Below are 53,692 nucleotides of genomic sequence, written 5' to 3'. Positions count from 1 at the left end.
AAGGAAGTTGGCGGAGTCCGTCGGCATCGACGAGCTGGCGGACGCGGCCGGCGCCCTCACGGGTCGTCCGGCGGACGCGGGCGCGGGCGCGGGCGCGCTGTACGCGTACGGGTACGCGTGCATCGAGCACGGGCTCTCGGAGTTGGCCGTCCCGGCGCTGCGCGAGGCGTTGCGGGCGGGTGCGGTGCCGGCGAAGCGGAAGCTGTTCGGGCGGGGTGGCGGGCGGCAGGTCAACCCGCGTCAGGTACTGCTGGAGCTGGCCGTCGCGCTGGAGGACGGTGAGCGGCACGCCGAGGCCGTCGCCGTGCTGCAGGAGCACCGGGCGATCACCGGAGACTGGCCGGACGGGTACCTGCTGGCGCACAACGCGCTGATGGACGGCCGGGTCGAGCTGGCCCGTGAGGTGTTCGAGGCGCTGGAGGCGCCGGACGGCGACACCTGGGCGCCCGCCGCCGACCGGATCCGCCGTTCGCTGGCCCGCGCCGCAGCCGTCCCGCCCGCCGGGCCGACGGACCTGCGGGGCTGGCACTACACGCTGACCGGCGGCCTGCTGGCCACGCTCTCGACCCACGGATTCCAGGCCGGCATGACGGGCCGCTGGGCGATGCTCGGCGACAGCTACGAGAACTGCCGCCACAGCCTGGAGCGGCTGCGCACCGTGCTGGCCGCGACCGGCCGCCGCCCGTCCTCGGTGGCGCTGCTGCCGGATCGGGGCAGCGAGGCGCTGGGCCTGGCAGCCGCAGCGCTGTTCGGACTGCCCGCAGCCCCGTACCGGCCGGGCGCGGCGACGGCGGACGCGCTGGTGGTGGCGTACGACCTGAACGAATGCGACCAGGAGCTCGTCGAGGCACTGTACGAGCGGGCGCCCGGCGAGCTGCTGTACGAGCACGCGACGTGCTGGACGGACTCGCCGGCCGTCTCGGCGGACATCTCGGGCCTGCTGGTACAGCACGTGGCCGCGCCGTGGGAGCCGCGCCTGCGGGTCGACGAGGACGGACAGGTCGAGCAGGGGCCCGCCGACGACGCCCCGGCGGCGGAACTCGCAGACCGGATCCGCACCGCCACCGCCTCCCCGGACGAGGGCGACGGCCAGACCCCACCCGACCCGGACGAGGCCCTCGCAGCCTTCGCCACCCGCGCCACCACGACCTGGGCGATCGGCAACCGCGACCGGATCCGCTCATCGGGCCCGGTGCGCAGCTCCCGCTTCGCCTGACGCGCGGTGCTGGCGCTTGCGTGGTTTCGGCTGATGCGGCGCTTGCGCTTGCACGTCGTGGCTTGGGCAGCGGGGTAGCCGTGACCGGATCCGTTCGTCGGGCCCGGTGCGCAGCTCCCGCTTCGCCTGACGCGCGGTGCTGGCGCTTGCGTGGTTTCGCCTGATGCGGCGCTTGCGCTTGCCTCGTCGTGGCCTGGGCAGCCGGGTAGCCGCGACCGGATCCGCTCGTCCGGCCCGGTGCACAGCTCGCGACGCGCCCTCGCCGAAACACGCCGCCGCCCGCCGAGCGCAGTGCTCGACGGGCGGCGGCGATGGCGATGGCGGTGGCAGCGGCGACCGGCGGGGCCGGTGTGTCATCTGTTGGGGTGGGACTTGGCCCACGCGGGGGACACGAAGGCGACCAGTGCGACCGCGAAGCCGAGCTGGAGCAGGTGGCGGATCCAGTCGATGCCGGAGGTGTGGCGGACGCCGATCCAGCCGGCCACCGCGTTGCCCAGCAGGGCGCCGGCCGCGCCGAGCAGCATGGTGAGCCACCACGGGATGGCCTGCGGTCCGCGCAGGATCAGCTTGGCCAGCACGCCCAGCACGAAGCCGATCAGCAGAATCCAGAGGAGTTGGAACATCGAATCCCAGCCTTTCCGGTAGGACGCCGGCCGGTCGGCTGCGGCTCTCGGCAGTGAGTCGCGGTGGTGCGGTCGGAGGCGGATCGGAGGTGGACCGCACGCGGACGGTCCACATCTGCCATGGTCGCGCGCCGGTCGCACTCCGGCATCTCGGCAGCCGAGCGTCGAGGCAATACCCCCGGCGGGTGGTTTGCCCGGCGGGCCCCGGGGGTAGTCGCGCACCCGGTGGGGGCCGGTGATTGCCGCGAGATGCCTTGTGGTGGGATAAACGACTGAACGGGCGTCAGGTTCGACGGGGGAGCAGACACGACATGGCAGCAGGTTTCGGTTTCAAGGCGGGCGAGCTCGCGAAGATCCAGCGGGATTTCGCGATGATTCAGCAGCGTATGAACGAGATGACGCAGCAGACCGGCCGGATCCAGGGCACGATCGCGAAGGCGGTGAGCACCGACCTGGCCGCCGGCGCGATGGGCAGCATCCTCGGGTTCGCCGAGGTGGTCTCGCAGGTCCGCCAGCAGGTGAACGCGATCAACCAGCAGGTCGCGGCGCTGGAGGCGACCAAGGCGAAGCTCACCAAGGAGCTCGCCGAGGACACCAAGAAGATCGGCATCGTGATCAAGCGGTACGAGGAGGCCGAGAGGCGCGCCCACGAGGGCGTTCGCAAGCCGGCCCCCACGCAGCCCATGCCGAAGAGCCCGGGCCAGGGCGGCGATCACAAGCCGACGGAGAAGCCCGCGCCGAAGAAGCCCAGTGCGCCGATGCCGAAGAGCCCGAACAAGGGCGGCGACCACGGCGGCGGCAGCGGCGGCGGCGACCACGGTGGCGGCAGCGGGCACGGCAACGACCCGAAGGTCGAGATCTCGCATGCCGGAGCGATCAAGACCGGCGAGGTCACGTACGGCGGCAAGGGCCAGTACAAGAGCGGCGAGGCCGCCTGCCGCGAGTACATCGCGCAGGCGCTGGACGCGATGGGCGTGACCGACCCGGCGGCCCGCGCGGCGTGGACGAAGGGCATGCTGACCATCGCCGACCGCGAGTCGTCGTTCAACGCGCCCACCTCGCAGGTGAACCTGTGGGACACCAACGCGCACGGTGCGAAGCAGGCCGACGGCGCGCCGCTGAACAGCTCGCGCGGCGGCTGGCAGACCATTCCGTCCACCTTCGCGGCGTACCACGTCAAGGGCACCTCCACCGACATCTACGACCCGGTGGCGAACGTCGCGGCCTCGATGAACTACATCCGCGACCGGTACCACGTCTCGCCGGACGGCCACGACCTGGCGTCCAAGGTGCAGCAGGCCGACCCGAACCGTCCGCACCGCGGTTACTGATCGTCGTCAACCCGCGCGCCGCGCCCGCCCGTTCACGGCCGGCGGCGACGATCCCACCGTCCCCCCTTCTCTTCCTTCTCGAATCCGAGGATCCACGTGCGTCCGTTCCGCCTCGCCGCCACCGCGGTGGCCTGCCTGACCGCTGTCGCCGTTCTGACCGCCTGCGACCCCGACAACACGGACGGGGGCGACGCCGGGAAGACGGCCGCCGCGCCGCCCGCCGCCAGCGGGGCGCCGTCCGCGGGCGGGACCGAGTCCGGCAGCCCGAAGACCGACCCGAGCGCGGCGCAGTCCGCCGGTGGCGGGAAGGCCTCGACCGTTCCGGCGGCGGCCTGGATCAACCCGCAGCAGGTGCCGCTGAACGCGGCGCTGCACTGGACGGCGCCCGCGGCGAAGAGCCTGGGCGCCAAGGGCCAGTTCCAGATCGAGCAGCTCTGCCACAGCAAGCGGTCCGCCGACTGGGCGGACACCGTGCCCGGCGTGGACACCGCCTCGCTGGGCGGCGCGCCCGACGACTGGAAGGCCGACCAGAGCATCGTCACCTTCGGCGACGCCAACAAGAGCAGTGCGGCCGTGCAGTCCGCGTTCGGCCTGCTCGGCGCCGTCAAGGACGAGGTGAAGCACTGCGCCACCACCGCGCCCGGCGCCAAGGCCGAGATCACCGTGGACGAGAGCGAGCACCTGGTCGCGACCGTCACGGTGCCGCAGGCCGACGGCGGCACCGTGACGGTGCACGAGTACCTGACCACCTCCGGCGGCGCGCTCGTCGAACTCACCCTGCACGCGCAGGCAGCCAAGGGCGGGCACCCGAAGACCGCCTGGTCCGCGCCCGCGGACAGCGCCGTGCTGAGCGCGATCGCCAAGCCGGTCTGCACCGCCTTCAAGGACTGCTGATCTCCCACCGACCAGCAGCGGAACCCGTTCTCGACGGGCCGGCCACCCCCTCTGGGAGGTCGGCCCGTTGCCCGTTCCCGACCAGGATTTTGCCTGCCGCGTACCCTCCGATACCTCGCACACAGAGCTAACCTCGAAAGTGTGGACGACACCGAGGAGTTCTCCGCCCTCCTGGTCGGCATCCAGCGGCTGATCCGCCGCCGCCTCCGCTCCGGCCTGGACCACCCACCGCTGCGCGGCGCCCAGGTCGAACTGCTGCGGCTGGTCCTGGACACTCCCGGCCTGCGGGTCTCGGACGCCGCCGAGGAACTGTTCCTGGCCGGAAACTCGGTCTCCACCCTGGTCAACCAGCTGGTCGGACAGGGCCTGCTGCGCCGCGAGACCGACCCGGCCGACCGGCGCGCCGCACTGCTGTACGCCACCGAGGAGGCCGCCCGCCGGCTCGCCGACTGGCGAGCCCGGCGCACCGCACTCGTCGGCGAGGTACTGGCCGAACTGCCCGCCGACCAGCGGGCCGCGCTCGCGCAGGCGATGCCCGCGCTGCGCACGGTCGCGGCCGGGCTGCGGGCCCGGACGGACCGGAAGGTGGACGGGAGGGTGGACGCATGAGCGACCAAGCGGCCGTCGAATGCCGGGAGTTGACGTACACCTTCGAGCGCGGCCGGAAGAAGGGCGGCGGCACCCGGGCGGTCGACGGCATCGACCTGACGGTGCGGGCCGGCGAGGTGTTCGGGCTGCTCGGGCCGAACGGTGCGGGTAAGACCACCACCATCCGGGCCATCACCACCCTGCTGCCCACCGCCCGCGGCATGGTCGCGGTGTTCGGCCACGACTGCCGCGCCGAGCCGATCGCGGTGCGCCGCCTGCTCGGCTACGTGCCCCAACAGCTGTCCGCCGACGCCGGGTTGACGGGCCGGGAGAACGTCGAACTGTTCGCCCGGGTCTTCGACGTCTCCCGCGCCGAACGGGCCGAACGGGTCACCCAGGCACTCGCCGCCGTCGACCTGACCGAGGCCGCCGACCGGATGGCAAGCACGTACTCCGGCGGCATGGTGCGCCGCCTCGAACTCGCCCAGGCCCTGGTCAGTGCGCCCCGACTGCTGGTGCTGGACGAGCCGACCATCGGCCTCGACCCGATCGCCCGGGCCGGCGTCTGGGAACGGGTGGACGCGGTCCGCCGCGCCACCGGCATGACCGTCCTGGTCACCACGCACTACATGGACGAGGCCGACCAGCACTGCGACCGGGTCGCCCTGATGGACCGGGGCCGGATCCGTGCCCTCGGCACCCCAGAGGAACTGAAGGCCCGGGTCCGCGCCGAGGACCCGGCGCAGACCGCCCCGACCCTCGACGACGTGTTCCGGCACTTCTCGGGCCGCACACTGACCGACGCCAAGGAAGGAGACTTCGGAGATGTCCGCCGTACCCGCCGCACCGCGAGTCGCGTCGGCTGAAACCGACTTCGGGCTGCTGCTGGTGCCGCCGAGGGCCCGCACCGGCTGGCGGGTGGTCCCCGCCCGGGTGGCCGCGATGTGCACCGTCGAACTCCAGAAGCTCCGCCACGACCGCACCGAGGTGTACACCCGGGCGGTCCAGCCGGCGCTCTGGCTGTTGATCTTCGGCGAGACCTTCACCCGGCTCAAGGCCATCCCGACCGGTGGCATCCCCTACCTGGACTACCTCGCGCCCGGCATCATCGCCCAGTCCGCGATGTTCATCGCGATCTTCTACGGCATCATGATCATCTGGGAGCGCGACTCCGGAGTGCTCACCAAACTCCTGGTCACCCCCACCCCCCGGGCCGCCCTGGTCACCGGTAAGGCGTTCGCCGCCGGGGTCAAGGCGGTCATCCAGGCCGCGGTGGTGGTGGTGATGGCCGCCGTCCTCGGCGTCGGCATGACCGCAAACCCGCTGCGGCTGCTGGGAGTTGCGGTGGTCGTGATCCTCGGCTCGGCGTTCTTCTCCTGCCTCTCGATGACCATCGCCGGAATCGTGCTCACCCGCGACCGCCTGATGGGCATCGGCCAAGCCATCACCATGCCGCTCTTCTTCGGCTCCAACGCCCTCTACCCCGTCGACCTGATGCCCGGCTGGCTCCAAGCCGTCAGCCGCGCCAACCCCCTCAGCTACCAGGTGGACGCCCTCCGCGGCCTCCTCATCGGCACCCCGTCCCACCTCCCCCTCGACTTCGGCGTCCTGACCGTTTCCACCCTCGCCGGCATCACCGCCGCCTCGTCCCTGATGGGCCGCCTCGCCCGCTGACCGGCCTGCGGCCCGCAGTCAGGAAACTCCGGCTGCTTCAGTAGCGGACGAGGCCGGCGGTCATCAGGCCGAAGTCGGACGGTGGCGGGATCGGGACGACGTCGCCGAACTCCCCGGTCCACCGCTGGCGGTACGCCCCACCCACCGGATCCGAGAACAGGACGACCGTCCCTTCGCGCGGATCGATCACCAGGTAGAGGGGGATCTGCATCAGCGGGTAGTCGCGGACCTTGCCGACCAGATCGTTCTCGGGGTTCGACACCGAAACGATCTCGACCGCGATCGCGGCGAGCTCGGCCGGGACTTCGTTGCCGCCGAGCTCCACCACCGACACCGGGATGTACGTCAGGTCGGGGTTGCGGAGTTTGCCGACGCTGGGCGAGGCCAGGTCGGTGTTCTCGCTGGGCATCAGCCCGGTCGGCCGCCGAGCGTCGAACTGCTCCCGAACGATGAACAGGTTCCGCTGATGGATCACCGAGGGACCGGCCATCATGATGATCTCGTCGCCCGACACCTCGATCTTCCATCCGGCAGGAGGCGTCAGACTCTGCGCGTACTCCAACACCTGCGCGTGGCGTTCGGGAACGCGGAACTCGGCCATGTCGCCATCCTCCCACTTCGGTGCCGGTTGCCGCGCCCCGTGCCTGCGTGGCCCTCTCTCCCCGCCGTCAACGGCCCGGCTCCCAGTGCCAGATGGTGATGCCTGCGCCTTGGGCGACGGGGCGGTAGCCGGCGGTGGGGAGGGCGGCTTGGGCGGTGAGGTCGTCGGCGGTGGGGGTGGGGAAGCCGTCGGGGGTGTCGAGGGTGGCGGCCCATTCTGCAACCGGGCGGAAGAGGGGGTCGCGGTCGTCGGGGGAGAGGTGGGTGGAGCCGGTGTCGTCGGGAAAGGTGAGGAACGGGAAGAGCGAGACGGTGCAGCGCGAGGTGAGTTGCGGGGCGAGCCGGTTCGCGGCGGCGACCCTCGCGCCGTCGGGGACGGTGGCGAGGACCTGGCGGGCGGTCAGGACCTCGGGGCCGGGGCGGGACAGGTCGGGGAGCGGGGCGGCCAGCAGTGCGACGGTGAGCATCGCGGCGGGCACGAGCCGCAGCGACGGGCGGTCGGGCAGGCGGCGCAGGCCGTCGAGCGCGGCGACGAAGATGATGGGCATCAGCACCGCGTTGTAGTGCCAACCGGTGCTCCAGTACGCGGGGTTGGTCGACCAGTAGCGGGCCGCCAGCGGCAGGACCGTCAGCAGGGCGAGCGGCGAGCGCAGCGCCAGCAGCAGGGTCGGGGCGAACAGCGCCGCGAGCGTCCACCACTTGTCGGCGGGGAGCAGCAGCCGGGTGAACGGATCCCCGCCCCCGGGCGCGGCCGTCGCACCGTACGCGTAGGTGCCGATCGGGTTGGCGGCGGGGATCAGCACCAGAACGGTGAGCAGGGTGCCGAGCGCGGCCGCCGCGAGTGTCGCCACCCCGAGCCCCCGCCGGCGTCCGACCAGCAGGACGTAGCCGCCGACACCGGCCAGCAGCAGGCCCTGGTCCTCCTTGATCAGCAGCAGCGGCAGCGCCCAGCACACCGCCGCCCGCCACCGCCCGCGGGCCAGCGCGACCGTCGCGCACGCGAGCAGCGGGACGGAGAGCGCGATCTCGTGGAAGTCGAACCCCGAGGCCTGCCACAGCCCCCAGGACAGCCCGTACGCCAGCCCGGCCAGCACACCACGGGCCTTCCCCAGCCACTGCACGGCCAGCCCCGTCACGGGCACCACCGACAGCGCCAGCAGCAACGCCTGCGCCACCAGCAGCGTCTCGGGGGCCGGCCAGAGCCGGTAGAACGGGGCCAGCACGGCCAGCGCGGGGCTGAAGTGGTCGCCCAGCTGCACGAACCCGGCGCCCTTCAGCGTCACCACCGGCCGCTCGAAGTACGCGTAGCCGCGCACCGCCTCCTCGAAGATGCCGAGGTCGAAGCCGTTGGTCTGCATCCGCCGGTGTCTCGGCAGCGACATCGCCAGATGGAACAGCGCCACGGGCAGTACCGGCAGCAAACAGGGACGGACTCGGAAAGGTATTCGCACCCGACCGACGCTAGGAAAGCCCCGCTGAGCCGATTCTGAAAGAAGCTGAGGATTTCTTCAGCCGGGAGATAACCGGCACATCGGTCAACGGTCCTTTCCGGCACGCAAATTGACTTACTCTTGACCGATGCGCCTACTCATGGTCGAGGACGAGGAAAGGCTGGCCCAGTCGCTCAGCCAGGGCCTGCGGGCCGAGGGCTACGCGGTGGACGTGGCCGCCGACGGCCTCACGGGCCTGGAGCGGGCACGGTCCGGCAGGTACGACCTGGTGGTGCTCGACCTGATGCTGCCCGGCCTGAACGGCTTCCGGATCTGCCACCGGCTCCGGGCCGAGGAAAACTCCGTGCCGATACTGATGCTGACGGCGAAGAACGGCGAATACGACGAGGCCGAGGCGCTGGACTGCGGCGCCGACGACTTCCTCGCCAAACCGTTCTCCTTCGTGGTGCTCACGGCCCGGCTGCGGGCCCTGCTGCGCCGCGGCGCAGCAGGGCGACCCGCTGTTCTGGCCGTCGCCGACCTGCGGATCGACCCGGCGGCCCGCCGCTGCACCGTCGCCGACGCCGAACTCCGGCTCACGGCAAAGGAGTTCGGCGTTCTCGAGTGCCTGCTGCGCCGCCCCGACCAGGCCGTGCCGAAGACCGACATCCTGGACGCCGTCTGGGATTCCGCGTACTCGACGGCCCGCGGCGACCTGAACATCGTCGAGGTGTACATCGCCGCGCTGCGCCGCAAACTCGACCGGGCCGGCGCGCACGCCCGGATCGACACCGTCCGCGGCATCGGCTACCGGCTCACCCCGAGCGTCCCGGCGCCCGCCGATGTCGACTGACCGCCGGCCCTGGTGGCGCTGGTGGCCCGCCCTCGGCGTCCGCGCCCGGGCCGCCGTGGCCGCGCTGGTCGCCTCCGCGCTGGCGTTCGCGGTCGCCGCGCCGCTGGTCGGCGACGCCGTCCACGCGCTCCTCTACCGTGAGGCCGAGATCAAGGCCACGCACGCCATGCTGAACATCGAGGCGAGGATCCGGGACGGCGCCGACGGTGAACTCCTGGGCGGTCAAGCGTTCGTGGTCCTCACCGAGGAGGGGGAGTGGCTCGCCGGGGACTACCTCACGGATCACCGCGAGGACGACCCTGCGGTGGGTCTCACGCCCCTGCGGCTCGCACAGCCCGCGTCCGGCGCCGACCCGCAGCCATCCGTGCCGCTCATCGAGACCGTCGCCATTCGCTATCCGGCCGGCATCTCCCCCTACTACCGGCTGGCCTCGTCCGAGCCACGCACCTACACCTTCCTGCGTGTTCTCACCGAACCGGTGACCAGCGACCGACTCGCCCTGCTCGTCCCGGGCGGGCGTCGTCCCGCCCCGGAGATGCGCGAGCAGCGGCTCACCGTCTACGTGCTGGTCGACCCGGTCACCGCCGACGAGACCACCTCCGTCGTCACTCGCGTACTGATGTACTACGTGGCCCCTGTCGCTTCGCTGTTCGTCGCGCTGATCGCCTGGCTCGCCACCGGCCTCGCGCTGCGCCCGGTCGAGTCGATCCGCCGCCAGATGGCCGTGGTGCGGGGCGGCGCGTTCCACGAGCGGGTACCCGTCCCGCGCGCCCGGGACGGCATCCACCGGCTGGCCCGCACCACCAACGACACCCTGGACCGGCTCCAGCACGCCCTGGACGAACAGCGCCGCCTGGTCGCCGACGCCTCGCACGAACTGCGCAGCCCGCTCGCCACCCTGCGCAGCTCGCTCGAAGTGCCGCTCGCCCACCCGGCCGCCGCCGACTGGCCGGCGGTGGTCCGCGGCGCGCTCACCGACACCGAACGCCTCCAGGACCTCGCGGACGACCTGCTCCTGCTGGCCCGCACCGAACGCGACACCGACCGCTCCGGCGAAAGCGTCGACCTGCACGACCTGATCGCCGAACAACTCGCCGAACGGCAGTACGTCGGACGGACGTTGACGTACGAGAGCGAGCTCGACGAGGCGGTGCTGGCGGGCCGCGAGACGCTGCCGGCCCGCCTGGTGCGCAACCTGCTCGACAATGCCGCCCGGCACGCGCACGGCCGGGTCGCCGTCAGGCTCACGGTCGCGGGCGGCTGGGCGCACCTCACCGTCGAGGACGACGGCCCGGGCATCCCCGCCGCCGACCGGGAACGGGTCTTCGAGCGCTTCGTCCGCCTCGACGACGCCCGCGACCGGCACAGCGGCGGCGCGGGCCTCGGCCTGGCCCTGGTGCGCACCATCGCCCACAGCCTCGGCGGCACGGCCGCCGCCAAGCCACCCTCCCGGCTGCCCGGCGCACGGCTGGTGGTCCGGCTGCCGGTGGCTTCCGGCAACGGGATCGGGCCGCCGACCGTGCCCGGTGGGGCAGGGCCGACGGCCTGAGTCGCCGCTCGCCGCAACGAGCGCCGGAGGAAACGCGGTTGAGGCCGAGCGGGCGGACGGGCGGAAGTCCCGGAGGACCGTCCGGTACGTCAGCGGCGCTTACGACAGGTCGAAGGCTCCGCCGCCGACCGCCACGCCGACCGGGCAGGTCAGGCGCACGCGGAACAGGCCGGAGAAGGCGACGGTGGATACGTACCGGTTGCCGTCCGAGCAGTCGACGAAGGGCTGCCAGAGCGGGCCGTTACAGGTCTCGAAGAAGGAGGGCCCGCTGAACGCGAAGTTCCCGCAGACGAGGTCCAGCGGCGTGATGCTCGTGATGGTCCCGTTGGAGTGCACGGCCGGCAGGCTGGACGGCTTCGCCAGCTCCACCTCCGGGACCTGGACCACATCGGCGTTCACCTTCTCCGGCGTGACCACGGGGATGTTCGCCTGCTGGTTGGCGGGCTGGTTCGCGGTCTGGGCCACCGGCTGGTTCGCGGTCTGGGCCACCGGCTGGGCCACAGGCTGGTTCGCGGTCTGGGCCGCGGGAGCGGTGTCCGCGAAAGCGACGGAGCTGACCGTGCCGACAGCCGTGAAGGCCAGGGCGGAGGCGGTACCGACGGCGGCGAGCATCTTTCCGAATGCCATGTCTAACCACTTTCACTGAGAGAACCACTGAAGTGTTCTTGGGTGACAGGGGGGCGCCCGCCTGCGAATGTCCACCCCGGGCCACCGGGGCGAGCCCCACGCTAGGTCAGCTGCCAGGGGTCCGCTCCCGCAGTGCGCCGATGAACGTACGTATGCGTTCCATCGGCCCTGGCCCGGGCACCCGGAGGGTGTAGCTACGGGGCGGTAGCGTGGCATTCATGGGTGCGAAGCGGGAGTTGACGGACGACGAGGGTGAACCGGTGCGGCTCGGGGAGGTGCACCGGGTCGTCTCGCTGGTCCCCTCGCTCACCGAGGCGGTGGCCGCCACCGCCCCCGGCCTGCTGATCGGCGCCACCGACTGGTGCACCCACCCCGCCGACCTCGACGTGGCCCGGATCGGCGGCACCAAGAACCCGGACGTGGCTCGGATCCTCGCGCTGCGCCCCGACCTGGTGATCGCCAACGAGGAGGAGAACCGCGCCCCCGACCTCGCCGCCCTGCGCGCGGCCGGGGCGGCGGTGTGGACGACCCGGATCCGCGACCTCGACCAGGCGCTGACGTCGCTGCGCCGCCTGCTGGTCGAAGCCTGCCAACTCCCGGAGCCCCACTGGCTGTTGTCCGCACAAAAAGCATGGGCCGACCTCACGCCGCCGAAGGTTCCGGTGCCCGCGGTGGTACCGATCTGGCGCCGGCCGTGGATGGTCCTCGGCGCGGACACCTTCGCCGCCGACCTGCTCCGACGCCTCGGCGTCACCGCCGTGACGGCGGGCCACCCGGGCCGCTACCCCCGCGTCCCGCTCCCCGAACTCCTCGACGCGGGAGCCGAGTTGCTCGTCCTCCCCGACGAGCCCTACCGCTTCACCGCCACCGACGGCCCCGACGCGTTCCCCGCCCTCCCGTACGCCTTGCTGAGCGGCCGCCATCTCACCTGGTACGGCCCGTCGTTGGCCGAGGCGCCCGCCGTCCTCACCGCGCAGCTCGCCGCCAGAAAGTTGCTCGGACGGTGATGTAGAGATCCGGCCGGCAGCCCCGACTGTCGGGTGAACGGCGCCCGCGAGCGCCGCAGCCGAGAACCGAGAAGGAATGACCGTCATGCAGCAGCTCGTTCAGCAGGCCATCGACGAACTGGTGGAGTCCGGAGAGGAGTTGGGGATCCAGGTCGCCGTGTACCGGAACGGCGAACTGGTGGTGGACGCGGTGGCGGGCGTCGCCGATCCGGACACCGGCCGGCCGGTGGCCTCGGACACCCCGTTCTTCAGCGCCTCCACCGGCAAGGGGGTGGCGGCGACCGTCGTGCACGTCCTCGCGGAGCGCGGCGCCCTCGCCTACGACACGCCTATCGTCGAGCTCTGGCCGGAGTTCGGCGCCCACGGCAAGGAGAAGGCGACCGTCCGCCACGCGCTGACCCACTCGCTCGGCGTCCCGGCCGTGCCGGCCGACCTCACGGTGCGCGACCTCGCCGACTGGGACGCCATGTGCGCCCTGATCGCCGACTCCGCACCCTGGTGGGAGCCCGGCACCGGCACCGGCTACCACGCCGTGACCTGGGGCTACGTGATCGGCGAACTGGTCCGCCGGGCCACCGGCCGGACGATCTCGCAGGTGCTCCGGCAGGAGGTGGCCGAGCCGCTGGGCGTCGCCGACGAGCTGTACTTCGGCGTCCCCGAGTCCGAACTCGGCCGCCTCGCCCGCCTGGTGGACGCGCCCGGCGCCGCCGAGATGATGGCCGCGATGCCCGCCGACCTGCCCCTGTTCAAGGCCACCCCGCCCGCCCTCACCCCCAGCGCGGCCTACGGCAACAACCCCACCGTGCTCACCTCCGACATCCCCTCGGGCGGCACGATGTCCGCCCGCGCGGTGGCCCGGATGTACGCCGCCCTGCTCACCGAGGTGGACGGCGTCCGCCTGGTCCCCGACGCCCGCCTGCGCGAACTCAGCGCCCTCGCCACCGCCGAGACCGACCGCATGGTCGGCTTCCCCACCCCCCGCGCCCTCGGCTACAACCTCGGCCGCCCCGGGGCCGACCCGCAGCAGACCCTGTCCGTCTTCGGCATGCCCGGCATGGGCGGCAGCGCGGCCTGGGCCGACACCGCGACCGGCATCGCGTTCGCTCTCACCAGGAACCGCTTCTTCCCCGGCCCGGCCACCGCGGTCGAGCGGATCGGCGCCCTGATCAGCACCGAGTGAGTCACCGGAACTGCCCGGTCAGCGGCGGGACTTCGGCACCCGGGTGAACACGCAGTCCCCGCACAGCCCACCTGAGGGCGTCCGGTAGTAGAGGCAGCAGGACGCCCGGCGGAACGCGAGCGGGCGGTCCGGCGGGGTGGCGGTACCGGTCGCGGCCAGGTCGGGAAACGCGAGGAGCGCGCGGGCCAGCGCGGTGGCGGGCGGGGTGGCGACCTGGCGGGCCGCGCCGACCAGCGCGGAGGCGGCGTTGCCCGCCAACAGGCCGGCGGCGAGCGGGGTGAGGGCGCGGACGGCGTCGGCGAGCGGGTGCAGGTGGCGGTCCATCACCAGCTCGTACAGCGCGGCCGGTGTCGCCTCCGGTCCGGGCGCCGCGGGCAGCCACAGGTCGAACGGCCCCTGCGGCGGAAGCGTGAAGCGGGCACCGTCCAGGTCGGGCAGCCGCCCGGTGGTGACGGCCGTACCGAGGGCCACCGACCAGAGCCGGGCCGCCAGACCCAGGTGCGCGGTGGACGCGGCGACCCGCACCTCGTCCGTACCCAGCACCCGCCCGACCTCGGCCACCCGCCCCGCCAACGGCCCGTCCGCCGCCGACAGTTCACGCAACGGCCGGAACCCGGCGGGCGGCGGGCCGGCCAGCGTCGCGAAGTACGGGCCCAGGGCGGACAGCGGCGGAACGGTCATGCCGCGAGAGTCTAGTTCGGACCCGACCTGGCCCCGGAAAACGCGTGGCGTCCGGCGGCCCCGCCACCTATCGTCGCGCACGGCGTGATCACCCGCACGGAGGAGGAACGGCGAATGCGGTACCGGCAGTTGGGGCGCAGCGGGGTCGAGGTGTCGGAGGTCGGCTTCGGGGCGTGGGGGATCGGCGCGGAGGGCTGGATCGGCGCGCAGGAGGACGAGTCGCTGGCGGCGCTGCACCGGGCGATCGACCTGGGGGTGAACTTCATCGACACCGCCCGCGGCTACGGCGAGAGCGAGCGGCTGGTCGGCCGGGTGGTGCGGGAGCGTGCCGCGGCCGGGCAGCAGGTACGGGTGGCCACCAAGGTCCCGCCGCTGAACCGCCAGTGGCCCGCCCGCACCGGGGTGGACCCGGCGGAGACCTTCCCGGGCGCGCACATCCGGGAGAGCGTGCAGACCTCGCTGCGGGCCAGTGGCCTGGAGCGGTTCGACCTGGTGCAGTTCCACGTCTGGCACGACGAGTGGCTCGGCCGCGGCGACTGGCTGGAGACCGTCGCCGAGCTGAAGAGCGAAGGGTCGATCGGCCTGTTCGGCGTCTCCATCAACGACCATGAGCCGCACAGCGCCGTCGAGTTGGTGCGCAGCGGCGTGGTCGACGCGGTGCAGGTGATCTTCAACATCTTCGACCAGTCGCCGCTGGACGAGCTGTTCCCGGCCTGCCGGGAGCACGGCGTCGGCGTGATCGTCCGGGTCGCGCTGGACGAGGGCGGGCTGACCGGCCGGCTGAACGCCGACACGGTGTTCCCGGAGGGCGACTTCCGGCGGCGCTACTTCCGCGGCGAGCGGCTGGCGGAGGTCGAGCGCCGGGCCGCCGCGATCGCCGCCGACCTGGGCATCGAGGCGGACGGACTGGCGGAGGCGGCGCTGCGCTTCGTGCTGAGCGAGCCCGCCGTGTCCACGGTGATCCCCGGAATGCGCTCGGTGCGCAACGTCGAGCGCAACGCCGCCGTCGGCGACGGAGTGCCGATCGGGGAACGGGAGTTGAAGGTGCTGGCCGATCACCGCTGGGACCGGAACTTCTACTCCTGAGGCTCCCGAGCCGTCCGGCGGCGCGTGGGGTGCGTGCGGTTGTCGGGGTTCGGTGGCAGGGTGGGGCGCATGTGCGGTCGCTTCGTCTCCACCACCGAGCCCGGTGACTTGGTCGCCCTGCTCAATGTCGCGCGCTGGAACCCCACCGAGGCGCTCGCGCCGAGCTGGAACGTCGCGCCGACCGACCCCGTCCCGGCCGTGCTGGAGCGGGTGGACCACGACACCGGCGAGGTGGTCCGCCAGCTGCGCACGCTGCGCTGGGGCCTGGTCCCGTCCTGGGCGAAGGACCGCTCCGGCGCGGCCCGGCTGATCAACGCCCGCTCGGAGACGGTCGACCAGAAGCCGTCGTTCCGCAAGGCGTTCGCCGCCCGGCGCTGCGTGATCCCCGCCGACGGCTACTACGAGTGGCGTCCCGTCCCGGCCGGCGACGGCCGCAAGGCGTACAAGCAGCCGTACTTCCTGAGCACCGGCGAACTGATGCTGATGGCCGGGCTGTACGAGTTCTGGCGGGACGCGAGCCTGCCGGAGGACGACCCGGCGGCCTGGCTGGCGACGGCGACCATCCTGACCACCGATGCCACCGACAGCGCGGGGCGGGTGCACGACCGGATGCCGCTCACCATCTCCCGTCAGGACCTGGGCAGTTGGCTCGACCCGGCACACAGCGACCGGGCCGACCTGCACCACCTGCTGCACCAACCCGCCGACGGCAACATCCTGGTCCGGGCGGTCCCCACGGCCGTCAACCGCGTCACCGAGAACGGCCCCGGGCTGCTCGAAGAGGCCCCCGACCCGCTGGGGATCGCCGACTGACTTAGCGTCAGTCCAGGTCGCCGGAGCTGTTGTTGCGGCGCTGCTCGATCCGGCGGCGCCGCGCGTCCCGCCGGACGAACTCGCCCGCGCCGAGCGTCGCCCGCGCCACCATGCGGACCCAGCCGGGCCCGCCGCGTTCCGCCCACACCACACAGCCGCAGCCACCCACCACCAACAGCAGGACGACCACCAACACCACGCCGATCACGGCTTCCCCTTCCCGCGGACCTGCTCCGATCATCGCAGGCGGGGACGGCGTTACGCGTGACCCAGCCCGAGCCTGACGGCGCGCTCCACCGGCGAGTACGCCCCGTCGGCGCGCTCCAGCGCCAGGTCCTCCGTCGACAGCAGCGCCGGCTGGGCGAGGAAGCGCGGCTCGGTGCCGTGGTGCGGCTGCGCGGCGTGGATCAGGAACGGGTGGCACAGGTACACGTCCCCCGCCCGTCCGGTGGCGAGCGCGGTCTTCCGTTCGGGATGGTCCAGCAGCCCGGCCCGGTCGAGTTCCGCGCAGAACGAGAACATCTCCACGCCCTTGTCCCCGGCGGGCTCCAGCAGGCGCGGCAGGTCCAGGTGCGAGCCGACCTTGATCCGGGTCGGCGCGCTCGCCCCGTCCACGTCGGAGAGCAGGAACAGCATCAGTAGCGACCGGCCGCGCGAGACCAGGTTGAGCCAGTAGCCCTGCTCGCCGTCCGGGGTGAAGCTCGCGTCCATGTGCCAGCCGGCGTCGCCCGGATCGTCCGGGTGCGGGAAGCGGACCGGGAAGCCGCCCAACCACGGCTGCGGCTTCCAGCGGCCCTCGCCGACCAGCTGGTCGAACGCCCCGTGCAGGCGCTCGGAGGTCGCGGCCCGCCGGAACGGCTCCTGCCCGTACCCCTCCAGGCGCACCACCGGCCGCATCCAGCCCGCCGGGTCGTCCGGGTCCAGGCCCATCTCCCGCCACAGGAACTCCCGGCACTCGGCGGCCAGTTCGGGCGAGAACGCACCCTCCAACCGGACGAAGCCGTCCGTGACGAAACCCTCGATCTGCTGCTCGGAAAGGACACCCATGGCAGCGGATTCTCGGCCGGTCCGCCCGGCGCCGCAAACGAATTACCCTCCACCGGTGCGGACTTGACGAGCCGGTGCTCCGCACGCTTCGGTGGGAGCCATATGACCACCCCTGCCCCGCACACCGGCCCCGCGTTCGACGCCCTCCAGGGCCTGTCCGTCGGCGACGCCCTCGGCGCCCAGTTCTTCGTCCCCGAAACCGCCCGCGCCCACTTCGCCGCCGGCACCGTCCCGCCCGGCCCCTGGCCGTGGACCGACGACACCGAGATGGCCTGCTCGGTGTACGCCGCGCAGACCGAACGCGGCGCCGTCGACAGCTACGACCTCACCCACGCCTTCGCGTACCGCCACGACTTCGACCGCGGCTACGGACCCGCCGCGAACCGCCTGCTGCGGCTGATCCGGGAGGGCGGCGACGCCCGCCGCCTGGCCGCCGAACTCTTCGACGGCCAGGGCTCGTTCGGCAACGGCGCGGCCATGCGGGTGGCCCCGCTCGGCGCCGCGTACGCCCACGACCCGTCCGCCGTGGTCCGGATCGCCGCCGACACCGCCGTGATCACCCACACCCACCCGGACGCGGTGGACGGCGCGATCGCGGTGGCGGTCGCCGCCGCCCACGCGGTGCGCCGGCGCACCCGCAGCTGCTCCCCGGAACGCTTCCTGTCCGCCGTCGCCGACCTCACCCCCGATGGCCCCGTCCGCCGCGCCCTGTACCAGGCCCGGCAACTGCTCGACCGCGCCGACGCCCGCGAGGTCGCGGCCGTGCTCGGCAACGGCAGCCGCACCAGCGCCCTCGACACCGTCCCGTTCGCGCTCTGGTGCGCCGCCCGGTGGCTCGACGACTACCCGACGGCCGTCCGCTCGGCGATCAACGCCGGCGGCGACATGGACACCGTCGCCGCGATCACCGGCGGCGTGGTCGCCGCCGGCACCGGCACCGGGGGCATCCCCGCCGCCTGGCTGGCGGCCCGCGAACCGCTGCCCGCCTGGGCGTTCCCCGCCCCCGGCAGCATTCCCGCGCCACTGCCGCACCTCACCCGGATGCGGCTGCCCCGCCCCTACCCCGTCCCGGACCGGATGTTCTTCGCCGAGGAGCAGTGGAACCGCTACCGGGCCGGCTACCGGGCCGCGCGCTGGGTGGCCCGCGCGGAGGAGGGCGTCCTGCACCTGCACTTCGCCGTCTCCGGGGACGAGGTCGCCGCCATCCGCGTCGTCCCGTCCGGCAGCGGCCAGCGCGCCGTCTCCGCCGAGGTCGAGGCGCACCCGTCGTACTACAACGGGGCCGGTTTCTCCGGCGCCCTGCTGGCCACCGTCATGGAACTGGAGGGCAGGCTCCAGACCAGGGGCCCACTTCCGGCCGGCCCCTGGTGACGGCCCGTCCGGCGCCCGGATAGGGTGGCGATGCAGGCGGAACGGCGATGGAGGGGCGGATGCGCATCGAGGCGGTGCTGTTCGACCTCGACGGCACCCTGATGGACCACGACGGCGCTGCCGAGGCCGCCGTCCTGGCCGGCGCCGCCGCCGAACTCCCCGGACGCCCGCTGGACCGCGACGGGCTGCTGCGGTTCTGGCGCGAGCTGGAACGCCGCGAGTACGACCGTTACCTGGCAGGCGAGTTGACGGTGCAGCAGCAGCGCCGACTCCGGGCACTCGGCCTGGCCCGGCACCTCGGGCTGGGGGAGTGGTCGGACGAGCGGGCCGACGCCTGGTTCGCCGGATTCCTCCGCAGGTACCGGCGCTCCTGGCGGGCGTTCCCCGAAGTGCCGCGCGCCATCCGCGAGTTGGGGTCGGTCCGGCAGCTCGGCGTGATCACCAACGGCGAGGGCGACATCCAGCGCGACAAGCTGCGCGCCGTCGGCCTCGGCGCCCTGGCCGCGCACACCACCGCCTCCGGCGACGCGGGCTGCGCCAAGCCCGACCCGGCGATCTTCCACCTGGCCTGCCGCGCCCTCGGCGTCGCCCCCGAGCGCGCCGCGTACGTCGGCGACCGGCTGGACGTGGACGCGCAGGCCGCCACCGAGGCCGGCCTGCTCGGCATCTGGCTGGAACGCGAGCCCACCGGCGCGGACACCGCCGTCCCCCGGGTGCGCACGCTCACCGAGGTCGCCGCACTGCTGGGCTGAACCCCGGTCGGCGTGCCTCCGGGCCGCCCGGGCCCCCCTCCGCGTAGCGTCGGCCCGGAGGGCTGACTGTTCGTCAGCGAAGCGATCCAGGGAGGCCGGTATGGACGCGCGGCAACGAGTGACGGCACTGGTGGCGGAGGCGGGGACCACATTCGCCGAACAGGCGGGCATCGAAATCGCCGACCGGCCCGCCGAACTCTGGCAGCTGCTGATGCTCAGCAACCTGGTCTCGGCCCGCATCCAGGCCGAGATCGCCGTCACCGGCACGGCCTCCCTGGTCGCGGCCGGCGCCGGCACCCCCGCCGGCACGCTGGAACTCGACTGGCAGCAGCGCAAGGACGCGCTGATCGCCGGCCGCTACCAGCACTTCGCCGACGGCACCGCCACCCGGCTCGGCGAATGCGCCCGGCTCGCCCAGGGCGAATACGGCGGCGACCTGCGCAAACTCGCCACCGCCGCCCAGGGGCGCCCCGAACGCACCCGGGCCCTGCTGCAACGTTTCCCCGGCATCGGCCCGGCCGGCGCCGCCGCGTTCTGCCGCGAGGCCCAGGCGGTCTGGCCCCACCTCCGCCCCGCCCTCGACGCCCGCGCCCTCGCGGGCGCCGAACGCCTCGGCCTCCCCACCGACCCCGCCGAACTCGCCACCCTGATCGACCCCGCCGACCTCCACCGCCTCGCCGACGCCCTGGTCCGCGCCGCCCTCGACCCCGCCATGGCCGCCCGCGTCCTCGCCGCCTCCCCCGACACCACCGAGCCCGCCGCCGTCTGACCCCGGGCGGGAACGCCGAGCGCCCCCGCCCTGACGGTGGGCGGGGGCGCGATTCGGGTGGCTCAGAGGCCCGGGGGTCAGCGGCCGAAGATGCGGCTCAGCCAGGAGCCGGAGGCGGCCTTGTCGGCCGGGGTGCAGGAGCAGCGCTGGGACTTGGGGATTCCGGCGAGGACCTGCTCGACGTGCATGCCGCAGCCGGCGTAGGAGGGCTTGTTGCAGGTCTTGCAGGTGGTGCGACGGCACATGGGGGTGGGGCCTTTCGGGGGAGGGGGTGTCAGGAGTGCGAGAAGGGGATGTTGGGGAGGACGCGGTCCAGCCAGCGGGGGGTGTGCCAGGCGGCGCGGCCGGTCAGGCGGAGCAGGACGGGCAGCAGCACCAGGCGGACCAGGGCGGCGTCCAGCAGCACGGCGACGCCGAGCACGATGCCCATCTCCTTGGGCGGCAGCGGGCCGGAGATGGCGAAGGTGAAGAACACCGCGACCATCACGGCGGCCGCCGCGAAGATCACCCGGCCGGAGTGGGCCAGTGCGCCGACCATCGCCTTGCGCGGGTCGCCGGTGCGCTCGTACTGCTCCTTGGCGGAGGCCAGCAGGAAGACCGTGTAGTCCATCGCGATCGCGAAGATCATCGCGAAGAAGAACACCGGTGCCCAGCCGTCCAGGAAGCCCTGCGGGGTGAAGCCCAGCAGTCCGGAGCCGTGGCCGTCCTGGAAGACCAGCCGGGCGACGCCGAACGCCGCGCCGGTGGACAGCAGGCTGGCGGCGGTGCCGAGCGCCGCGATCAGCGGGGCGCGCAGCGCGAACAGCAGCAGGACGAAGCCGAGCACCATCACGACGCCGATGACCAGCGGGGTCTTCTCGGTCAGCAGGTGCTGCAGGTCGAGGTTCTCCACCGCCGCGCCGCCGACCAGGGTGTGGTCGGGCAGTTCGGCGCGCAGCGTGTTCACGGTGTGGCCCAGCTGCGGGTCGGACGGGTCGACGGACGGGACGGCCTGGATCATCGACAGGTTGGTGCCGTCGGCGGCGGGCATCGCGGGCATCACACCGGCGATTCCGGGGGTGCCGGCGACGGTCTGCGCGGTGGCGGCGGCCTGGTCGGTGGGGGTGAGGATCTGCAGGGTGCCGGGGGCGCCGGCGCCGAACGCCTCCTGGACGGCGGTGTAGCCGGCCCGGGCGCTGGCGTCGCCGGGCAGCACGTTGATGGACGGCATCGCGGTGCGCAGGCCGATCACCGGCGCGGCCAGTGCCAGCAGCGCGACCAGGGCGAGCGCGCCCCAGCGCAGCGGCTGCTTCCACAGCCGCTCGCCCCAGGCGGCGAACCGCGGCGAGGTCTGCGCCTCACGCTTGGCCCACGGCAGCGAGATGGCGTCGACGCGGTGGCCCAGCTTGCCGAGGACGGCGGGCAGCAGGGTCAGGGTGGCGCCCAGCACGAACAGCACGGCCAGCATGATGCCGCCGGCCATCGAGCGGAACGCGGGGGACGGGACCAGCATCACGGCGGACAGGCTGACCAGCACGGTGGCGCCGGAGAGCAGCACGGCCTTGCCGGCGGTGTCCATGGTCTCCGCGACCGCCCGTGAACTGTCGCTTCCGCGTTCGGAGTTGGCGCGTGCGGCGCGGAACCGGACGACCAGGAACAGGGCGTAGTCGATGCCCAGCGCGAGGGCGAACATCATGGCGAAGTTCATCGCCCAGATGGAGACCGGGAACAGGTGGCTGATCAGCACCAGCGAACCGGCCGAGGCGGCGAGGCCCGCCATGGTCAGCAGCAGCGGCAGTCCGGCGGCGACCAGCGAGCCGAACGCCAGCACCAGGATGGCCAGGGTGACCGGCCAGGACATGATCTCGGACTTCATCATCGCGTCGTGGTTGGCGGTGTTGAAGTCGCTCCACAGCACGGACGCGCCGGTCGCGGTGACGTCCACGCCGTTCCCGGACAGCTCGCGCAGCGGTTCCTTCAGGTCGTCGGCGGCGCGCACCATGTCGTCCGGCGAGGCGTTGGCGCCGGCCAGCAGCACGGCGGTGCGGCCGTCCTGGCTGATCGTCGCACCGGGCTGCGGCGGGACGACGGTGGAGATCCGGGAGTCGGCGGAGGCCAGCGTGGTGGCCCGGTCGACCACCTGCTGCACGCCGGGGTCGGTCACCGGGCGGTCGGCGTGCACCACGATCTGGATCGCGGAGGAGGCGTTGCCCGCGAAGTGCTCCTCGGCGAGGGTGCGGACCTTCACCGAGTCGGAGCCGTTGGCCTGCCAGCCCGCGCCGGAGAGCGCGGTGGTGACCTTCGGGGCGAACGCGCCGAGGCCGATCACGATGATCAGCCAGCCGACCAGCACGGTCTTGAAGTGGTGGACGGACCAGACGCCGAGGCGGCCGAGCAGCCCGTCCTTGGGCGGGGCGACGGCGGGGGGCGCGGAGGCGGCCGGCGCGGGGGCGGAGCGGTTCACAGGTGCTTCTCCAAGCGGGCGGGGGGTCCGCCGAATTCAAGGGTAATACCTAGGGGGGTATATGCGGGGGCAGGCGGGGGCCAGGTGCACATACGTGGGGAGGCAGGGGGCGTGGGGGCGCCCCCTGCCGAGGTTCTGGCGTCAGGCCTTCAGCGCGGCCAGCGCGGCGCGCAGCTTGGCGGCGGCCTCGTCGGCCACCTCGCCGAGCTCGGGACGGCCGGTGAACTGCACCATCAGCTGCGGGTCCATGGCCTCGACCAGGATGCCGCCGCCGATGTCGCGCAGCACCACGTTGCACGGCATCATCAGGCCGACCCGGCGGTCGACCTCCAGGGCGCGGTGCGCGAACGGCGGGTTGCAGGCGCCGAGGATCAGGTAGTCCTCCATCCCGACGCCGAGCTTGGCCTGCATGGTGGCCGTCATGTCGATCTCGGTGAGGATGCCGAAGCCCTGCGCGGCGAGGGCCGCGCGGACCCGGTCGGCCGCGTCCTTGAACGGGCCGTTCAGGATGGCGGTGAAGTCGTCGGTCATGTCGCCGAGCCTCTCTGGTCAGTGCCGCGGTTTGTCCGTGTTGTGGGGCTTCGATACCCCCGAGGGTATTTCAGCGTACGTCGGTTGCAACCGGAGGGGTGGGAGGCGCATTCCCGGGCGCGCCGGGTGAGCTGCGTCTCACCCGGCCGCCGGGCGGCGATCAGCGGCCGTAGCGGTGGCGCAGGTTGGGGTCGTCCAGCCACCACGGGCGGTCGCCCGCCTCGGCCTCGCCGGTCTCGACGGCCACGGTCCGGGCCTGTTCGGCGGCGTCCAGTGCGGCGTCCACCGCGGCGGTCTCGGTGCGGCCGGTGACGATCAGGCGGCGGATCAGGGCGACCAGGAAGGGCAGGCCGACCACGTCGCCGAGGATCCAGATCGCGTTGCCGCCGACGAACTGGTCGCGGGCCAGTGACGGGCCCCAGTCGCGGGCCACGCCCGCGTAGTACGGTTCGGCGATCACGTGGCCGCCGTACAGCAGCACCAGGGCCAGCGCCGCGTCGAAGATCACCTCGACGAAGCTGATCACCACGCCGATCATCAGCGGGTACTCGCGCGCCACCGGGTCCAGCTGCAGGCGCGGCCAGAAGTACAGCAGGCCGAGCAGGACGAGCACCAGGTGGAAGCCGATGTTCCCGGCCGTGCTGGTCAGCGTCTCGGTGTACCAGGGCGTGAAGTACAGCAGCCACGGCGGCACGATCAGCAGCACCGTGGACACCAGCGGGAACATCAGCACCCGGGACGTTCGGCCGCCGAGCACGCCCCGCAGCCGCTCCCGGCCGGCCGGCGACAGGGTGTCGGCCAGAAGCGAGACGGGGGCGCCGAGCGCCAGCAGCAGCGGGACCAGCATCAGCAGCAGCACCAACTGCACGGCGCGGTCGGTGAACAGCACCCGCTCGTACACACCGAGGCCGGAACTGGTGGTCCACACCCACACCGCCAGCCCGCCGAGGAACGCCGCCGTGCGGTACCACGGCCAGCCGCCGCGCCGCCGGACGCCCACCAGGTAGCTGCCGGCCAGCAGCACGGTCAGGGCGGCGACCGCCGGTTCCAGGGTCCAGGTGTCGGCCAGCGCCGACCAGTGCCAGGGCGCGACGGCCGCGGGGTGGGACATGGCGGTGGCTCTCCTTGCTCTCGCTCTCGGCCGCGGCGCCCGGCGGGCGGAACCGGAGCGGGATGCCCGGCGTCGTCGCAGCGCCGGATCCGTGCAAGGATCCGGCATTGAAGTTCTACACGCCTGTAGAAAAAACTGAGAGGGGGGCCGGGTGGGACGCGCGATACGGAGCGCCGGCAGCCGCGCTGCCACGCGCCGCCGGAACATCGAACTCGGCATGCTGGCACTCGCGGTGACGGTCTGCCTGGTCGGCTGGTGCACCGCGAACCTGGCCCTCCGCGGCACCCTCCCGCCCGGCCTGCTGCCCTACGGCGCGGGATTGACTGCCCTCGCCGCCGTCCTGCACCTCGTCGTGCGACGCTTCGCCCCCTACGCCGACCCGTTGATCCTCGCCTTGGCGGTGCTGCTCACCGGCTTCGGCCTGGTCCTGCTCGACCGCCTCGACTACTCGTACGCGATCTGGCACGCCCAGAAGGGCGACTGGCAGAAGATCCCCGCCGCGCCCAGCCAGGTGCAGTGGACGGTGATCGCCATGGTGGTGGCCGGCGTGCTGCTGGCCGTGGTCAAGCACCACCGACTGTTCCAGAAGTACGTCTACCTGATCATGGCGGGCGCGCTCGTCCTGCTGGCCGCGCCCGCGTTCTTCCCCGGCGACAGCTTCGGCGCCAAGCGCTGGATCCGGCTCGGCGGCCTCTCCTTCGAACCCGACGAGTTCGTCAAGGTCGCCATCGCGGTGTTCTTCGCCGGCTACCTGACCGCCAACCGGGACGCGCTCGCGCTCACCGGCCGCAAGGTCTGGGGCGTCAACCTGCCGCGCGGCCGCAACCTCGGGCCGGTACTGGCGATCTGGGCGGTCAGCCTGCTGGTGCTGATCTTCGAACGCGACCTCGGCACCTCGCTGATCTTCTTCGGGGTGTTCGTGGTGATGCTCTACACCGCCACCGAACGCACCGGCTGGGTACTGATCGGCCTGCTCATGGCTGCCGCCGGCGCGTCCGTGGTCGGCGACCTGGAACCGCACGTGCACGGCCGCGTCGAGGCCTGGCTGCACCCGCTCGACTACTACAAGGAGCACCACAACCCCGCGCTCATCTCCGACCAACCCGCACAGGCGATGTTCAGCCTCGGCAGCGGTCACCTCCTGGGCACCGGCCTGGGCCAGGGCAAACCCTTCCTGATCGGGTTCGCCGGGCGCAGCGACTTCATCTTCACCACCATCGGCGAAGAACTCGGCCTGGCCGGCGCCATGGCCGTGCTGCTGGTCTACGGCCTCTTCGTCCAGCGCGCCCTGCGCACCGCGATCGCCCTCACGGACCCGTTCGGCAAACTCCTCGCCACCGGCCTGGCCTCCGCGGTCGTCCTCCAGGTCTTCGTGGTGGTCGGCGGCGTCACCGGCCTGATACCCCTCACCGGCAAGGCCCTGCCGTTCCTCGCCGCGGGCGGCTCCTCACTGACGGCGAACTGGCTGCTCACGGCCCTGCTGATCAAGCTCTCCGACGGGGCGGGCAGGGCCGAGTTGGCGTGAGCAGCCAGGGAGAGCACAACCGGGGGCGCGGGGAACTGCGCGAAGGGGAACGCACCCGTCCGCAAGATCGCGACGCAGGGCAGTAACCTGCACTTGATCGCGACCTTGCGGACGGGCGTGCGCTTGTCGCGCAGTTCCCCGCGCCCCTGTTTTCGCACCCGCTCGTGCGCCCTTAGCCCTGCGGGTTGCGCTCCGAAACCCGGTCGCTCGCCGAGGCGTCCAGCATCGCGACCCGGTCCACCACCTTCACCCGTTCGCGGCCCGAGGCAGCGCCGAGGGCCTTCTCGTGGGCGTCGAGCCGCTGCCACCCCTCCCAGGTGGTGAAGTCGACGCCGCGCGAGCGCAGGAAGTCGACGACGGCGTCCTCGGCGGGCTCGGCAGCCGGCCGCAGGGAGCCGGAGGCGTGGTCGGCGACCAGGCAGGCGATGGTCTCGTTGGCGTCGCCCTTGGTGTGGCCGATCAGGCCGACGGGGCCGCGCTTGACCCAGCCGGTGACGTAGACGGACGGCAGGTGGGTGCCGTTCTCGTGGACGCGGCCGGCGGCGTGCGGGACCGTCGAGGAGAGGGCGTCGAACGGCAGCTTCGGCAGCTCGTCGGAGCGGTAGCCGACCGCGCGGTAGACCGCCTGGACGGGCCACTCGTGGAAGGTGCCGGTGCCGACCGTGTTGCCGGTGCCGTCGAGCGCGGTGCGTTCGGTGCGCAGGGCGACGACCCGGCCGTCCTCGCCGAGGACCTCGACCGGGTTCTCGAAGAAGTGCAGGTGGATGCGGTGCGGCCGGTCGCCGATGTCGCGGATCGCCCAGTTCTCGAGCGTCGAGGCGACCATGTCGGCCTGCTTGTTGGCGCGCCGGGTGGCGATCGAGGCGTCGTCGTAGTCGATGTCCTCGGGGTCGACGATCACCTCGATGGTGGGGGAGTGGTCGAGTTCGCGGAGTTCCATCGGGGAGAACTTGGCCTGCGCGGGGCCGCGCCGTCCGAACACGTGGACCTCGCGCGCGCGGTTCGCGGCCAGGCCGTCGTAGACGTTCGGCGGGATCTCGGTGGGCAGCAGTTCGTCCGCGGTCTTGGCGAGCACCCGGGCGACGTCCAGGGCGACGTTGCCGACGCCGAGGACGGCGACCTGCTCGGCCTCCAGCGGCCACTCGCGCGGGACTTCGGGGTGGCCGTCGTACCAGGAGACGAAGTCCGCGGCGCCGTAGGAGCCGTCGAGTTCGATGCCCGGTATCGCCAGGTCGCGGTCGGCCTCGGCGCCGGTGGCGAAGACCAGGGCGTCGTAGAAGCGGTGGAGTTCGTCGAGGGAGAGGTCGCCGGGGTAGTCGACGTTGCCGAGCAGGCGGACCTGCGGCTTGTCGAGGACCTGGTGGAGGGCCGTGACGATGCCCTTGATCCGCGGGTGGTCGGGGGCGACGCCGTAGCGGATCAGGCCGAAGGGGGCGGGCAGCCGCTCGATCAGGTCGATGGACACGCCGGGGGCGGTGGCCAGTTCGGACTTCAGCAGGGCGTCGGCGGCGTAGATCCCGGCGGGGCCGGCACCGACGATGGCCACCCGGACGGGGCGGGACATTGGCAGGTACTCCTGTTCGGCTCTGGGCGCGTACCGCCAGCCTTCCGGCGTGCGGGCGCGCCCGGTACGGTGCTTCGGCTTATGCCGTCATAAGCCGAAGCTATGTCTCCCCAAAGTTCCGCCTATGCGGCGTCTCTGTGCCCTCCAGCATGCACGAAGCGCCGCACCGCCCTCCCCGGCGGGTCCGGCTCACTCGTAACGCAGCCGCAGCGACTCCTCCTCGGAGGCCAGGATGTGCTCCAGCGTCAGCTCCGGGTCGCCCAGGTGGGAGAGCGTGACCTCGGCGGACGTGGGCGCCGCGTCGGCGGGCAGCCACTGCTCGGGGCGCCAGGCCGAGCTGCGCATGAGCGCCTTCGGGCAGTGCTGGTAGACCTCGTCCGTCGCGACCACGATCGCGGTGCGCGGCGGCTTGCCGACGGCGGTCAACCGCGCCAGCAGCTGCGGGTCCTCGCTGATGCAGGCCCGGCCGTTGACGCGCAGGGTGGACGCCCGGCCGGGGACGAGGAAGATCAGCCCGGCCTTTCCGGTGGCGATGATGTTGTGCGTGCTGTCGAGGCGGCGGTTGCCGGTGGCGTCCGGGACGGCGATGGTCCGCTCGTCCAGGAGGGAGACGAAACCGGGCGGGCCGCCGCGCGGGGTGGCGTCGCAGTTGCCGTCCGCGTCGGCGGTGGCGACGAACACCAGCGAGGAGCAGCCGATCAGCCGGCGCGCCGCGTCGTGCAGGTGGTCGACCTGCTTGCGTCGCACCAGCTCGCTCGGCTGCTCGTAGATGTCCCGGAGGCGGGCCGGGTCGCGGATCGCGTCCGCGGCGAGGGCGTCGAAGATCACGTGATCCGACACTACCCCCGCCCACCCGTCTGCGGGAGGGGGTCAGATCTGCAGCGGAACCGGGTGCACCTCGTCCGCCGGGTGCCCGGTGCGCTCGTGCACGCGCTGGACGGCCTCCTTGGACGGCGCGGACGACAGGCAGTAGACGGTGCCGGACTCCGGGTCGGCCCAGGCCTGCTGGAACTTCACACCCTCCTGCGCCTGCGCCGCCAGGTCCGCCTCGTGCGCGGCCTTCAACTGGTCGGCGGTGATGCCCTTCATCCCGTGGTGGACGTCCATGTACATCGTCGTCATCGTGGCTCAACTCCTCGGCCGGGAGCCACCGGTGCGAAAAGTGGCTCATTCCCACCCTGCGACCGCGACGTGAAGCAGGCCACAGGACACGTTCTTGCCTACGACGTCCATGCGCGTGCAAGAATGCTGGTGAAGTAGCAGTGACGTTCAGCGCACTCCGGGGTCGGTGAAATTCCGAGCCGGCGGTTACAGTCCGCGACCCGTCCGCAGCCAGCGGCCGGTTGACCAGGTGAAATTCCTGGACCGACGGTTAAAGTCCGGATGGGAGGCGTGCGCGGCGGACAGGTGTGTTCACACCACGGCCCAGGGCCGGGGTGCGGACGCACGGCTTCTCGGCGTCGAACCCGTGCCACGACCATGCCGGTCGGGGCTCCGCGGGGGCGTCCCGGCTTGCCACGTCCGCAGTCAACTCCCTATCGCCGCCCCGGAGTCCGCGCCTCTAGCGCGAGGAGAAGCCCGGGTGTTCACCGGCATCATCGAAGAGCTCGGCGAGGTCGTCTCCATCGAGGAGATCGGCGAATCCTCGCGGATCCGCCTACGCGGCCCACTGGTCACCGCGGACGTCCGCCACGGCGACTCCGTCGCGGTCAACGGCGTGTGTCTCACCGTCGTCGACGACAGCGAACAACTCGCCAAGCACGAGGGCGAGTTCAGCGCCGACGTGATGCGCGAGACGCTCCGCCGATCCAGCCTCGGCGCGCTGCGCCCCGGCTCGCGGGTCAACCTGGAACGGGCGATGGCGCTCGGTGACCGGCTCGGCGGCCATCTGGTGCAAGGCCACGTCGACGCCACCGGCACCCTGCTCTCGCGCGACCCGGGCGACCTGGACGCGGACGGGAATCCGCGCTGGGAGGTGCTGCGTTTCTCCCTGCCACAGCCGATTTCGCGCTACCTGGTGGAGAAGGGGTCGATCACCGTGGACGGAGTGAGCCTCACCGTGGTCGAGGCCGCCCGCGACACCTTCACCGTCTCGCTGATCCCCGCCACGCTCGCCCTGACCACGCTCGGGGTGAAGGCGGTGGGCGACCCCGTCAACCTGGAGGTGGACGTGCTCGCCAAGTACGTGGAACGACTGCTCGAGAACCGTGCACTGCCCGACACCCTGGGGGAATCCAAGTGAGCGCGATCGCCGATTGGACTTTCAACGCCTTCGACGAGCAGGTGAAGGTCGCCGACATGATCGGCAACCTGATAGGGCTCGCCGGGCTGGCCTTCGGCTGGCGCCGCTCGGTGCTCACCTGGCCCGCCCAGCTGCTGGCCGGCTCCGTGCTGATCAGCGTGTACCTCGGCGCGCAGGTCCCCGGACTGATCGGCAAGCAGGCGATCGTCGTGGTCGCCGCGATCTGGGGCTGGACCCAGTGGAGCCGCGGCCGCCGCGACACCGGCGAGATCGCCGTCCGCTTCGCCGGCTGGCGCGAGCGGATCGTGCTGATCGCCGCCACCGCGGCCGGCACCGCCGCCGTCGCCGCGCTGTTCAACGCCTACCCGAAGCTGTCCTGGAACCCGCTGCTGGACGCGTACATCTTCACCGGCACGCTCGCCGCGATGTACGCGCAGGCCAAGGGCTGGGTGGAGTTCTGGTTCGCCTGGATCGCCGTCGACGTGATCAGCGTGCCGTACAGCTACGCCCACGGCTACGTGTTCTCCGCGCTCACCTTCACCATCTACTTCGTCCTGGTGGTGGCCGGCCTGGTCAGCTGGTGGACGAAGGCCCGTACCGTCCGAACCGTCCCGCTCGCCAAGGAAGTTGCCGCATGAGCGCCGACCAGCCCGAAGAACCCCTCGCACTCGACCCGGTGGAACGCGCCATCGCCGACATCGCGCTCGGCCGCGCCGTGATCGTGGTCGACGACGAGGACCGCGAGAACGAGGGCGACATCATGTTCGCCGCGTCCGCCGCCACCCCCGAACTGATGGCCTTCACCGTCCGCTACAGCTCCGGCGTGATCTGCGTCCCGATGACCGGCGAGGACCTCGACCGGCTCAAGCTGCCGCCGATGACCCACGTCAACGAGGACCGCAAGGGCACCGCCTACGCCGTCTCGGCGGACGCCCGCGAGGGCGTGGACACCGGCATCTCCGCCGCCGACCGGGCCCGCACCGTCCGGCTGCTGGCCTCGCCCGGCACCGAAGCCGGCGACCTCACCCGGCCCGGCCACGTCTTCCCGCTGCGGGCCGTGGACGGCGGCGTGCTGGTGCGCCCCGGGCACACCGAGGCCACCGTCGACCTGGTCCGGCTGGCCGGCCTCGCCCCCGCCGGGGCGATCGCCGAGGTCGTCAACGACGACGGCAGCATGGCCCGGCTGCCCGAACTGCACGCCTTCGCCCGCGAGCACGGCCTGGCGATCATCTCCATCGCGGACCTGATCGCCTACCGGCGCCGCACCGAACTGCACGTCGACCGCGCCGCCGTCACCGCACTGCCCACCGACCACGGCGAGTTCACCGCCGTCGGCTACCGCGGCACCCTCGACGGCGCCGAGCACCTGGCCCTGGTGGCCGGCGGCCTGGACGCCGACGGGAAGATCCCCGAGGGCGAGGACGTCCTGGTGCGGGTGCACTCCGAGTGCCTGACCGGCGACGTGTTCAGCTCGCTGCGCTGCGACTGCGGCCCGCAGCTGCACGCCTCGCTGCGCGCCGTCGCCGACGCCGGCCGCGGCGTGGTGCTCTACCTGCGCGGCCACGAGGGCCGCGGCATCGGCCTGGCCCACAAGCTGCGCGCCTACGAGCTCCAGGAGCAGGGCCGCGACACCGTCGACGCCAACCTCGACCAGGGGCTGCCCGTCGACGCCCGCGACTACTCGATCGCCGCGCAGATGCTCGCCGACCTCGGCGTGCGCTCGCTCACCCTGCTCTCCAACAACCCGGCCAAGCAGACCGCGCTCACCGAGCACGGCCTGAAGGTCGCCGCGCGCCGCCCGCTGCCCACCGCCACTGGAGCGCACAACCTGCGCTACCTGCGTACCAAGCGCGACCGGATGGGTCACGACCTGCCGTGGCTCGAGGACGACAGCAAGTAACCGTAGTAACAAGTGTTCTGACGCACCGTCGAAAGAGGATCGTGACATGGCCGGCCACGGATCACCCAACCTGTCCCTGAAGAACTGCGCCGACCTGCGGGTCGCGATCATCGCCGCGCAGTGGCACGAGCAGGTGATGAACGGACTGCTGGACGGCGCGCACCGCGCGCTGAAGGAGGTCGGGATCGAGGCGCCGACCGTGGTGCACGTCCCCGGCACCTTCGAACTGCCGGTCGCCGCCAAGCAGTTGGCCGGCCGCGGGTACGACGCGATCGTGGCGCTGGGCGTGGTGCTGCGCGGCGGCACCGCGCACTTCGACTACGTCTGCCAGGGCGCGACGCTCGGCCTGACCCAGGTCGCGGTGGACACCGGCGTCCCGATCGGCTTCGGCGTGCTGACCTGCGACACCGAGGATCAGGCGCTGGACCGCGCCGGGCTGCCCGACTCCGTCGAGGACAAGGGACACGAGGCGGCCACCGCCGCCGTCGCCACCGCCGCGGCGCTGCGCGAGGTGGTCGAGCCCTGGCGTTGAAATGGTCATCGCACCGTGGACGGTCCGGATCGATGTCCAACGGACTGTCCACGGTGCGGAACCGTTTACCGCCCGTCAGCCCGCACCCCGTAAGGTGAGGTCATCATGGCTTCCAAGACATTCGAGGCGCTCTTCACCGAGCTCCAGCAGAAGGCCGCCACCGGCGACCCCGAGACCTCCCGCACCGCCCAGCTCGTGCAGCAGGGCGTTCATGCCATCGGCAAGAAGGTCGTCGAGGAGGCCGCCGAGGTCTGGATGGCCGCGGAATACCAGTCGCCCGAAGAAGCGGCGGAGGAGATCTCCCAGCTCCTCTACCACGCCCAGGTGATGATGATCGCCCGCGGGCTGACGCTCGAAGACGTCTACAAGTACCTGTAAATCCCCCACCACCGCACGCAGTCGACGAAGGGTTCGCCTCTCATGCTCCGCATCGCCGTCCCCAACAAGGGTTCGCTCTCGGGTCCCGCGGCGGAGATGCTCCATGAGGCCGGATACCGGCAGCGCAAGGACGCCAAGGAACTCGTCCTGGTCGACCCGGACAACCAGGTCGAGTTCTTCTTCCTGCGCCCGCGCGACATCGCCGTCTACGTCGGCTCCGGCCGGCTCGACGTCGGCATCACCGGCCGCGACCTGCTGCTGGACTCCGCCTCGGTCGCCGAGGAGGTGCTCGCGCTCGGCTTCGCCGCCTCGACCTTCCGGTTCGCCAGGCCGGTCGGCGCCGAGATCTCCACCGTCCAGGACCTGGACGGCCTGCGGATCGCCACCTCCTACACCGGCCTGGTCGAGCAGCACCTCGCCGAGCACGGCGTGAAGGCCACCGTCACCAAGCTGGACGGCGCCGTGGAGACCGCCGTGCACCTGGGCGTCGCCGAGGTGATCGCCGACGTGGTGGAGACCGGCACCAGCCTGCGCAACGCCGGCCTCGAGGTGTTCGGCGACCCGATCCTGGTCTCCGACGCCGTGGTGATCCGGCCCAAGGGCGCCGGCGAGGACCCCGCCGTCGAGCAGTTCCTGCGCCGCCTGCAGGGCGTGCTGGTGGCTCGCCGCTACGTGCTGATGGACTACGACATCAAGGCCGAGAACGTCGGCGCGGCCGTCGCGCTCACCCCCGGCCTGGAGTCGCCGACCGTCTCGCCGCTGCACACCGCGGGCTGGGTCGCGGTCCGCTCCATGGTGCTCCGCAAGGAGGCCCAGCGGATCATGGACGACCTGTGGGCGATCGGCGCCCGCGCCATCCTGGTCACCAACATCCACGCCTGCCGCATCTGATCCGACCTCGGGCGGGGTCCACCTCTCCGGTGGCCCCGCCCTTCTCCGGGAGCCACCCGTGTCTGTGTCCACCCCCGCCTCCGCCGTCCTGCCCGTGACCTGGGCCCCCCGCCGCAACCGCGCCGTGCTGCTCACGCTGTGCGCCGTGATGGTGGTGCTGTTCACCGTGCTCGCCGTCGCGCTGCCGGAGAACTGGCTGTTCAGGGACCGGGCGATGATGGTGATCAGCGGACTGCTGTTCGCCGGGGTCGGACTGATGCTGGCCCGGCCCAAGGTGGTCGCCGACGCCGACGGGCTGACCGTGGTCAACTTCGTCCGCAGCCGCCGCCTGTCCTGGGCCGAGATCGTCCGGGTCAACCTCAAGCACGGCGACCCGTGGGTGATGCTCGACCTCGCCGACGGCACCGCGCTGGCCGCCGTCGGCATCCAGCCCGCCGGCGGCCGCGACCAGGCCGTCACGGCCGCCCGCACGCTGCGCGACCTGGTCGAGGAACACGGCGCGAAGCAGGCCTGACGAGCCCCCCGGCAGGCGGTCGAGCGGACCTGACGCGGGCCCCGGCCGTCCGCCGAGCAGGCCCCGAGAACCGTTCCGGTATCGTCTACGCTGGTAAAACCGCGGCAAAGCCCCCATGTGTCCAGCTTTCCGCGCCCACCCGCGACCTGAGGAGTGACACCTCCCCTCGATGGACGATCCGTCCGGTAGTACCCGCGCCGCCACGCACACTCCGAGCCAGAAAAGGCGGGCGGCCCGATGACCACCGCCTGGCTCCTGCTGCTCGCGGCATTCCTGCTCATCCTCGCCAACGGCCTGTTCGTGGCCGCCGAGTTCGCGTTCGTGACCGCTGACCGCGGCACCGTGGAACGCGCCGCGGCCACCGGTGACAGCCGGGCGAAGAGCCTCTCCAAGGCCCTGCACCAGCTGTCCTTCCAGCTCTCCGGCGCCCAGCTCGGCATCACCATCACCTCACTGGTGGTCGGCATGCTCGCCGAGCCGGCGCTGTCCACCCTGCTCTCGCCGGTGTTCACCGCCGTCGGCCTGCCCGACGCGGCGGCCCGCGGCACCGCGCTGATCGTCGGCCTGGTGCTCGCCACCGTGCTGCAGATGGTGATCGGCGAACTCGTCCCGAAGAACTGGGCGATCTCCCACCCGATGCAGGTCGCCTACGCCGTGGTCGGACCGCAGCGCGTGTTCTCCGCCGCCTGCCGCCCGCTGATCGCGTTCCTGAACGGCTCCGCCGACCGGATCGTCCGGGCCTTCGGCGTCGAACCGCAGGAGGAACTCGGTCACGCCCGCACCGCCGACGAACTCGTCGCGCTCGCCCGGCACTCCTACCAGGCCGGCGCGATGGACGAGGAGTCGACCGTCCTGTTCGTGCGCACCCTCGGCCTGCGCGAGCTGACCGCCGAATCCGTGATGACCCCGCGGATCGACGTCTCCGCGCTCCAGGAGGACGCCACCGCCGGCGACGTGCTCAACCTCACCCGGGCCACCGGGCTGAGCCGCTTCCCGGTGTACAGCGACAGCCTGGACAACGTCACCGGCACCGTCACGCTCAAGGACGCCCTCGCCGTCCCCGCCGCGCGCCGCGACCACACCAAGGTCCGGCACCTGGCCTCTCCGCCGCTGCTGGTCCCCGAGACGCTGCCCGTCGAGCGGCTGCTCGACCTGCTGCGCGGCCGCGAACCGATGGCCGTGGTGGTCGACGAGTACGGCGGCACCGCCGGCGTCGCCACCATCGAGGACATCGTCGAAGAGGTGGTCGGCGAGGTCCAGGACGAGCACGACCCCGAGGACACGCCCGACCTGCGCCCGCTCGAGCCGCAGGACGGACTGCCGGTCTGGGACGCCGACGGCCGGGCCCGGCTCGACCAGCTCGCCAAGATCGGCCTGCACGCCCCCGACGGACCGTACGAGACCCTCGGCGGACTGCTCTCCGACCTGCTCGGCAAGCTCCCCGCCGTCGGCGAGAGCGCCGAACTGCCGGACTGGAAGCTGACCGTGACCGCCGTCGACCGGCACCGCACCAGCCGGGTCGAGGTGCGCCGCACCCACTCCGAGAACGAGAACGACGACCAGGACGGTCACCGATGAGCGCCCTGCAACTCGCCTTCTCGCTGTTCCTGCTGCTCGGCAACGCGTTCTTCGTCGGCGCCGAGTTCGCCGTCATCTCGGTGCGCCGCAGCCAGATCGAACCGCTCGCCGAGGCCGGCGACAAGCGCGCCCGCACCGTGCTGCACGCGCTGTCCAACGTCTCCGCGATGCTGGCCGCCGCCCAGCTCGGCATCACCGTCTGCTCGCTGCTGCTCGGCGCGCTCGCCGAGCCGACCATCGCGCACCTGCTGGAGCCCGCCTTCCACGCGGCCGGCGTGCCCGACTCGGCGATCCACCTGCTCAGCTACGCCATCGCGCTCAGCCTGGTGGTGTTCCTGCACATGGTGATCGGCGAGATGGTGCCGAAGAACCTGGCGCTGGCCGGACCGGAGAAGGCCGTGCTGTGGCTCGGCCCGCCGCTGGACCGCCTCGCCCGCTGGCTGGCCCCGGCGATCAGCTTCCTGAACGCCTTCGCCAACGGCGTGCTGCGGCTGTTCCGGGTCGAGCCCAAGGACGAGGTCAACTCGGTGTTCACCAGCGAACAGCTGCTGCACCTGCTGGCCGACTCCGGCGAGGCCGGCCTGCTGGACGACACCCGCCGCGAACGCCTGGAGGACGCCCTGGAGATGGGCAGCCGCCCCGTCACCGAGGTGCTGCTGCCCGCCGACCAGCTGGTCACCGTCGGCCGGGACGTCACCGCCGAGCAGATCCAGGAACTGGCCGTCCGCACCGGCTTCTCGCGCTTCCCGGTCACCGACGAACAGGACGCCGTGCTCGGCTACCTGCACGTCAAGGACTCGCTGGAGGTCGACGACCTGACCGCGCCCGTCCCCGACCGGCTGTGGCGGCCGATCACCGTGCTGCGCCCCGGCCTGCCGCTGGACGACGCGCTCGCCGCGATGCGCCGCGCCGCCGCCCACCTGGCCGCCGTGGTCGACGCGGACGGCAACCAGCTCGGCCTGGTCGCCCTGGAGGACGTCCTGGAGGAACTGGTGGGCGAGGTCCACGACCCCGACCACCGCCCCCCGTCGGCCACCCAGCGCTGACCACCCGCCCCGGCCCCGTCGCAGTCAGCTGCGGCGGGGCCGAGGCGTGTCCGGGGGCCTGTCCTAAACGGGGTGCGGGGCCCGATCGGCCGCTGACATACTGCGTCGGCCGATTGCCCACGGACCGGCCGGTCCGCGACCGGAGGAACCCCGATGTCCAGCTTCGACGTGCTCGTCGTCCTGCCGCCGATGCCGCCCGAGCAGTACGAGGCCGCGCTCGCCGAGGTGATGGAGCCGTACAACGCCCAGGACGGCAGGTACGACGCGGAGGACCCCAACGGCGTCCCCTGGGTCGAGGAGCTGCGGGCGGGCGGGGCGCTGCCGCAGGGCGTCGAACTGACCTGGGCGCAGGTCGCCGACGCGTACAACTCGGCCCACGGGTACGAACTGCCGCACGACAAGGCGCTGTACCTGGACGGGAACGGCCGGGGGTTCTGGCAGCGGGAGTGGAACCCGAACGGCCAGTGGGACCGCAAGCTCCAGGGCCGGCTCGAGGGCCGGTACTTCCTGCACCGGCCGGAGGCGGCCGGCGACCCGCGGCTGTGGAACAGCTGGTTCGAGGGACACCCCGACCGTGACCCGCTGCTCGGGCTGCCCTGGCGCTGCGACGGCGGCCCGCGCGGCCTGCTGGACCTCGACGCGCTGCGCGACGCCCTCGGCCGGCGCGCCGGGGAGGACTACGACGCGTGGCTGCCCGGCCGCGGCGACGATCCGATGAAGTGGCCGGTCCGATTCGCCGGAGGCCGGGCCGAGACCGTCGCCGAGGCCCGCGCCTCCGCCGTCGCCGGCTTCGCGCTGCTGCGGCTGGACGGTACCTGGACCGACTACCTCGACTGGCCCCGCGACAATCCCGAGGGCTACCAGCAGTACGTCGACGCCTACCTGGACGCCATCGACCCGGATGCCGTGGTGCTGGCCGTCAACTGCCACTGCTGACCGGGCTCACCGCGCCGCCGGCAGCTCCACCGGGTACGGCTCGGCGAAGTCGGCGGAGCGGCTGACCTGCTCCCAGGCGGTGGCCTCGGCGAGCTGGCGGCGGGAGTACTCGAGGGCCATGGTCACCGCGTTGACGCCGAGCAGCAGGTGGCTGGGGAGCTCGCCGCCGCGGACCGTGCGGACGATGATCTCGGCGGCGCGCTCCGGGTCTCCGGCGGCCCCGGCCTCGCCCTGGCGCATCCGGCGGTTCATCGCGCCGACCGTCTGGTCGTAGGCCTCGGGGACGGGGTGGGCGGTCATCGAGGCGCCCGCCCAGTCGGTGGCGAAACCGCTCGGCTCGACCACCAGGTAGCGGATGCCGAACGGCGCGGTCTCGGTGGCCAGGGCGCGGGTGAAGCCGTCCACCGCGAACTTGGCGGCCTGGTAGGAGGCGATGCCGGGGGAGCCGCCGACCCGCCCGCCGACCGAGGAGAACTGCACGACGGTGCCCGACCCCTGACGGCGCAGGGCGGGCAGCGCCGCCTTCGTCACGTGGTAGACGCCCCAGAAGTTGGTCTCGAACTGGGCGCGGAAGTCGGCGTCGTCCGAGGTCTCCACCGGCGAGACGTTCGCGTAGCCGGCGTTGTTCACCAGCACGTCGATGCGGCCGAAGCGGGCGAGCGCGGCGTCGATCGCCGCCTGCGCCGCGGTGGGGTCGGTGACGTCCAGCGGGACGGTGAGGACGCGGTCGCCGTACTCGGCCAGTTCCGCGGCGAGCGGCTCGGGGCGGCGGGCGGTGGCGACGACCAGGTCGCCCGCGTCGAGGACGGCGGTGACCAGGGCACGGCCGAAGCCGCGGGACGAACCGGTGATGAACCAGACCTGCTGCTGGGTGGTGCGCGCTTCTTCGCTCATGGGTTTAGTACAACACTGTTCTCTTATTATCGCAACGCCGTTGCGTTAGCGGCTCCTAGAATGGCCCCATGACTCAGCCAGCCTTCCAGCGTGCCCGCAGTGCCGAGGCCAAGCAGGCGCGCGAAGGAGCGATCCTGGACGCGGCCCGGGCGCTCGGCGAGGGGCGCGGCATCCGCGACGTCACGCTCACCGACATCGCCGCCGAGGTGGGCATGCACAAATCGGCGCTGCTGCGGTACTTCGAGACCAGGGAGCAGATCTTCCTCGAACTCACCGCCCAGGGCTGGCGGGAGTGGTCCGGCGCGCTGCGCGCCGACCTCGCGGCCCGGGAGCGGGCCACGCCCGCCGAGGTCGCCGAGCTGCTCGCCGCCACGCTGTCGGCCCGCCCGATGTTCTGCGACCTGCTCGCGCAGGCCCCGCTCAACCTGGAGCGCAACGTCTCGCTGGAGGCGGTGCGCACCTTCAAGCTCGTCACGCTGGACGAAGTCGCCCTGATAGGCGCCGAGTTGAACCGCCTCCTGGGCCTGACGGAGCAGCAGGTGCTCGACCTGGCCGCCACCGCCACCGGCATGGCCGGCGCCCTGTGGCAGATGGCCACCCCCGGCCCGCGACTCCAGGCCCTCTACGCGGGCGACACCCGGCTCGGCCACGCGATCGTCGAGGTCGAACCCCGGCTGCGCCGCATCCTCACCGCCTTCCTGACCGGCACTTCGATATGAGGCGCGCCCGCCAGGTCAGGGGAGGGTGACCTGGCGGGCCCGGCCGATGCCGAGCCGGCGGGCGGTGCGGGTGGTCGCGCGGGACATCCGGGCGGGCACCGACTCCGGCTCGGGGATGGTGATCGGGCGCTGGCGGCCGTTCTGGATCGCCGCGATCCGCCAGCCCTCGGCGGTGCGGACGCAGACGATGATCTGCCGGGACAGCCGGCGGCGGGGGAGCCGGCGGCGCCAGGGCATCAGCACTGAGCCGTTGCCGACCAGCACGGCCACCGAGTCGGTGACGAAGCGCAGCGACTCGATCCCGCCGACCAGCGCCGAACCGGCGATCACGCCGCGGAACAGCTTGTCGTGGTTGTCCGTCAGCCGCGGCCGGCCGGCCGCCCAACTCCCGTCGTACGACACGTAGTCGGCGTCCTCGGTGAAGAGGCGGCCGAAGCCCTCGGAGTCGGCGGCCGTCCAGGTGTGGCAATACTCGGCGAAAAGTGCGCGGAGCTCGTTCTCGGCGTTGCGTTCCATGGCGAAGGGAGCCCCCCGTCCGGTAATATTTCGTTCGGCCGAACTAAATGTATGGAGGGTGCATGCAGCCGTCAAGGGACCAGCTCGTCTCCGAACTCGCCGACGCGGGAAGGGAGTTCAGCAATGCCGCAGTGATGTACCACGCGGCCGTCAGTGAACGGATGGGCCTGAGCCCGGTCGAGGAGAAGACACTGGACCTGATCCAGCGCGAGGCCCCGCTGAGCGCCGGGGACCTGGCCGCGCGCACCGGACTCGCCCCCGCCACGGTCTCCGGGCTGATCGAGCGGCTCGAACGCAAGGGCTTCATCCAGCGGGAGCGCGACTCCAAGGATCGGCGCCGCATCTTCCTGGCGGCCGCCCCCGACCTCGAAGCCCGCTTCGCCCCGCTGTTCGCGCCCTTCGCCGCCGGCCTCGCCGAGCTCTACCAGCAGTACCCGGACGCCGAACTCGCCACGATCCTCGACTTCCTGCGCCGCGCCGGCGACCTCCAGCGCGAGGCCACCCGGCAGATCGCCGAAGAGGCCTGACTCAGCAGTGCGGACCCGGGGACGTCACTGCCGCCCGTCGATCAGCTCGCCGTACGCCTGGAGGAGATCCGGCAGCCGCAGCGTCGCCAGATCCTCCCGGGAGGGGACGCCGCGCTGGCCGGAGAGCCGCAAGTCCCGGTAGGCGCAGGACTTTTCGTACAGGGTGCGGATGAACCGGCCGTTGCCGAGCTGGTCGATCCAGCCCTCGGTGACCACGTGGCCGCAGATCGAGGCGAGCTCCTCGGCCGCGTCCACGTCCCACTCGTCGCCGTCCGTCCGCGCCAACTGGGCGCCGATCTCCGCGAGTTCGGCCGGGCGGTAGGACGGGAAGTCGACCCGGGTGGTGAACCGCGAGTTCAGGCCCGGGTTGGTCGCCAGCAGCCGGTTCATGCCCTCGGGGTAACCGGCCAGGATCACCACCAGCCGGTCCCGGTTGTCCTCGGCCCGCTTCAGCAGCACCTGCAGCGCCTCGTCGCCGAACGCGTCGCCCTTGCTGTAGCCGGAGTTGGCCAGCGAGTACGCCTCGTCGATGAACAGCACGCCGTCCAGCGCCGAGTCGATCAGCTCGTTCGCCTTCACCGCCGTCTGCCCGAGGAACTCGCCCACCAGATCGGCTCGTTGGGCCTCCACCAGGTGATCCCCGGAGAGCAGCCCGAGCGCGTGGAAGACCCGGCCGAGGATCCGGGCCACCGTGGTCTTGCCGGTGCCCGAGGGGCCGGAGAACACGAAGTGCCGTTTCGGCGGCTGCACCGGCAGGCCCCGGTCCGCGCGCAGCCGCGCCATCCGCAACTGCGCCGACAGCGCCCGCACTTGACGCTTCACCGGATCGAGGCCGACCATCGCCTCCAGCTCCGCCAGCGCCTGGTCCAGCTCCAGCCGGGCGGCCGGCCCAGGGTTCGGCCCGGTGGGCGGAATCGCCGCCGCCGCGGGCCAGTTGCCCAGCCGCAGGGGTAACGGCGAAGGGCCGGACGCCCGTTCGGCCAGCTGCCCGCCGCGCGGCTCCCCGGCCGGCGGCTGGGCCCGCTCCGGCCCGCCGTCCTCCGCCGGATCGAACGCGCCATCCGCCAACTCGACGGCGGCCTCCACCGCGGCGCCCCGGTACTCGCCGTACGACTCGCCGTACGACTCGCCGTACGCCGCGCCGTCCAGCAGCCCGTCCTCGGCGGAAATCGCCGCCAGCCGCTGCTCGGTGTCCATGAACGCCGGATCGGTCCGGTGCACCGCCCGGTACAGCGGCAGCGCCGCCGCGGTGCGCCCCGCGCCCTCGTACGCCCGGCCCAGCCAGTAGCGCAACTCCTTGCGCTGCGGCTGCTCGGAACGGCAGCGGGCCAGCGAGGCCGCCAGCGGGCGCTGCGCCTGCGCGCACATGTCGAGCCGGACCCGGGCCATCCCCGCGAACAGGCCGGCCTCGATGCCCAGCACCGGATCGTCCAACAGCCGGTCGGTGTCCCGGATCAGCTGCTCCCAGTCCTTCAACAGGTAGCAGCGGCAGGCGTGCAGGAAACGCACCGCCGGCTCCTGCTCCGGCGTCGGACATGCCGTCAACGCCTGGTCCAGCTCGGTGAGATGACGCCCGTCCAGCCAGTGCGAGGCGTACGCCAGCGCGAGATCCTGCGCGCTCTCCAGCACCGGCTGCACCCACCAGCCCAGCCAGTACCAGGAACTGAGCGGACGGCGGTGCCGCTCGCGCTGCTCGCCGAACCGCTCCCGGTGCCGGTGCATCGCCAGCAGCGCGCCCGCGGTGTCGCTGCGCAGCGCGTGCAGGCCCAACCAGGCGTCCGCCATGCCGGGATCGATCCGCACCGCCGCCCGGAACTCCTCCTCGGCGCGGGCGTACGAGCCGGCCGTGTAGGCGTCCATGGCACGCGACCAGGAGCGGTCGGCCTCCGGATCCGGCCCCGCCGCGGCGGGCCCCTTGCCGCCGGAACTCTCCACCGTCACTGACGCCCCCCGCCAGACCTCGGGCCGCTTACAAACGGGCCTGCGTGGGCATGGTACCGGCGCGGAGCTGATCCGTAAGGGTGCCGCGCGCGTCAAATGGCGCGAGACGATCGGGTGTTGGGGCGCGGGGCGCCGCCCGGCGCAAAGGAAAACGGCGTCTCCGACTCACGGGGGAACAAGTCGGAGACGCCGGTCTATGGTTGCGGATTCAACTGATTTCCGCGACAAGCAGAACTTAGATCCTGACGACGCCGCAGGTCAAGAGTGGTTCAACCGGTTCACTCAGGGTGTCCCCGACGATCCGCCCGGTGATCCCGTCGACCCGCAGCGAAGCGAACGGGCGGCTCGGATCGGCGGCGAAATGCGCCCGCTCCGCCAGCGCCCAACCCGCCCAGAACTCGGCCAGTTCCGGACCGTCGCGCAGCTCCCCGCGCGCCCGCGCCGCCGCCGCGTCCAGCTCCATCCACAGCAGCGCCGCCAGCGCCGGACGCACCGCCCGCCGGCCCGCGCCCACCCCCTCCAGCAGCACCACCGGGGCCGGCGGGACCTCGCGCACCGGGCCGAACTCCCGCGCCGTCCAGTCGTACACGCCGTGCCGGGCCGACTCGCCCCGCCCCAGCGGATCCAGCACCTGGGCCCGCAGGCGGCCCACCCAGCCGAACGGCTCCCGGTGGGTCGCCAGATCGTCCAGGTGCACCACCGGCGCACCGCCGAGCGCCGCCGCGAGCCGCCCCGCGAAGGTGGTCTTGCCGGAACCGGCGTGCCCGTCCACCGCGACCAGCCGCACCTGGCCCAGCGACGGCGGCAGCGCGAGCAGGCCCGCGGCCAGCGCGGACAGGTCGGGGAAGGCATCGCTCATCCGGCCAGCCTACGTGGCCGGGATGGGCTCTCCCGGAGGGCGCCGGCCCGCGGCACCCTCGACGGGATCCGGCGGTTCAGGCCGCCCGGCGGTCGCGCTGCGCGGGCACCAGCGCCCGCACCGCGCGGTGGGCACCCGCGTGCGAGAACGGCTGGGTGCGCCAGTCCAGCGCCGTCGGCAGCGTCACCAGGTTCTCCGGGCCGGCCTGCTCGGGCTGCTCCTCGGACTCCGGCAGGTCGGCCGTCGGCGCGCCGGTGCCCCGGCAGATCGCCGACTGGAAGGGGTTCCACGCGGAGGGCAGCACCGCGTGCTGCGGCAGCCGCTCCTCGTCCCCGATCAGGGCGATCGGACGGTCGCAGGCCGGGCAGTGCACCCGGACGATCTCCCAGTTGTCGGCCGCACCCGCGTCCGTCCCCAGGGACAGCTCGGGCGCGCCGGGTTCGTCCTCGACGTCGGAACGCTGGTCGGTGGAAGGCATCTGATCCCCCTCGGATCGGGCCGGAGTCACTCGTTGTCCGGGCCACCAGCAGCACTTCCCGCTGACGGCGTGTCATAACCCTGCGCTCCGGCGCACGGTGATGCACCACATGTGTTCCTCGCCACATTCCGTTGGCATGTGCCCCCCGAATGCGCCCCCAGCGAGCTCGCTGCACAGCCCGGTAAGGATCGAGTAGGTTGACGCCTTGTGGAGGAACTCGACCAGCGCATCGTCCGGCTGCTGCTGCAGGACGGACGGATGAGCTACACCGACCTGGGCAAGGCCACCGGCCTGTCCACCTCGGCCGTGCACCAGCGGGTGCGCCGCCTCGAGCAGCGCGGTGTCATCCGCGGCTACACCGCCATCGTCGACCCGGAGGCCGTCGATCTGGCGCTCACCGCGTTCATCTCGGTCAAGCCCTTCGACCCGAGCGCGCCCGACGACACCCCCGACCGGCTGGTCGGCCTCCCCGAGATCGAGGCCTGCCACAGCGTCGCCGGCGACGAGAACTACATCCTCAAGGTCCGCGTCCCCGGCCCCGGCGACCTGGAGGACCTGCTCGCCCGGATCCGCTCCGCCGCCGGCGTCTCCACCCGCACCACCGTCGTCCTCTCCACCCCGTACGAGGCCCGCCCCCCGAAGCTCTGACCGTCCGTAGTGCGAGACTGGTCGCCATGACCGAACGCACCGACCGGACCGTCCTGCTGCGCGGCGGCAACGTCTACAGCCCCGCCGACCCCTTCGCCACCGCCATGCTGGTCGAGGGCGAACACATCGCCTGGGTCGGCAGCGACGGAGCCGCCGAGGCGTACGCCGACGTCGCCGACGAGATCGTCGACCTCGCCGGCGCCCTGGTCACCCCCGCGTTCGTCGACGCCCACGTGCACGCCACCTCCACCGGCCTCGCCCTCACCGGCCTCGACCTGACCGCCTGCGCCTCGCTCGCCGACGCGCTCGCCGCGATCGCCTCCTTCACCGAGGGTTTCGGCGACGGCATCCTGCTCGGCCACGGCTGGGACGAGACCCGCTGGCCCGAGCACCGCGCCCCGTCGCTCGCCGAACTCGACGCCGCCGCCGGCGGAGCCGCGCTCTACCTGTCCCGCACCGACGTCCACTCCGGCCTCGCCACCAGCGCCCTGCGCGCCCTCGTCCCGACGCTGGCCGACTGCGCCGGGTACGCCGCCGACGGCCCGCTCACCCAGGACGCCCACCACGCCGTCCGCCGCGCCGCCCTCGCCCACCTCACCGCCGCCCAGCGCCGCGACGCCCAGCTCGCCACGCTGCGCCGCGCCGCCGAACTCGGCATCGGCGCGCTGCACGAGTGCGCCGGCCCCGACATCTCCTCCGCCGAGGACCTCGCCGCGCTGCTCGCGCTGGCCGCCGAGACCGACGGCCCCGAGGTCTTCGGCTACTGGGGCGAGCTCGGCGCCGCGGGTGTCGAGACCGCCAAGCGGCTCGGCGCGGTCGGCGCCGGCGGCGACCTGTTCGTCGACGGCGCGCTCGGCTCGCACACCGCCTGCCTGCACGAGAGCTACGCCGACACCGACCACACCGGCGTCGCCTACCTGACGGCCGAGCAGATCGCCGAGCACGTCGCCGCCTGCACCGAGGCCGGCCTGCAGGCCGGGTTCCACGCCATCGGCGACGCCGCGATCACCGCCGTCGTCGAGGGCGTGCGCGCCGCCGGGGAGAAGCTCGGCGCCGAACGCGTCAAGGCGATGCGGCACCGCGTTGAGCACGCCGAGGCGCTCACCCCGGAGACCCTCGCCGCGTTCGCCGAACTCGGCCTGACCGCCTCCGTCCAGCCCGCCTTCGACGCCACCTGGGGCGGCCCCGACGGCATGTACGCCGAGCGCCTCGGCGCCGAACGCGCCGCGCAGCTCAACCCGTTCGCGGCGATGCTGCGGGCCGGCATTCCGTTGGCCTTCGGCTCCGACGCGCCCGTCACCCCGCTCGACCCGTGGGGCACCGTCCGGGCCGCCGCGTTCCACCGCACCCCCGAGCACCGGATCTCGGTGCGCGCCGCGTTCACCGCCCACACCCGCGGCGGCCACCGCGCCCTCGGCCACGACACCGACGGCGTGCTCGTCCCCGGCGCGGTCGCCTCCTACGCGGTCTGGGCCACCACCGACCTGGTCGTCCAGGCCCCCGACAACCGCATCGCCGGCTGGTCCACCGACCCGCGCTCCGGCACCCCCGGCCTCCCCGACCTCACCCCTGGCGAGCCCCTCCCCACCTGCCTGCGCACCGTCGTCCGCGGGCGGACGGTGCACACCCACCAGGCCTAACAGGCCCTCGCTACGCGTGATGTACCTTTCGGGGGACGTCGTACGAAGTAGAGAGATGGTGCGCAGGTGGCACTGCCCGTTTCGCAGGAGCGCCCCGTGACCGGGCAGAAGCCGGAGGACGGGGCGCCGGCGCGCCGCGGCCGCGGGGGATGGTGGGCCCGGACCGGCCTGGCCGCGGTGTGCGGGACGGCGATGGCGTTCGCGTTCCCGCCGTACGACGTGTGGCCGCTGTCGATGCTCGGGGTGGCGGCGCTGACGCTGCTGACCCGGGGCCGGCGGGCCCGGCACGGCGCCTGGCTGGGCTACGTGTTCGGGCTGCCGTTCTTCGTGGTGCTGCTGTCCTGGCTGCGGGTGGTGGGCTGGGACGGCGTGGTCGGCCTGTCGGCGATCGAGTCGGTGTTCTTCGCGCTGATGGGCGCGGGCCTGGCGCTGACCTCGAAGCTGCGCGGCTGGCCGCTCTGGGGCGCGATGCTCTGGGTGACCCAGGAGTGGGCGCGCGACCGGCTGCCGTTCGGCGGCTTCCCGTGGGGCCGGCTGGCGTTCGCCAACACCGCCAGCCCGTTCACGTCGCTCGCCGCGCTCGGCGGCGCCCCGCTGGTGACCTTCGCGGTCGCCTCCTGCGGCGCGCTGCTGGCCTGGGCGGCGCTGTGCGTGCTGCGGGCCCGCCGGGCCGGCACCGCCGTACTGCCGTGGCGCACCGCCGCGGGCAGCCTGGCGGCCGTCGGACTGGTGCTGGTCGGCTACGCGGTGCCCGTGCCGACCACGGCCGCCGACACCGTGAAGGTCGCGATCGTCCAGGGCAACGTGGACCGCCCCGGCATGGACTTCCTCGGCCGGCCGATGCTCGTCCTGAACAACCACGCCAAGACCACCGAGCAGCTCGCCGAGGACGTCGCGGCCGGCCGGGTGCCCAAGCCCGACGTGGTGATCTGGCCGGAGAACGCCTCCGACCTCGACCCGTTCACCGACCCGGCGGCCTACGCCCGGATCGACCAGGCCGTGAAGACCATCGGCGTCCCCACCCTGGTCGGCGCCCTGGTCGACGGCCCGGACCAGCAGCACGTGCGCAACGAGGGCATCGTGTGGGACCCGAACTCCGGCCCGGGGGAGTCCTACACCAAGCAGCACCCGGTGCCGTTCGGCGAGTACGTACCGTTCCGCGCCGAACTCTCCAAGGTGATCACCCGCCTGCAGCGGGTCGCCCGCGACTTCTACCCCGGCACCGGCAGCGGCGTCATGCACCTGGGCCCGGCCCGGATCGGCGACGTGATCTGCTTCGAGGTGGCCTACGACGAGATCGTCCGCGACACCGTCAACCAGGGCGGCCGGGTGCTGGTCGTGCAGACCAACAACGCCACCTACAACAACACCGGGCAGACCGAGCAGCAGCTGGCGATGTCCCGGCTGCGGGCGGTCGAGCACGGCCGGGCGGTGCTGATCGCGGCCACCAGCGGCGTCAGCGCGGTGATCACCCCGGACGGTGTGGTCGAGCAGCGCACCAAGGAGCTCGACCAGGAAGTGCTGAGCGCCGTGGTGCCGCTGCGCGACGGCCAGACGGTCGCCGACAAGGTCGGCGCCGGGCCGGAGTGGGTGCTCGCCCTCGGCGGCCTGCTGGCCTGCGGCTTCGCCGCCGCGGCCGGGTGGCAGCGGCGCCGGGCGGCCAAGCGGGCCTGAGCGGGCGTTCGGCGGCTCGGGGCGGTCCTGGCGCGTGCTGGGCCGCGCCCGGCCGTTTCGGACCTCTGTGCAGCCGGTCAGCGGCAGGTCAGGGCCGGAGCGGCGGAACACCCGGCGGTGCCGGGCCGTTGTCCAGGGTGGTGCCGTGAACGCGGCCGGAGTCGCCGGCCGCCGCTGAGAGCACCGCGATGGAGTGGATCCGTACCGTGTCCCAGCAAGCAACCTCGGCCCGTCCGACCCGGCGCGGGCGCATCGCCCGATTCGTGCCGCTGATGATCGCCGCCTGGCTGGTGCTGGAGATCTGGCTGGTCACCGTGGTGGCCGGCTGGGTGGGCTGGTTCCTGACGCTGGTGCTGCTGCTCGCCGGAGTGTTCCTCGGCGGCACGGTGATCAAGCGCGCCGGGGTACGGGCGTTCCGCGCCGCGGTCGAACTGTCGAAGGACCCGCAGTCCGCGCAGCCGCAGACCGGCACCTCGATGACGGTGCTGGCCGGCGTCCTGCTGATCCTGCCGGGCTTCCTGTCCGACCTGCTGGCCGCCACCCTGTTGCTCCCGCCCACCCGCGCCGTGTGGCGCGCCGCCGCCCGCCGGCTCACCGGCACGGTGCTGCGCTCCACCGCCCCGGTCGGCGCGGACCGGTTCGCGGACGCGATGCGCCTGCAGGAGCAGCTGCGCATCCACCGTCCCGACGGCAAGGTCGTCCAGGGCGAGGTCGTCGACCCGGCGGCCGGCCCGAAGGGCCCGGACACCGAGTACCGGCCGCCGATCGCCCCCTGACCCCGGTCACTCTCCCCGCCTCTCACTCTCCCCGCTCCGGTCACTCTCCCCGCTCCGGATCGCTCCGGAGCGGGGAGTTTTCTGTTCCTCGCTTCCTCGCTCCGGAGCCGGGAACGCCGAAGGGCCCCGGAAGTTCCGGGGCCCTTCGGCAGTGGTGCGGTGTTACGGTCCGTCAGGCGGACTTGCGGGAATCCCGCGGGTGGACCGCCAGGTTCATCCCACCGGAACGGAGTACGGCCAGGCGCTCGGCCAGAACCTCCTCCAGCTCCTCGCGGGTCCGGCGCTCCATCAGCATGTCCCAGTGGGTGCGCGTGGGCTTGGTCTTCTTCTCCTCGGGCTCCTCACCGTCGAGGAGTGCGGCCTCCTGGCCACAGAAGCGGCATTCCCACACCACGGGGATCTCCGCCTCGACCGAGAACGGCACCTCGAATCGGTGTCCGTTCTGACATGCGTACTCAACGGTCTGGCGCGGTGCCAGATCAATACCGCGGTCGGTCTCGTAGCTGGTCGCCCCGAGTCGCGTGCCGCGGAGAGCTCGCTCGCTCATGAATCGTGCCTCCCGGGCTTCTTGCCCACAGGACTAGTGGTCGCTGTCTTCGTCGATGGGTCCAACGCTCGACCTCCGACGAAGATTCCCGTCCGGGACATACGTCGCCTGTCGTGCCGCCCCTGTTTGTACCCATGGTCGCCCGATTTGTCACATCTGCGCGGTGATATCACCCGGCGTGTCACATTTTGTGCACTTCTGGTCGGCGTGAATCGGGGGCAACCGCGCGGGTCCGTCAGGCCGGACGCGACTGCGTCGGGGCGGCGTCCTTGGTCAGCTGCACCGCGGCAACCTCCGCGGCGACCTCAACGGCGTCCTCCGGGTCGGAGTCGGCGGGCTCGGCCGCGGTCGGGGCGGGCGCCTCGATCGGGCTGTCGCGGTGCGGCAGCAGCGCGATCACCGCCTCGCGCAGGGCCGGCGGGGCCTCCTCGTCCAGCGGGTCCACCGTGACCGGGACCTGGACCCGGACCGGGGCGGCGGTGCCGAGCCGGGCGTAGCCGCGGCCGGGCGGGGTGTGCGCGGCGGGCGCGATGTCCAGCGGGACGCCGAGCCCGGCCGAGCCGGACTCGGAGGTGACCGGGCCGAGCACCATCCGGGCCCGGGTGCAGGTGTGCACCGTGGCGGCGATCCGGTGCCGGGCGTCCAGGTCGTCCACGAACACCACCGTGACGCGCGCCGCCCGGCCGTGCCGCAGCGGCACCTCCAGCAGCTCCTGCGGGTCGGTGCGGCCCTCGGCGTGGGCGAGTTCGGACAGCTCGGTGAGGTGGTCCAGCAGGATCCACAGCGGCCGGGTGACGTCCGCCGGCGCCGGCACCCCGTGGTGGCGGGCCGCGTTCAGCGTGATCAGCCGGCGCTCGGTCTCCTTCGCCACCCACTCCAGCGCGGCCAGCGCCCCGTGCAGGCTGGTCTCCACGGTGTACACGCCCGGGCGGTTCACCAGGCAGGCGTGCTCGCCGGTGCTCGCGCCGTCCACCACCACCAGGTCGCCGTACGGCAGCGCCTGCAGCGCGATCGAACGCAGCAGCGTCGAGGTGCCGTAACCGGCGGCGCCCAGCGCCAGCAGGTGCGGCTCGGCCGAGCGCGGGCCGACCCGCCACACCACCGGCGGCTGCTGCTCGGTCACCCCGCCCTGCTCGACCGGGATGGTGCGGTGGCTGCCCGTGCCGTCGGTGAAGCCGAGCACGATCTCGCCCGGCGCGGTGACGAAACGCTGCGCCACGATTTCGGCCGGCAGCGGCGCCAGTGCGGTCACCCGCAGCCGGTTGATCTCCTCGTCCCAGTCGAAGCGGTACTCCCGGGAGCGGCCCGCCTTGCCCTGCACCACCTGCTCGATCCGGGCCCGGGCGGCGGGCTCGGTGTCGGTGAAGTACGCCGGGTAGGAGATCTCCAGTGCGGTGAGCCGCCCGTCCGGGTCGAACTCCCAGCCGGAGAACGCGGCCCGCCACTCGCCGTCCAGCCGGTACAGCGCGAACGGCTCGTCGAACCCGCCGAGGTACGGGGTGAGCGCCGCGTACAGCGCGGTCAGCTTGACGTCGGCGTGGTCCGGCTGCGGCTCGGCGGCGGACTTGGGGTTGCGGCCGACCCAGGCGGCCGAGGCGACCAGGGCGATCAGTGCGATCAGCGGGCCGTGCGGCAGCAGGAAGATGCCGAGCGTGACAGCCGCGCCGACCAGCAGCGTCGGGCCGCGCCGCTCCTTCGGGGTGGCCGCCCAGCGGGTCTTGGCCCAGTCGGCGTGGCGGAGCAGGCCGCGGCCGATCAGCGTCAGCGGCGTGAACACGTCGGCGGCGTGGTCGCCGGCCGTGCGGGCGAGGTCGCGGCCCCGATGGAAGTGGCGGATGAGGGACATGCTGGCTCCCGAGGCGGGTGGTGTTTCGACGGTCGGTCGGTCGCCGGCGGGGACGGCCCGGGTCGGCGAAAGGCCCGGGGCGGTGGGACCTCCGCGCCCGGGCCGCAAGGAGGTGGGGCCGGTCAGAACTTCAGGCCGCCGATCAGGCTGGCCAGGCTCGCGCCGCCCGCCTGGATGCTCGGGGCGATCGAGGAACCCGCGACGTAGAAACCGAACAGTGCGCACACCAGGGCGTGCGAGATCTTCAGCCCGTCCCGGCGGAAGAACAGGAAGGCGATGACGCCGAACAGCACGATGCCTGAGATCGAGAGAATCACGGGATGCTCCTCACGGGGGCGGGGACAAGTTGACAGAAAGTGCCTTAATGGTGACAAAAAGTAATAGATGATGGTGTGCGGCAAACGGGTTGACCCCGAGGCGCCCGCCCGGAAATCGCCTGAACGGCGGTTTGCGGGCGCACCCCGAACGGCCGTCCGGATGCGCGGGGCCGGCCGCCCGCCGAAAGGCCGCCAGGAAGCGGCCCGTACCCTTGACCGACATGGAGATCCGCACCACCGGCTTCGGACACCCCGACGCCCAGAAGCTCGCCGCCGACGTCCAGCAGGAGTACGTCCTGCGCTACGGCGACGGCGACCAGACCGCCATGCACACCGACCACTTCGACCCGCCCGCCGGGCTGTTCGTGATCGGTTACGTGGACGGCGAGCCGGTGGCCTGCGGCGGATGGCGGGTCAAGGAGCGCGACGCGGACGGCCTGCGCGACGGCGACGCCGAACTCAAGCGGATGTACGTCGTCCCCGCCGCCCGCGGCAAGGGCTACTCCCGCACCCTGCTGCGCCACCTCGAACAGGCCGCGATCGCCGCCGGCCGGACGCGGCTGGTGCTGGAGACCGGCACCCTGCAGCCCGAGGCGGTCGGGCTGTACAGCTCCGAGGGGTACGTCGAGATCCGCAAGTTCGGCTACTACAAGGACCACGAGCTCAGCATCTGCATGGGCAAGGAACTCGTCGGCGCGGAGGCCGACTTGAGCGCCGACGCGCGGTAACTTTCGGGTTCTCACGGTCGGTTGGGTTCGGCTCGTGCCGCACCGCGCCTTCCGGGCGGCCGTCCGGGCGAAAACGTCTGGCGGGGGAGGGGGCGGTGCGGCATCGTGGCGGGCGATGAATGAGAACAGTGGGCATGGCGAGTTGAGCGAGGCCGAGCTCGGGCGGATCGCCTCGCGGCTGGTGGCGGTCGAGGGAATTGTCGGCGTCTGCCTGGGCGGTAGCCGGGCGCGTGGGGCGCATGGTGCGGGTTCCGACTACGACTTGGGGTTGTACTACCGGGCCGGTGAGTTGGACACCGACGCGCTGCGCCGGCTGGCGGCCGAACTCTGCGGCGGGCCCGTCGAGGTGACCGAGCCCGGCGGTTGGGGTCCCTGGGTGGACGGCGGGGCGTGGCTGGATCTGGGCCCGGTGCGGGTCGACTGGATCTACCGGGACGTTGCCCGGGTCCGCGAGTACGCCGCCGAGGCGCGGGGCGGGCGTTACGTTCAGGGCCAGCAGGCCGGGCATCCGTACGGGGTGCCGTCGTACGCGTACGTCGGCGAGTTGGCGATGGGACGGGTGCTGGCGGACCGGGACGGGTCGTTGGCCGCGCTTCAGGGTGAAGTGCGGGAATTCCCGGCCGAGTTGGCGCGGCGGTTGGAGGCGGACGCCGGGTGGGAGGTGCCGTTCGCGCTGGCCAATGCGCGCAAGGGGGCGCGGCGCGGCGATGCCGGTTATGTGCAGGGGTGCCTGTTCCGGGCGGTCGGTCTGCTGGTGCACGCGCTGCACGCGCGGGACGGGCGGTGGCTGGTGAACGAGAAGGGGGCGATCGCCTCGGCCGGGCAACTCCCTTCCGCGCCACCGGACTTCGAGCGGCGGGCGCAGGCGTTGTTCGCCCCTGGCGGGGCCGACCCGGCGGCGCTCGGTGCGGTGCTGGACGCGGCGGAGAAGCTGGCGGGCGAGGTTCTGGCCGGGGCGGGGGTCTGAGATGGCGGCATTCGTCGAACTGACCACGCCCCGGCTGCTGTTGCGCCAGTGGCAGGACAGCGACCTGGACCGGTGGGCGGAGTTGAACGCCCACCCCGAGGTACGACGGTATTTCGGTGCGGTGATGACCCGGGAGCAGTCTGCGGGGGCGTTGGAGGCGTTCCGGGCGGAGCTCGCCGAACGCGGCTGGGGCTGGTGGGCCGTCGAACTCCGGGACGGGGGGCGGTTCCTGGGGTTCGCCGGGCTCGATCCGGTGGACGAGGAGGCGCCGGTCGAGGGCGTCGAGGCGGGCTGGCGGCTGCACCGGGACGCGTGGGGCCACGGTTACGCGACGGAGGCGGCGCGGGCTGTACTCCGGTACGGATTCGAGGAGTTGGCGCTGCCGGAGATCCTGGCGCTGATCGCGGCCGGGAACGCTCCGTCGCGGGCGGTGGCGGAACGCCTGGGCATGACGTACGACCCGGCGGCGGACTTCGAGGATGTGACGCTGCCGCCGGGGGAGCACCGGCGGACGGTGGTGTACCGGCTGAAGCGCTAGAGCAGTGCCGCCCAGAAGGACGCCTCGTACGCCTGCATCATGACGGCGGCGTGCCGGGCGCCCTCGGCGGATTCTCCTTCGTCGAGGGCGAGTTGGAGGAGGCTGAGGGCGGTGGGTTCGAAGTCCGGGGGGAGGGTGGCGAAGTAGCGGAAGAAGGCGGTGGCTTCGGTGGAGAGGCCGTAGTGGACGGGGAGGGCCTTGGCGAGGCGGGCGCAGTAGCCGCCCCAGAAGCCGAAGTTGGCGAGGAGGGCGAGGACGGTCTCGCCGAGGCGGCCGTTCTGGGAGAGCCAGGCGAGGTAGTGCGGGTAGGTCTGCGCGGCCGGGCGGGGGCGGTAGGCGGCCAGGTCGGCGGGCGGGAGGCCGACGGCGGTGGCGAAGGGGGTGAGCAGGTCGAGTGCCTGGCCTTCGCCCTCCGCGAGCCCGAGGAAGAACGCGGCGGAGGTGGGGGAACTGTCGGCGTGGCGGGCGGCGATCAGGGCGAAGGAGCGGCGGTCGCTGTGGATGATCCGGTACTCCTCGCCGGCGATCCGGCGCAGTGCCTCGACGGGTGCGGTGCCGGCCTCCACCAGTTCGACGAGGCGGTTGTGGGCGGCGGCCGGGGCGAGTTCGGCGACGGTGCGCTCGTACAGTTCCCGTGCGTTGGTCATGGGGCACCTCCGGCGGCGGGACTGGTGGGGGGGCCCCCCCCGGGGGGGGGGGGGGGGGCGGCCGCCGGCGCGCCCCACCCGGGGACCGCGGTGGGGCGCAGCGGGGGTGTGGGGGGGTCAGGGGGTGGCGGGGTAGGTGGCGCCGAGG

At 72.8% G+C, this 53,692-nt stretch carries 58 protein-coding genes and 1 riboswitch (1 of these 59 cut by a window edge); of the genes, 35 read left to right on the top strand and 23 right to left on the bottom strand.

Going from position 1 to position 53,692, the window contains the following annotated elements; genetic code table 11:
* A protein-coding gene (locus ACGFWJ_RS25185) for a hypothetical protein (RefSeq protein ID WP_392953438.1) crosses the window boundary here: on the top strand, positions 1-1,216 show its 3' portion. The gene continues 119 nt to the left of window position 1, outside the view; only the last 1,216 of its 1,335 coding nucleotides appear in the window; the start codon falls outside the window, past its left edge; its stop codon occupies positions 1,214-1,216.
* Positions 1,217-1,569: 353 nt separating this feature from the next.
* Here ACGFWJ_RS25185 and ACGFWJ_RS25180 read toward each other — a convergent pair whose 3' ends face one another.
* Entirely contained in the window at positions 1,570-1,839 is a 270-nt protein-coding gene (locus tag ACGFWJ_RS25180) for a GlsB/YeaQ/YmgE family stress response membrane protein (protein ID WP_392953436.1), read from the bottom strand.
* A gap of 311 nt (positions 1,840-2,150) precedes the next feature.
* Between ACGFWJ_RS25180 and ACGFWJ_RS25175 the strand changes: the two genes are divergently transcribed.
* The 5 genes from ACGFWJ_RS25175 (at position 2,151) to ACGFWJ_RS25155 (ending at position 6,326) form a co-directional block, all read left to right on the top strand.
* Positions 2,151-3,170, top strand: a complete 1,020-nt coding sequence (locus ACGFWJ_RS25175) for a transglycosylase SLT domain-containing protein (protein ID WP_392953433.1) — start codon at positions 2,151-2,153, stop codon at positions 3,168-3,170.
* Positions 3,171-3,266: 96 nt separating this feature from the next.
* Positions 3,267-4,064: a hypothetical protein gene (locus ACGFWJ_RS25170; RefSeq protein ID WP_387642729.1), complete on the top strand. Its 798-nt coding sequence runs from the start codon at positions 3,267-3,269 to the stop codon at positions 4,062-4,064.
* 141 nt (positions 4,065-4,205) lie between these two features.
* Complete coding sequence (locus tag ACGFWJ_RS25165) at positions 4,206-4,673, top strand: MarR family winged helix-turn-helix transcriptional regulator (RefSeq protein WP_392953430.1); 468 nt, start codon at positions 4,206-4,208, stop codon at positions 4,671-4,673.
* Positions 4,670-5,518, top strand: coding sequence for an ATP-binding cassette domain-containing protein (locus ACGFWJ_RS25160; protein WP_392953427.1), 849 nt, complete (start codon positions 4,670-4,672; stop codon positions 5,516-5,518). The genes ACGFWJ_RS25165 and ACGFWJ_RS25160 overlap by 4 nt, the downstream gene beginning before the upstream one ends.
* Positions 5,478-6,326, top strand: a complete 849-nt coding sequence (locus ACGFWJ_RS25155) for an ABC transporter permease (RefSeq protein ID WP_392953424.1) — start codon at positions 5,478-5,480, stop codon at positions 6,324-6,326. Before ACGFWJ_RS25160 ends, ACGFWJ_RS25155 begins: the two co-directional genes overlap by 41 nt.
* A gap of 37 nt (positions 6,327-6,363) precedes the next feature.
* Here ACGFWJ_RS25155 and ACGFWJ_RS25150 read toward each other — a convergent pair whose 3' ends face one another.
* Both ACGFWJ_RS25150 and ACGFWJ_RS25145 read right to left on the bottom strand, forming a co-directional pair.
* Positions 6,364-6,927, bottom strand: a complete 564-nt coding sequence (locus ACGFWJ_RS25150; RefSeq protein ID WP_392953421.1) for a Uma2 family endonuclease — start codon at positions 6,925-6,927, stop codon at positions 6,364-6,366.
* 67 nt (positions 6,928-6,994) lie between these two features.
* Positions 6,995-8,329: a DUF2079 domain-containing protein gene (locus ACGFWJ_RS25145; RefSeq protein ID WP_392953418.1), complete on the bottom strand. Its 1,335-nt coding sequence runs from the start codon at positions 8,327-8,329 to the stop codon at positions 6,995-6,997.
* 175 nt (positions 8,330-8,504) lie between these two features.
* On the opposite strand from ACGFWJ_RS25145, the gene ACGFWJ_RS25140 reads away from it, so the two are divergent.
* Both ACGFWJ_RS25140 and ACGFWJ_RS25135 read left to right on the top strand, forming a co-directional pair.
* Entirely contained in the window at positions 8,505-9,209 is a 705-nt protein-coding gene (locus tag ACGFWJ_RS25140) for a response regulator transcription factor (RefSeq protein ID WP_392953416.1), read from the top strand.
* Positions 9,199-10,758: a sensor histidine kinase gene (locus ACGFWJ_RS25135; RefSeq protein ID WP_392953414.1), complete on the top strand. Its 1,560-nt coding sequence runs from the start codon at positions 9,199-9,201 to the stop codon at positions 10,756-10,758. The genes ACGFWJ_RS25140 and ACGFWJ_RS25135 overlap by 11 nt, the downstream gene beginning before the upstream one ends.
* Before the next feature lie 99 nt (positions 10,759-10,857).
* Here ACGFWJ_RS25135 and ACGFWJ_RS25130 read toward each other — a convergent pair whose 3' ends face one another.
* Positions 10,858-11,385, bottom strand: a complete 528-nt coding sequence (locus ACGFWJ_RS25130; RefSeq protein ID WP_392953412.1) for a hypothetical protein — start codon at positions 11,383-11,385, stop codon at positions 10,858-10,860.
* A gap of 218 nt (positions 11,386-11,603) precedes the next feature.
* Between ACGFWJ_RS25130 and ACGFWJ_RS25125 the strand changes: the two genes are divergently transcribed.
* Both ACGFWJ_RS25125 and ACGFWJ_RS25120 read left to right on the top strand, forming a co-directional pair.
* Positions 11,604-12,392 (top strand): helical backbone metal receptor, encoded by a 789-nt coding sequence (locus ACGFWJ_RS25125; protein WP_392953409.1) that lies wholly within the window; start codon positions 11,604-11,606, stop codon positions 12,390-12,392.
* Positions 12,393-12,477: 85 nt separating this feature from the next.
* Positions 12,478-13,572: a serine hydrolase domain-containing protein gene (locus ACGFWJ_RS25120; RefSeq protein ID WP_392953407.1), complete on the top strand. Its 1,095-nt coding sequence runs from the start codon at positions 12,478-12,480 to the stop codon at positions 13,570-13,572.
* A gap of 18 nt (positions 13,573-13,590) precedes the next feature.
* On the opposite strand, the gene ACGFWJ_RS25115 is transcribed toward ACGFWJ_RS25120, so the two are convergent.
* Positions 13,591-14,253: a (2Fe-2S)-binding protein gene (locus tag ACGFWJ_RS25115; RefSeq protein WP_392953404.1), complete on the bottom strand. Its 663-nt coding sequence runs from the start codon at positions 14,251-14,253 to the stop codon at positions 13,591-13,593.
* 114 nt (positions 14,254-14,367) lie between these two features.
* On the opposite strand from ACGFWJ_RS25115, the gene ACGFWJ_RS25110 reads away from it, so the two are divergent.
* Both ACGFWJ_RS25110 and ACGFWJ_RS25105 read left to right on the top strand, forming a co-directional pair.
* Positions 14,368-15,339, top strand: coding sequence for an aldo/keto reductase (locus tag ACGFWJ_RS25110; protein WP_392953735.1), 972 nt, complete (start codon positions 14,368-14,370; stop codon positions 15,337-15,339).
* A 69-nt stretch (positions 15,340-15,408) separates the two neighbouring features.
* Positions 15,409-16,152, top strand: a complete 744-nt coding sequence (locus ACGFWJ_RS25105; protein ID WP_392953401.1) for an SOS response-associated peptidase — start codon at positions 15,409-15,411, stop codon at positions 16,150-16,152.
* A gap of 7 nt (positions 16,153-16,159) precedes the next feature.
* On the opposite strand, the gene ACGFWJ_RS25100 is transcribed toward ACGFWJ_RS25105, so the two are convergent.
* Both ACGFWJ_RS25100 and ACGFWJ_RS25095 read right to left on the bottom strand, forming a co-directional pair.
* The gene (locus tag ACGFWJ_RS25100; protein ID WP_387642720.1) at positions 16,160-16,360 is read right to left on the bottom strand and encodes a hypothetical protein; all 201 of its coding nucleotides are present in this window, start codon (positions 16,358-16,360) and stop codon (positions 16,160-16,162) included.
* Positions 16,361-16,410: 50 nt separating this feature from the next.
* Positions 16,411-17,199, bottom strand: a complete 789-nt coding sequence (locus ACGFWJ_RS25095) for a phytanoyl-CoA dioxygenase family protein (RefSeq protein ID WP_392953398.1) — start codon at positions 17,197-17,199, stop codon at positions 16,411-16,413.
* A gap of 102 nt (positions 17,200-17,301) precedes the next feature.
* On the opposite strand from ACGFWJ_RS25095, the gene ACGFWJ_RS25090 reads away from it, so the two are divergent.
* The 3 genes from ACGFWJ_RS25090 (at position 17,302) to ACGFWJ_RS25080 (ending at position 20,091) form a co-directional block, all read left to right on the top strand.
* Entirely contained in the window at positions 17,302-18,570 is a 1,269-nt protein-coding gene (locus tag ACGFWJ_RS25090) for an ADP-ribosylglycohydrolase family protein (protein ID WP_392953395.1), read from the top strand.
* Between the two features lie 59 nt (positions 18,571-18,629).
* Entirely contained in the window at positions 18,630-19,322 is a 693-nt protein-coding gene (locus tag ACGFWJ_RS25085; RefSeq protein WP_392953392.1) for an HAD family hydrolase, read from the top strand.
* A 100-nt stretch (positions 19,323-19,422) separates the two neighbouring features.
* Positions 19,423-20,091 carry an endonuclease gene (locus tag ACGFWJ_RS25080; RefSeq protein WP_392953389.1) on the top strand — a complete coding sequence of 223 codons (669 nt, stop codon included), beginning with the start codon at positions 19,423-19,425 and terminating at the stop codon, positions 20,089-20,091.
* Between the two features lie 77 nt (positions 20,092-20,168).
* Here ACGFWJ_RS25080 and ACGFWJ_RS25075 read toward each other — a convergent pair whose 3' ends face one another.
* The 4 genes from ACGFWJ_RS25075 to ACGFWJ_RS25060 all read right to left on the bottom strand — a co-directional run bounded on the left by ACGFWJ_RS25075 (position 20,169) and on the right by ACGFWJ_RS25060 (position 24,176).
* Complete coding sequence (locus ACGFWJ_RS25075) at positions 20,169-20,336, bottom strand: hypothetical protein (protein WP_387642715.1); 168 nt, start codon at positions 20,334-20,336, stop codon at positions 20,169-20,171.
* A 29-nt stretch (positions 20,337-20,365) separates the two neighbouring features.
* Positions 20,366-22,534 (bottom strand): MMPL family transporter, encoded by a 2,169-nt coding sequence (locus ACGFWJ_RS25070; protein WP_392953386.1) that lies wholly within the window; start codon positions 22,532-22,534, stop codon positions 20,366-20,368.
* Positions 22,535-22,675: 141 nt separating this feature from the next.
* Entirely contained in the window at positions 22,676-23,065 is a 390-nt protein-coding gene (locus tag ACGFWJ_RS25065; protein ID WP_387642713.1) for a DUF302 domain-containing protein, read from the bottom strand.
* Between the two features lie 160 nt (positions 23,066-23,225).
* Positions 23,226-24,176 carry a cytochrome c oxidase assembly protein gene (locus ACGFWJ_RS25060; protein WP_392953384.1) on the bottom strand — a complete coding sequence of 317 codons (951 nt, stop codon included), beginning with the start codon at positions 24,174-24,176 and terminating at the stop codon, positions 23,226-23,228.
* Between the two features lie 217 nt (positions 24,177-24,393).
* On the opposite strand from ACGFWJ_RS25060, the gene ACGFWJ_RS25055 reads away from it, so the two are divergent.
* Positions 24,394-25,701, top strand: a complete 1,308-nt coding sequence (locus tag ACGFWJ_RS25055; protein ID WP_392953382.1) for an FtsW/RodA/SpoVE family cell cycle protein — start codon at positions 24,394-24,396, stop codon at positions 25,699-25,701.
* A gap of 172 nt (positions 25,702-25,873) precedes the next feature.
* On the opposite strand, the gene ACGFWJ_RS25050 is transcribed toward ACGFWJ_RS25055, so the two are convergent.
* The 3 genes from ACGFWJ_RS25050 to ACGFWJ_RS25040 form a co-directional block, all read right to left on the bottom strand.
* On the bottom strand, positions 25,874-27,265 hold the full coding sequence (locus ACGFWJ_RS25050; RefSeq protein ID WP_392953379.1) for an FAD-dependent oxidoreductase: 1,392 nt from the start codon (positions 27,263-27,265) through the stop codon (positions 25,874-25,876).
* A 189-nt stretch (positions 27,266-27,454) separates the two neighbouring features.
* Positions 27,455-28,093 (bottom strand): MSMEG_1061 family FMN-dependent PPOX-type flavoprotein, encoded by a 639-nt coding sequence (locus ACGFWJ_RS25045; protein ID WP_392953376.1) that lies wholly within the window; start codon positions 28,091-28,093, stop codon positions 27,455-27,457.
* A gap of 42 nt (positions 28,094-28,135) precedes the next feature.
* Entirely contained in the window at positions 28,136-28,387 is a 252-nt protein-coding gene (locus ACGFWJ_RS25040; RefSeq protein WP_387642708.1) for an SCO4226 family nickel-binding protein, read from the bottom strand.
* Between the two features lie 149 nt (positions 28,388-28,536).
* Positions 28,537-28,664: riboswitch (FMN riboswitch) on the top strand.
* Positions 28,665-28,847: 183 nt separating this feature from the next.
* Between ACGFWJ_RS25040 and ACGFWJ_RS25035 the strand changes: the two genes are divergently transcribed.
* From ACGFWJ_RS25035 to ACGFWJ_RS24990, 10 genes are all read left to right on the top strand, one after another.
* Positions 28,848-29,507 (top strand): riboflavin synthase, encoded by a 660-nt coding sequence (locus tag ACGFWJ_RS25035; RefSeq protein WP_387642707.1) that lies wholly within the window; start codon positions 28,848-28,850, stop codon positions 29,505-29,507.
* 56 nt (positions 29,508-29,563) lie between these two features.
* On the top strand, positions 29,564-30,145 hold the full coding sequence (locus ACGFWJ_RS25030; RefSeq protein WP_387643031.1) for a nicotinamide riboside transporter PnuC: 582 nt from the start codon (positions 29,564-29,566) through the stop codon (positions 30,143-30,145).
* A complete protein-coding gene (locus ACGFWJ_RS25025) occupies positions 30,142-31,407 on the top strand; it encodes a bifunctional 3,4-dihydroxy-2-butanone-4-phosphate synthase/GTP cyclohydrolase II (RefSeq protein ID WP_387642706.1) in 1,266 nt (421 codons plus the stop codon). The genes ACGFWJ_RS25030 and ACGFWJ_RS25025 overlap by 4 nt, the downstream gene beginning before the upstream one ends.
* Before the next feature lie 46 nt (positions 31,408-31,453).
* Positions 31,454-31,939 carry a 6,7-dimethyl-8-ribityllumazine synthase gene (gene ribH / locus ACGFWJ_RS25020; protein WP_392953373.1) on the top strand — a complete coding sequence of 162 codons (486 nt, stop codon included), beginning with the start codon at positions 31,454-31,456 and terminating at the stop codon, positions 31,937-31,939.
* 105 nt (positions 31,940-32,044) lie between these two features.
* Positions 32,045-32,317: a phosphoribosyl-ATP diphosphatase gene (locus ACGFWJ_RS25015; protein ID WP_387642704.1), complete on the top strand. Its 273-nt coding sequence runs from the start codon at positions 32,045-32,047 to the stop codon at positions 32,315-32,317.
* 42 nt (positions 32,318-32,359) lie between these two features.
* The gene (hisG, locus tag ACGFWJ_RS25010; protein WP_387642703.1) at positions 32,360-33,208 is read left to right on the top strand and encodes an ATP phosphoribosyltransferase; all 849 of its coding nucleotides are present in this window, start codon (positions 32,360-32,362) and stop codon (positions 33,206-33,208) included.
* Between the two features lie 58 nt (positions 33,209-33,266).
* Positions 33,267-33,722 carry a PH domain-containing protein gene (locus ACGFWJ_RS25005; protein WP_387642702.1) on the top strand — a complete coding sequence of 152 codons (456 nt, stop codon included), beginning with the start codon at positions 33,267-33,269 and terminating at the stop codon, positions 33,720-33,722.
* A 237-nt stretch (positions 33,723-33,959) separates the two neighbouring features.
* On the top strand, positions 33,960-35,300 hold the full coding sequence (locus ACGFWJ_RS25000) for a hemolysin family protein (RefSeq protein WP_392953368.1): 1,341 nt from the start codon (positions 33,960-33,962) through the stop codon (positions 35,298-35,300).
* Positions 35,297-36,346 (top strand): hemolysin family protein, encoded by a 1,050-nt coding sequence (locus ACGFWJ_RS24995; protein WP_387642700.1) that lies wholly within the window; start codon positions 35,297-35,299, stop codon positions 36,344-36,346. The genes ACGFWJ_RS25000 and ACGFWJ_RS24995 overlap by 4 nt, the downstream gene beginning before the upstream one ends.
* A 153-nt stretch (positions 36,347-36,499) precedes the next feature.
* Positions 36,500-37,282, top strand: coding sequence for a hypothetical protein (locus ACGFWJ_RS24990; protein WP_392953365.1), 783 nt, complete (start codon positions 36,500-36,502; stop codon positions 37,280-37,282).
* Positions 37,283-37,288: 6 nt separating this feature from the next.
* On the opposite strand, the gene ACGFWJ_RS24985 is transcribed toward ACGFWJ_RS24990, so the two are convergent.
* On the bottom strand, positions 37,289-38,176 hold the full coding sequence (locus tag ACGFWJ_RS24985; RefSeq protein WP_392953362.1) for an SDR family NAD(P)-dependent oxidoreductase: 888 nt from the start codon (positions 38,174-38,176) through the stop codon (positions 37,289-37,291).
* Positions 38,177-38,244: 68 nt separating this feature from the next.
* Between ACGFWJ_RS24985 and ACGFWJ_RS24980 the strand changes: the two genes are divergently transcribed.
* Positions 38,245-38,895: a TetR family transcriptional regulator gene (locus ACGFWJ_RS24980; protein ID WP_392953359.1), complete on the top strand. Its 651-nt coding sequence runs from the start codon at positions 38,245-38,247 to the stop codon at positions 38,893-38,895.
* A gap of 15 nt (positions 38,896-38,910) precedes the next feature.
* On the opposite strand, the gene ACGFWJ_RS24975 is transcribed toward ACGFWJ_RS24980, so the two are convergent.
* On the bottom strand, positions 38,911-39,411 hold the full coding sequence (locus ACGFWJ_RS24975; RefSeq protein WP_392953356.1) for an SgcJ/EcaC family oxidoreductase: 501 nt from the start codon (positions 39,409-39,411) through the stop codon (positions 38,911-38,913).
* A 62-nt stretch (positions 39,412-39,473) separates the two neighbouring features.
* On the opposite strand from ACGFWJ_RS24975, the gene ACGFWJ_RS24970 reads away from it, so the two are divergent.
* Positions 39,474-39,938 carry a MarR family winged helix-turn-helix transcriptional regulator gene (locus ACGFWJ_RS24970; protein WP_392953353.1) on the top strand — a complete coding sequence of 155 codons (465 nt, stop codon included), beginning with the start codon at positions 39,474-39,476 and terminating at the stop codon, positions 39,936-39,938.
* A 24-nt stretch (positions 39,939-39,962) separates the two neighbouring features.
* Here the strand turns inward: ACGFWJ_RS24970 and ACGFWJ_RS24965 are convergent, their stop codons facing one another.
* From ACGFWJ_RS24965 to ACGFWJ_RS24955, 3 genes are all read right to left on the bottom strand, one after another.
* Positions 39,963-41,798 carry an AAA family ATPase gene (locus tag ACGFWJ_RS24965; protein ID WP_392953732.1) on the bottom strand — a complete coding sequence of 612 codons (1,836 nt, stop codon included), beginning with the start codon at positions 41,796-41,798 and terminating at the stop codon, positions 39,963-39,965.
* A 316-nt stretch (positions 41,799-42,114) separates the two neighbouring features.
* Complete coding sequence (locus ACGFWJ_RS24960) at positions 42,115-42,738, bottom strand: uridine kinase (RefSeq protein ID WP_392953350.1); 624 nt, start codon at positions 42,736-42,738, stop codon at positions 42,115-42,117.
* A gap of 76 nt (positions 42,739-42,814) precedes the next feature.
* Complete coding sequence (locus ACGFWJ_RS24955; RefSeq protein WP_387642694.1) at positions 42,815-43,216, bottom strand: hypothetical protein; 402 nt, start codon at positions 43,214-43,216, stop codon at positions 42,815-42,817.
* Between the two features lie 207 nt (positions 43,217-43,423).
* Between ACGFWJ_RS24955 and ACGFWJ_RS24950 the strand changes: the two genes are divergently transcribed.
* The 4 genes from ACGFWJ_RS24950 to fxsA all read left to right on the top strand — a co-directional run bounded on the left by ACGFWJ_RS24950 (position 43,424) and on the right by fxsA (position 47,954).
* A complete protein-coding gene (locus tag ACGFWJ_RS24950; protein ID WP_387642693.1) occupies positions 43,424-43,864 on the top strand; it encodes an Lrp/AsnC family transcriptional regulator in 441 nt (146 codons plus the stop codon).
* 26 nt (positions 43,865-43,890) lie between these two features.
* Complete coding sequence (locus ACGFWJ_RS24945; RefSeq protein ID WP_392953346.1) at positions 43,891-45,504, top strand: amidohydrolase; 1,614 nt, start codon at positions 43,891-43,893, stop codon at positions 45,502-45,504.
* Positions 45,505-45,570: 66 nt separating this feature from the next.
* Positions 45,571-47,178 (top strand): apolipoprotein N-acyltransferase, encoded by a 1,608-nt coding sequence (gene lnt, locus ACGFWJ_RS24940; RefSeq protein ID WP_392953343.1) that lies wholly within the window; start codon positions 45,571-45,573, stop codon positions 47,176-47,178.
* Positions 47,179-47,384: 206 nt separating this feature from the next.
* Entirely contained in the window at positions 47,385-47,954 is a 570-nt protein-coding gene (gene fxsA, locus ACGFWJ_RS24935) for an FxsA family membrane protein (RefSeq protein WP_392953340.1), read from the top strand.
* Between the two features lie 172 nt (positions 47,955-48,126).
* On the opposite strand, the gene ACGFWJ_RS24930 is transcribed toward fxsA, so the two are convergent.
* From ACGFWJ_RS24930 to ACGFWJ_RS24920, 3 genes are all read right to left on the bottom strand, one after another.
* Entirely contained in the window at positions 48,127-48,501 is a 375-nt protein-coding gene (locus ACGFWJ_RS24930) for an RNA polymerase-binding protein RbpA (protein ID WP_073816413.1), read from the bottom strand.
* Between the two features lie 235 nt (positions 48,502-48,736).
* Entirely contained in the window at positions 48,737-50,347 is a 1,611-nt protein-coding gene (locus tag ACGFWJ_RS24925; RefSeq protein WP_392953337.1) for a hypothetical protein, read from the bottom strand.
* A 122-nt stretch (positions 50,348-50,469) separates the two neighbouring features.
* Entirely contained in the window at positions 50,470-50,664 is a 195-nt protein-coding gene (locus ACGFWJ_RS24920) for a hypothetical protein (RefSeq protein ID WP_014134294.1), read from the bottom strand.
* Between the two features lie 221 nt (positions 50,665-50,885).
* On the opposite strand from ACGFWJ_RS24920, the gene ACGFWJ_RS24915 reads away from it, so the two are divergent.
* The 3 genes from ACGFWJ_RS24915 to ACGFWJ_RS24905 all read left to right on the top strand — a co-directional run bounded on the left by ACGFWJ_RS24915 (position 50,886) and on the right by ACGFWJ_RS24905 (position 52,897).
* Positions 50,886-51,392, top strand: coding sequence for a GNAT family N-acetyltransferase (locus ACGFWJ_RS24915; protein ID WP_392953333.1), 507 nt, complete (start codon positions 50,886-50,888; stop codon positions 51,390-51,392).
* Between the two features lie 115 nt (positions 51,393-51,507).
* Positions 51,508-52,359 carry a nucleotidyltransferase domain-containing protein gene (locus ACGFWJ_RS24910; RefSeq protein ID WP_392953330.1) on the top strand — a complete coding sequence of 284 codons (852 nt, stop codon included), beginning with the start codon at positions 51,508-51,510 and terminating at the stop codon, positions 52,357-52,359.
* 1 nt (position 52,360) lies between these two features.
* Positions 52,361-52,897, top strand: a complete 537-nt coding sequence (locus ACGFWJ_RS24905) for a GNAT family N-acetyltransferase (RefSeq protein WP_392953327.1) — start codon at positions 52,361-52,363, stop codon at positions 52,895-52,897.
* On the opposite strand, the gene ACGFWJ_RS24900 is transcribed toward ACGFWJ_RS24905, so the two are convergent.
* A complete protein-coding gene (locus tag ACGFWJ_RS24900; protein WP_392953324.1) occupies positions 52,894-53,544 on the bottom strand; it encodes a transcriptional regulator in 651 nt (216 codons plus the stop codon). The two genes, ACGFWJ_RS24905 and ACGFWJ_RS24900, sit on opposite strands and share 4 nt — an antisense overlap.
* Between the last annotated feature and the right edge of the window lie 148 nt (positions 53,545-53,692).

The sequence above is a fragment of the Kitasatospora sp. NPDC048407 genome (genome assembly GCF_043200475.1).
Taxonomy (GTDB): Bacteria; Actinomycetota; Actinomycetes; order Streptomycetales; family Streptomycetaceae; genus Kitasatospora.
This window is presented reverse-complemented; position numbering and strand designations above follow the sequence as displayed.

Bases quoted from the DNA above. Each gene is read 5' to 3' on its own strand.
- ACGFWJ_RS24955 (WP_387642694.1), bottom strand. From the start codon at position 43,216: ATGCCTTCCACCGACCAGCGTTCCGACGTCGAGGACGAACCCGGCGCG.
- ACGFWJ_RS25135 (WP_392953414.1), top strand. From the start codon at position 9,199: ATGTCGACTGACCGCCGGCCCTGGTGGCGCTGGTGGCCCGCCCTCGGC.
- ACGFWJ_RS24905 (WP_392953327.1), top strand. From the start codon at position 52,361: ATGGCGGCATTCGTCGAACTGACCACGCCCCGGCTGCTGTTGCGCCAG.
- ACGFWJ_RS25110 (WP_392953735.1), top strand. From the start codon at position 14,368: ATGCGGTACCGGCAGTTGGGGCGCAGCGGGGTCGAGGTGTCGGAGGTC.
- ACGFWJ_RS25115 (WP_392953404.1), bottom strand. From the start codon at position 14,253: ATGACCGTTCCGCCGCTGTCCGCCCTGGGCCCGTACTTCGCGACGCTG.
- ACGFWJ_RS24995 (WP_387642700.1), top strand. From the start codon at position 35,297: ATGAGCGCCCTGCAACTCGCCTTCTCGCTGTTCCTGCTGCTCGGCAAC.
- ACGFWJ_RS24980 (WP_392953359.1), top strand. From the start codon at position 38,245: ATGACTCAGCCAGCCTTCCAGCGTGCCCGCAGTGCCGAGGCCAAGCAG.
- ACGFWJ_RS25040 (WP_387642708.1), bottom strand. From the start codon at position 28,387: ATGACGACGATGTACATGGACGTCCACCACGGGATGAAGGGCATCACC.
- ACGFWJ_RS25105 (WP_392953401.1), top strand. From the start codon at position 15,409: ATGTGCGGTCGCTTCGTCTCCACCACCGAGCCCGGTGACTTGGTCGCC.
- ACGFWJ_RS25080 (WP_392953389.1), top strand. From the start codon at position 19,423: ATGGACGCGCGGCAACGAGTGACGGCACTGGTGGCGGAGGCGGGGACC.
- ACGFWJ_RS25065 (WP_387642713.1), bottom strand. From the start codon at position 23,065: ATGACCGACGACTTCACCGCCATCCTGAACGGCCCGTTCAAGGACGCG.
- ACGFWJ_RS25150 (WP_392953421.1), bottom strand. From the start codon at position 6,927: ATGGCCGAGTTCCGCGTTCCCGAACGCCACGCGCAGGTGTTGGAGTAC.
- ACGFWJ_RS25090 (WP_392953395.1), top strand. From the start codon at position 17,302: ATGACCACCCCTGCCCCGCACACCGGCCCCGCGTTCGACGCCCTCCAG.
- ACGFWJ_RS25025 (WP_387642706.1), top strand. From the start codon at position 30,142: ATGAGCGCCGACCAGCCCGAAGAACCCCTCGCACTCGACCCGGTGGAA.
- ACGFWJ_RS25050 (WP_392953379.1), bottom strand. From the start codon at position 27,265: ATGTCCCGCCCCGTCCGGGTGGCCATCGTCGGTGCCGGCCCCGCCGGG.
- ACGFWJ_RS25085 (WP_392953392.1), top strand. From the start codon at position 18,630: ATGCGCATCGAGGCGGTGCTGTTCGACCTCGACGGCACCCTGATGGAC.
- ACGFWJ_RS25075 (WP_387642715.1), bottom strand. From the start codon at position 20,336: ATGTGCCGTCGCACCACCTGCAAGACCTGCAACAAGCCCTCCTACGCC.
- ACGFWJ_RS24985 (WP_392953362.1), bottom strand. From the start codon at position 38,176: ATGAGCGAAGAAGCGCGCACCACCCAGCAGCAGGTCTGGTTCATCACC.
- ACGFWJ_RS24945 (WP_392953346.1), top strand. From the start codon at position 43,891: ATGACCGAACGCACCGACCGGACCGTCCTGCTGCGCGGCGGCAACGTC.
- ACGFWJ_RS25095 (WP_392953398.1), bottom strand. From the start codon at position 17,199: ATGGGTGTCCTTTCCGAGCAGCAGATCGAGGGTTTCGTCACGGACGGC.
- ACGFWJ_RS24990 (WP_392953365.1), top strand. From the start codon at position 36,500: ATGTCCAGCTTCGACGTGCTCGTCGTCCTGCCGCCGATGCCGCCCGAG.
- ACGFWJ_RS25000 (WP_392953368.1), top strand. From the start codon at position 33,960: ATGACCACCGCCTGGCTCCTGCTGCTCGCGGCATTCCTGCTCATCCTC.
- ACGFWJ_RS24930 (WP_073816413.1), bottom strand. From the start codon at position 48,501: ATGAGCGAGCGAGCTCTCCGCGGCACGCGACTCGGGGCGACCAGCTAC.
- hisG (WP_387642703.1), top strand. From the start codon at position 32,360: ATGCTCCGCATCGCCGTCCCCAACAAGGGTTCGCTCTCGGGTCCCGCG.
- ACGFWJ_RS25180 (WP_392953436.1), bottom strand. From the start codon at position 1,839: ATGTTCCAACTCCTCTGGATTCTGCTGATCGGCTTCGTGCTGGGCGTG.
- ACGFWJ_RS25015 (WP_387642704.1), top strand. From the start codon at position 32,045: ATGGCTTCCAAGACATTCGAGGCGCTCTTCACCGAGCTCCAGCAGAAG.
- ACGFWJ_RS25130 (WP_392953412.1), bottom strand. From the start codon at position 11,385: ATGGCATTCGGAAAGATGCTCGCCGCCGTCGGTACCGCCTCCGCCCTG.
- ACGFWJ_RS24915 (WP_392953333.1), top strand. From the start codon at position 50,886: ATGGAGATCCGCACCACCGGCTTCGGACACCCCGACGCCCAGAAGCTC.
- ACGFWJ_RS25160 (WP_392953427.1), top strand. From the start codon at position 4,670: ATGAGCGACCAAGCGGCCGTCGAATGCCGGGAGTTGACGTACACCTTC.
- ribH (WP_392953373.1), top strand. From the start codon at position 31,454: ATGGCCGGCCACGGATCACCCAACCTGTCCCTGAAGAACTGCGCCGAC.
- ACGFWJ_RS25055 (WP_392953382.1), top strand. From the start codon at position 24,394: ATGCTGGCACTCGCGGTGACGGTCTGCCTGGTCGGCTGGTGCACCGCG.
- ACGFWJ_RS25175 (WP_392953433.1), top strand. From the start codon at position 2,151: ATGGCAGCAGGTTTCGGTTTCAAGGCGGGCGAGCTCGCGAAGATCCAG.
- ACGFWJ_RS24975 (WP_392953356.1), bottom strand. From the start codon at position 39,411: ATGGAACGCAACGCCGAGAACGAGCTCCGCGCACTTTTCGCCGAGTAT.
- ACGFWJ_RS25120 (WP_392953407.1), top strand. From the start codon at position 12,478: ATGCAGCAGCTCGTTCAGCAGGCCATCGACGAACTGGTGGAGTCCGGA.
- ACGFWJ_RS24925 (WP_392953337.1), bottom strand. From the start codon at position 50,347: ATGTCCCTCATCCGCCACTTCCATCGGGGCCGCGACCTCGCCCGCACG.
- ACGFWJ_RS24900 (WP_392953324.1), bottom strand. From the start codon at position 53,544: ATGACCAACGCACGGGAACTGTACGAGCGCACCGTCGCCGAACTCGCC.
- ACGFWJ_RS25155 (WP_392953424.1), top strand. From the start codon at position 5,478: ATGTCCGCCGTACCCGCCGCACCGCGAGTCGCGTCGGCTGAAACCGAC.
- ACGFWJ_RS24910 (WP_392953330.1), top strand. From the start codon at position 51,508: ATGAATGAGAACAGTGGGCATGGCGAGTTGAGCGAGGCCGAGCTCGGG.
- ACGFWJ_RS24970 (WP_392953353.1), top strand. From the start codon at position 39,474: ATGCAGCCGTCAAGGGACCAGCTCGTCTCCGAACTCGCCGACGCGGGA.
- ACGFWJ_RS24965 (WP_392953732.1), bottom strand. From the start codon at position 41,798: ATGGACGCCTACACGGCCGGCTCGTACGCCCGCGCCGAGGAGGAGTTC.
- ACGFWJ_RS25060 (WP_392953384.1), bottom strand. From the start codon at position 24,176: ATGTCCCACCCCGCGGCCGTCGCGCCCTGGCACTGGTCGGCGCTGGCC.
- ACGFWJ_RS25140 (WP_392953416.1), top strand. From the start codon at position 8,505: ATGCGCCTACTCATGGTCGAGGACGAGGAAAGGCTGGCCCAGTCGCTC.
- ACGFWJ_RS24960 (WP_392953350.1), bottom strand. From the start codon at position 42,738: ATGAGCGATGCCTTCCCCGACCTGTCCGCGCTGGCCGCGGGCCTGCTC.
- ACGFWJ_RS25125 (WP_392953409.1), top strand. From the start codon at position 11,604: ATGGGTGCGAAGCGGGAGTTGACGGACGACGAGGGTGAACCGGTGCGG.
- ACGFWJ_RS25030 (WP_387643031.1), top strand. From the start codon at position 29,564: ATGATCGGCAACCTGATAGGGCTCGCCGGGCTGGCCTTCGGCTGGCGC.